Origin of the sequence: Nitrospira sp. (genome assembly GCA_030653545.1) — a bacterium.
Lineage (GTDB): Bacteria > Nitrospirota > Nitrospiria > Nitrospirales > Nitrospiraceae > Nitrospira_D.
Genome location: JAURZE010000024.1, coordinates 1 through 56,104 on the forward strand (window position 1 = coordinate 1; position 56,104 = coordinate 56,104).

The 56,104-nt window shown below is 59.4% G+C and carries 57 protein-coding genes (1 of these 57 cut by a window edge); 21 read left to right on the top strand and 36 right to left on the bottom strand.

Annotated elements, in window-relative coordinates; all coding sequences use genetic code 11:
* Window positions 1-179 precede the first annotated feature (179 nt).
* The 6 genes from Q7U39_10110 to Q7U39_10135 form a co-directional block, all read right to left on the bottom strand.
* Window positions 180-1,565: a hypothetical protein gene (locus Q7U39_10110; GenBank protein MDO9118302.1), complete on the bottom strand. Its 1,386-nt coding sequence runs from the start codon at window positions 1,563-1,565 to the stop codon at window positions 180-182.
* Window positions 1,566-1,793: 228 nt separating this feature from the next.
* A complete protein-coding gene (locus Q7U39_10115; GenBank protein MDO9118303.1) occupies window positions 1,794-2,177 on the bottom strand; it encodes a hypothetical protein in 384 nt (127 codons plus the stop codon).
* Window positions 2,177-2,632 (bottom strand): hypothetical protein, encoded by a 456-nt coding sequence (locus tag Q7U39_10120; GenBank protein ID MDO9118304.1) that lies wholly within the window; start codon window positions 2,630-2,632, stop codon window positions 2,177-2,179. Before Q7U39_10120 ends, Q7U39_10115 begins: the two co-directional genes overlap by 1 nt.
* A 129-nt stretch (window positions 2,633-2,761) precedes the next feature.
* Entirely contained in the window at window positions 2,762-3,220 is a 459-nt protein-coding gene (locus Q7U39_10125; protein MDO9118305.1) for a hypothetical protein, read from the bottom strand.
* A 242-nt stretch (window positions 3,221-3,462) separates the two neighbouring features.
* Window positions 3,463-4,350, bottom strand: coding sequence for a hypothetical protein (locus Q7U39_10130; GenBank protein MDO9118306.1), 888 nt, complete (start codon window positions 4,348-4,350; stop codon window positions 3,463-3,465).
* A 115-nt stretch (window positions 4,351-4,465) separates the two neighbouring features.
* Window positions 4,466-4,912, bottom strand: a complete 447-nt coding sequence (locus tag Q7U39_10135) for a hypothetical protein (protein ID MDO9118307.1) — start codon at window positions 4,910-4,912, stop codon at window positions 4,466-4,468.
* 191 nt (window positions 4,913-5,103) lie between these two features.
* On the opposite strand from Q7U39_10135, the gene Q7U39_10140 reads away from it, so the two are divergent.
* From Q7U39_10140 to Q7U39_10155, 4 genes are all read left to right on the top strand, one after another.
* Window positions 5,104-5,523, top strand: coding sequence for a nucleotidyltransferase domain-containing protein (locus tag Q7U39_10140; GenBank protein MDO9118308.1), 420 nt, complete (start codon window positions 5,104-5,106; stop codon window positions 5,521-5,523).
* Window positions 5,508-5,927 (top strand): DUF86 domain-containing protein, encoded by a 420-nt coding sequence (locus tag Q7U39_10145; GenBank protein ID MDO9118309.1) that lies wholly within the window; start codon window positions 5,508-5,510, stop codon window positions 5,925-5,927. Before Q7U39_10140 ends, Q7U39_10145 begins: the two co-directional genes overlap by 16 nt.
* A 94-nt stretch (window positions 5,928-6,021) precedes the next feature.
* On the top strand, window positions 6,022-6,909 hold the full coding sequence (locus tag Q7U39_10150) for an RnfABCDGE type electron transport complex subunit D (GenBank protein ID MDO9118310.1): 888 nt from the start codon (window positions 6,022-6,024) through the stop codon (window positions 6,907-6,909).
* The gene (locus tag Q7U39_10155; protein MDO9118311.1) at window positions 6,906-8,258 is read left to right on the top strand and encodes a DUF2330 domain-containing protein; all 1,353 of its coding nucleotides are present in this window, start codon (window positions 6,906-6,908) and stop codon (window positions 8,256-8,258) included. The genes Q7U39_10150 and Q7U39_10155 overlap by 4 nt, the downstream gene beginning before the upstream one ends.
* A 316-nt stretch (window positions 8,259-8,574) precedes the next feature.
* Here the strand turns inward: Q7U39_10155 and Q7U39_10160 are convergent, their stop codons facing one another.
* Window positions 8,575-9,645 carry a hypothetical protein gene (locus tag Q7U39_10160; GenBank protein ID MDO9118312.1) on the bottom strand — a complete coding sequence of 357 codons (1,071 nt, stop codon included), beginning with the start codon at window positions 9,643-9,645 and terminating at the stop codon, window positions 8,575-8,577.
* 117 nt (window positions 9,646-9,762) lie between these two features.
* On the opposite strand from Q7U39_10160, the gene Q7U39_10165 reads away from it, so the two are divergent.
* Window positions 9,763-10,182 (top strand): DUF3015 family protein, encoded by a 420-nt coding sequence (locus Q7U39_10165; protein ID MDO9118313.1) that lies wholly within the window; start codon window positions 9,763-9,765, stop codon window positions 10,180-10,182.
* 17 nt (window positions 10,183-10,199) lie between these two features.
* Entirely contained in the window at window positions 10,200-11,054 is an 855-nt protein-coding gene (locus Q7U39_10170) for a universal stress protein (GenBank protein MDO9118314.1), read from the top strand.
* Here the strand turns inward: Q7U39_10170 and Q7U39_10175 are convergent.
* Window positions 11,043-15,353, bottom strand: coding sequence for a DEAD/DEAH box helicase (locus Q7U39_10175; GenBank protein MDO9118315.1), 4,311 nt, complete (start codon window positions 15,351-15,353; stop codon window positions 11,043-11,045). The two genes, Q7U39_10170 and Q7U39_10175, sit on opposite strands and share 12 nt — an antisense overlap.
* A 172-nt stretch (window positions 15,354-15,525) precedes the next feature.
* On the opposite strand from Q7U39_10175, the gene Q7U39_10180 reads away from it, so the two are divergent.
* From Q7U39_10180 to Q7U39_10205, 6 genes are read left to right on the top strand one after another with little or no spacing between them, the layout of a single operon-like run.
* Window positions 15,526-15,966 (top strand): hypothetical protein, encoded by a 441-nt coding sequence (locus Q7U39_10180; GenBank protein MDO9118316.1) that lies wholly within the window; start codon window positions 15,526-15,528, stop codon window positions 15,964-15,966.
* A complete protein-coding gene (locus Q7U39_10185) occupies window positions 15,963-16,631 on the top strand; it encodes a hypothetical protein (protein MDO9118317.1) in 669 nt (222 codons plus the stop codon). The genes Q7U39_10180 and Q7U39_10185 overlap by 4 nt, the downstream gene beginning before the upstream one ends.
* A 2-nt stretch (window positions 16,632-16,633) precedes the next feature.
* The gene (locus Q7U39_10190) at window positions 16,634-17,341 is read left to right on the top strand and encodes a methyl-accepting chemotaxis protein (GenBank protein MDO9118318.1); all 708 of its coding nucleotides are present in this window, start codon (window positions 16,634-16,636) and stop codon (window positions 17,339-17,341) included.
* A gap of 4 nt (window positions 17,342-17,345) precedes the next feature.
* A complete protein-coding gene (locus tag Q7U39_10195; protein MDO9118319.1) occupies window positions 17,346-18,110 on the top strand; it encodes a prepilin-type N-terminal cleavage/methylation domain-containing protein in 765 nt (254 codons plus the stop codon).
* A 12-nt stretch (window positions 18,111-18,122) separates the two neighbouring features.
* On the top strand, window positions 18,123-20,435 hold the full coding sequence (locus tag Q7U39_10200) for a GAF domain-containing protein (GenBank protein ID MDO9118320.1): 2,313 nt from the start codon (window positions 18,123-18,125) through the stop codon (window positions 20,433-20,435).
* Entirely contained in the window at window positions 20,436-22,316 is a 1,881-nt protein-coding gene (locus tag Q7U39_10205; protein ID MDO9118321.1) for an ATP-binding protein, read from the top strand.
* Between the two features lie 231 nt (window positions 22,317-22,547).
* Here Q7U39_10205 and Q7U39_10210 read toward each other — a convergent pair whose 3' ends face one another.
* Complete coding sequence (locus Q7U39_10210) at window positions 22,548-24,095, bottom strand: beta-propeller fold lactonase family protein (GenBank protein MDO9118322.1); 1,548 nt, start codon at window positions 24,093-24,095, stop codon at window positions 22,548-22,550.
* Window positions 24,096-24,264: 169 nt separating this feature from the next.
* Here Q7U39_10210 and Q7U39_10215 point away from each other — a divergent pair, with 169 nt between their 5' ends.
* Window positions 24,265-25,056, top strand: coding sequence for a hypothetical protein (locus Q7U39_10215; GenBank protein MDO9118323.1), 792 nt, complete (start codon window positions 24,265-24,267; stop codon window positions 25,054-25,056).
* Window positions 25,057-25,131: 75 nt separating this feature from the next.
* Here Q7U39_10215 and Q7U39_10220 read toward each other — a convergent pair whose 3' ends face one another.
* Together Q7U39_10220 and Q7U39_10225 are read right to left on the bottom strand one after the other, a co-directional pair.
* Complete coding sequence (locus Q7U39_10220; protein ID MDO9118324.1) at window positions 25,132-26,853, bottom strand: hypothetical protein; 1,722 nt, start codon at window positions 26,851-26,853, stop codon at window positions 25,132-25,134.
* A gap of 250 nt (window positions 26,854-27,103) precedes the next feature.
* Complete coding sequence (locus tag Q7U39_10225) at window positions 27,104-28,600, bottom strand: CPBP family intramembrane metalloprotease (protein MDO9118325.1); 1,497 nt, start codon at window positions 28,598-28,600, stop codon at window positions 27,104-27,106.
* 278 nt (window positions 28,601-28,878) lie between these two features.
* Between Q7U39_10225 and Q7U39_10230 the strand changes: the two genes are divergently transcribed.
* Genes Q7U39_10230 through Q7U39_10240 form a run of 3 tightly spaced genes read left to right on the top strand, consistent with a single transcriptional unit; the run spans window position 28,879 to window position 31,881 of the window.
* The gene (locus Q7U39_10230; protein MDO9118326.1) at window positions 28,879-30,078 is read left to right on the top strand and encodes an alanine--glyoxylate aminotransferase family protein; all 1,200 of its coding nucleotides are present in this window, start codon (window positions 28,879-28,881) and stop codon (window positions 30,076-30,078) included.
* The gene (locus tag Q7U39_10235) at window positions 30,075-30,668 is read left to right on the top strand and encodes a DUF3365 domain-containing protein (protein ID MDO9118327.1); all 594 of its coding nucleotides are present in this window, start codon (window positions 30,075-30,077) and stop codon (window positions 30,666-30,668) included. The genes Q7U39_10230 and Q7U39_10235 overlap by 4 nt, the downstream gene beginning before the upstream one ends.
* Window positions 30,669-30,672: 4 nt before the next feature.
* Window positions 30,673-31,881 carry an amidohydrolase family protein gene (locus Q7U39_10240; protein MDO9118328.1) on the top strand — a complete coding sequence of 403 codons (1,209 nt, stop codon included), beginning with the start codon at window positions 30,673-30,675 and terminating at the stop codon, window positions 31,879-31,881.
* 11 nt (window positions 31,882-31,892) lie between these two features.
* Here the strand turns inward: Q7U39_10240 and Q7U39_10245 are convergent, their stop codons facing one another.
* Window positions 31,893-32,558 (bottom strand): DnaJ domain-containing protein, encoded by a 666-nt coding sequence (locus Q7U39_10245; protein ID MDO9118329.1) that lies wholly within the window; start codon window positions 32,556-32,558, stop codon window positions 31,893-31,895.
* A gap of 64 nt (window positions 32,559-32,622) precedes the next feature.
* Here Q7U39_10245 and Q7U39_10250 point away from each other — a divergent pair, with 64 nt between their 5' ends.
* Window positions 32,623-33,303 (top strand): hypothetical protein, encoded by a 681-nt coding sequence (locus Q7U39_10250; GenBank protein MDO9118330.1) that lies wholly within the window; start codon window positions 32,623-32,625, stop codon window positions 33,301-33,303.
* A gap of 14 nt (window positions 33,304-33,317) precedes the next feature.
* Here the strand turns inward: Q7U39_10250 and Q7U39_10255 are convergent, their stop codons facing one another.
* On the bottom strand, window positions 33,318-35,966 hold the full coding sequence (locus tag Q7U39_10255) for a CBS domain-containing protein (protein MDO9118331.1): 2,649 nt from the start codon (window positions 35,964-35,966) through the stop codon (window positions 33,318-33,320).
* A 186-nt stretch (window positions 35,967-36,152) separates the two neighbouring features.
* Here Q7U39_10255 and Q7U39_10260 point away from each other — a divergent pair, with 186 nt between their 5' ends.
* Window positions 36,153-36,302 carry a hypothetical protein gene (locus Q7U39_10260; protein ID MDO9118332.1) on the top strand — a complete coding sequence of 50 codons (150 nt, stop codon included), beginning with the start codon at window positions 36,153-36,155 and terminating at the stop codon, window positions 36,300-36,302.
* An 80-nt stretch (window positions 36,303-36,382) separates the two neighbouring features.
* Here Q7U39_10260 and Q7U39_10265 read toward each other — a convergent pair whose 3' ends face one another.
* From Q7U39_10265 to Q7U39_10300, 8 genes are all read right to left on the bottom strand, one after another.
* The gene (locus tag Q7U39_10265; GenBank protein ID MDO9118333.1) at window positions 36,383-36,709 is read right to left on the bottom strand and encodes a hypothetical protein; all 327 of its coding nucleotides are present in this window, start codon (window positions 36,707-36,709) and stop codon (window positions 36,383-36,385) included.
* A 198-nt stretch (window positions 36,710-36,907) separates the two neighbouring features.
* Window positions 36,908-37,753, bottom strand: coding sequence for a hypothetical protein (locus Q7U39_10270; protein ID MDO9118334.1), 846 nt, complete (start codon window positions 37,751-37,753; stop codon window positions 36,908-36,910).
* 16 nt (window positions 37,754-37,769) lie between these two features.
* Window positions 37,770-38,132, bottom strand: coding sequence for a hypothetical protein (locus Q7U39_10275; protein MDO9118335.1), 363 nt, complete (start codon window positions 38,130-38,132; stop codon window positions 37,770-37,772).
* Window positions 38,133-38,185: 53 nt separating this feature from the next.
* On the bottom strand, window positions 38,186-38,335 hold the full coding sequence (locus Q7U39_10280) for a hypothetical protein (protein ID MDO9118336.1): 150 nt from the start codon (window positions 38,333-38,335) through the stop codon (window positions 38,186-38,188).
* A 406-nt stretch (window positions 38,336-38,741) separates the two neighbouring features.
* Window positions 38,742-39,419, bottom strand: coding sequence for a TIGR04283 family arsenosugar biosynthesis glycosyltransferase (locus Q7U39_10285; protein ID MDO9118337.1), 678 nt, complete (start codon window positions 39,417-39,419; stop codon window positions 38,742-38,744).
* A 24-nt stretch (window positions 39,420-39,443) separates the two neighbouring features.
* A complete protein-coding gene (locus tag Q7U39_10290; protein MDO9118338.1) occupies window positions 39,444-40,094 on the bottom strand; it encodes a ferritin-like domain-containing protein in 651 nt (216 codons plus the stop codon).
* A gap of 3 nt (window positions 40,095-40,097) precedes the next feature.
* Window positions 40,098-40,868 (bottom strand): DUF547 domain-containing protein, encoded by a 771-nt coding sequence (locus tag Q7U39_10295; GenBank protein ID MDO9118339.1) that lies wholly within the window; start codon window positions 40,866-40,868, stop codon window positions 40,098-40,100.
* 20 nt (window positions 40,869-40,888) lie between these two features.
* On the bottom strand, window positions 40,889-41,869 hold the full coding sequence (locus Q7U39_10300; protein ID MDO9118340.1) for a radical SAM protein: 981 nt from the start codon (window positions 41,867-41,869) through the stop codon (window positions 40,889-40,891).
* Between the two features lie 243 nt (window positions 41,870-42,112).
* Between Q7U39_10300 and Q7U39_10305 the strand changes: the two genes are divergently transcribed.
* The gene (locus tag Q7U39_10305) at window positions 42,113-42,520 is read left to right on the top strand and encodes a hypothetical protein (protein ID MDO9118341.1); all 408 of its coding nucleotides are present in this window, start codon (window positions 42,113-42,115) and stop codon (window positions 42,518-42,520) included.
* A gap of 103 nt (window positions 42,521-42,623) precedes the next feature.
* On the opposite strand, the gene Q7U39_10310 is transcribed toward Q7U39_10305, so the two are convergent.
* From Q7U39_10310 to Q7U39_10330, 5 genes are all read right to left on the bottom strand, one after another.
* Window positions 42,624-43,376, bottom strand: coding sequence for a DUF3047 domain-containing protein (locus Q7U39_10310; protein MDO9118342.1), 753 nt, complete (start codon window positions 43,374-43,376; stop codon window positions 42,624-42,626).
* A gap of 12 nt (window positions 43,377-43,388) precedes the next feature.
* Window positions 43,389-44,942: a mercuric reductase gene (locus tag Q7U39_10315; GenBank protein ID MDO9118343.1), complete on the bottom strand. Its 1,554-nt coding sequence runs from the start codon at window positions 44,940-44,942 to the stop codon at window positions 43,389-43,391.
* Window positions 44,939-45,676 carry a TVP38/TMEM64 family protein gene (locus Q7U39_10320; protein ID MDO9118344.1) on the bottom strand — a complete coding sequence of 246 codons (738 nt, stop codon included), beginning with the start codon at window positions 45,674-45,676 and terminating at the stop codon, window positions 44,939-44,941. Before Q7U39_10320 ends, Q7U39_10315 begins: the two co-directional genes overlap by 4 nt.
* A gap of 233 nt (window positions 45,677-45,909) precedes the next feature.
* Window positions 45,910-46,146: a hypothetical protein gene (locus Q7U39_10325; GenBank protein MDO9118345.1), complete on the bottom strand. Its 237-nt coding sequence runs from the start codon at window positions 46,144-46,146 to the stop codon at window positions 45,910-45,912.
* Between the two features lie 89 nt (window positions 46,147-46,235).
* Window positions 46,236-46,802: an EF-hand domain-containing protein gene (locus Q7U39_10330; GenBank protein ID MDO9118346.1), complete on the bottom strand. Its 567-nt coding sequence runs from the start codon at window positions 46,800-46,802 to the stop codon at window positions 46,236-46,238.
* A 170-nt stretch (window positions 46,803-46,972) separates the two neighbouring features.
* Here Q7U39_10330 and Q7U39_10335 point away from each other — a divergent pair, with 170 nt between their 5' ends.
* The gene (locus Q7U39_10335) at window positions 46,973-47,617 is read left to right on the top strand and encodes a molybdopterin-dependent oxidoreductase (protein ID MDO9118347.1); all 645 of its coding nucleotides are present in this window, start codon (window positions 46,973-46,975) and stop codon (window positions 47,615-47,617) included.
* Between the two features lie 4 nt (window positions 47,618-47,621).
* Here Q7U39_10335 and Q7U39_10340 read toward each other — a convergent pair whose 3' ends face one another.
* The 3 genes from Q7U39_10340 to Q7U39_10350 are packed head-to-tail and all read right to left on the bottom strand — an operon-like array spanning window position 47,622 to window position 50,983.
* Window positions 47,622-47,957, bottom strand: a complete 336-nt coding sequence (locus Q7U39_10340) for a YdbL family protein (GenBank protein ID MDO9118348.1) — start codon at window positions 47,955-47,957, stop codon at window positions 47,622-47,624.
* Between the two features lie 21 nt (window positions 47,958-47,978).
* Window positions 47,979-48,176, bottom strand: a complete 198-nt coding sequence (locus tag Q7U39_10345) for a YnbE family lipoprotein (GenBank protein ID MDO9118349.1) — start codon at window positions 48,174-48,176, stop codon at window positions 47,979-47,981.
* Window positions 48,177-48,193: 17 nt separating this feature from the next.
* Entirely contained in the window at window positions 48,194-50,983 is a 2,790-nt protein-coding gene (locus Q7U39_10350) for a YdbH domain-containing protein (protein ID MDO9118350.1), read from the bottom strand.
* A gap of 168 nt (window positions 50,984-51,151) precedes the next feature.
* Between Q7U39_10350 and Q7U39_10355 the strand changes: the two genes are divergently transcribed.
* Window positions 51,152-52,276: a dipeptide epimerase gene (locus tag Q7U39_10355; protein ID MDO9118351.1), complete on the top strand. Its 1,125-nt coding sequence runs from the start codon at window positions 51,152-51,154 to the stop codon at window positions 52,274-52,276.
* Between the two features lie 6 nt (window positions 52,277-52,282).
* Here Q7U39_10355 and Q7U39_10360 read toward each other — a convergent pair whose 3' ends face one another.
* The 7 genes from Q7U39_10360 to Q7U39_10390 all read right to left on the bottom strand — a co-directional run.
* Window positions 52,283-52,891 carry a prepilin-type N-terminal cleavage/methylation domain-containing protein gene (locus Q7U39_10360; protein ID MDO9118352.1) on the bottom strand — a complete coding sequence of 203 codons (609 nt, stop codon included), beginning with the start codon at window positions 52,889-52,891 and terminating at the stop codon, window positions 52,283-52,285.
* A 3-nt stretch (window positions 52,892-52,894) separates the two neighbouring features.
* Window positions 52,895-53,497, bottom strand: coding sequence for a methyl-accepting chemotaxis protein (locus tag Q7U39_10365; GenBank protein MDO9118353.1), 603 nt, complete (start codon window positions 53,495-53,497; stop codon window positions 52,895-52,897).
* A gap of 142 nt (window positions 53,498-53,639) precedes the next feature.
* Complete coding sequence (locus tag Q7U39_10370; GenBank protein ID MDO9118354.1) at window positions 53,640-53,849, bottom strand: DUF3565 domain-containing protein; 210 nt, start codon at window positions 53,847-53,849, stop codon at window positions 53,640-53,642.
* A gap of 60 nt (window positions 53,850-53,909) precedes the next feature.
* Window positions 53,910-54,362: a hypothetical protein gene (locus Q7U39_10375; protein ID MDO9118355.1), complete on the bottom strand. Its 453-nt coding sequence runs from the start codon at window positions 54,360-54,362 to the stop codon at window positions 53,910-53,912.
* Window positions 54,362-54,880, bottom strand: a complete 519-nt coding sequence (locus Q7U39_10380) for a heme-binding protein (GenBank protein ID MDO9118356.1) — start codon at window positions 54,878-54,880, stop codon at window positions 54,362-54,364. The genes Q7U39_10375 and Q7U39_10380 overlap by 1 nt, the downstream gene beginning before the upstream one ends.
* Window positions 54,881-55,070: 190 nt before the next feature.
* Window positions 55,071-55,256 (bottom strand): hypothetical protein, encoded by a 186-nt coding sequence (locus tag Q7U39_10385; GenBank protein ID MDO9118357.1) that lies wholly within the window; start codon window positions 55,254-55,256, stop codon window positions 55,071-55,073.
* A 145-nt stretch (window positions 55,257-55,401) separates the two neighbouring features.
* A protein-coding gene (locus Q7U39_10390) for a pectinesterase family protein (protein MDO9118358.1) crosses the window boundary here: on the bottom strand, window positions 55,402-56,104 show its 3' portion. It continues 320 nt past the right edge of the window; the window shows 703 of its 1,023 coding nt (coding positions 321-1,023); its start codon lies beyond the right edge, outside the window; it ends in the stop codon at window positions 55,402-55,404.

Sequence of the window (56,104 nt, forward strand, 5' to 3'; positions counted from 1 at the left end):
GGCCGTATCAAACTCGCTACGATGTGCCTTGATAAACGCGTACTTCACTCGGACGCCCTGCGCTCTGCGTCGATTGCCCATTGAACCTCCCTTTGTGCTAACGACCCTCTTAAAGGTGTCCGTTAAAGCCTGGGAAGTCCAGAATGTCCCCGTTTAGGGTTCCATAGTGCCCCTGTTTGCTACTCATGTTCCATAGGTGGCAAGACGAGAGGGTTGATTTTAGGGGGCAAGTCCAAACCTGCTCGAAAGGCCCGCCTTCCATTATGGGAGGCACGAATGGGAAGGAGGCTGGGAACCGCACCAACCTCAAATTTGCGCACATTAACTGTGCAGAGGCCCCCTTCGATAGTGCACTCGAAAACAGAAACGGGAACGCCGGCCACAAGATATTCGCCCGTTTGAGGGAGCAAACCAATTCGGTTGCTTACGGATACTATTGCAGTCCTTTGTAAACGACTGACCTCTAGCAGAAGTTCGGATGGAGTTAGTGAGCTAAGACAAGTATCGCCATGCTGGATCCGGCCCCGCAACGATCGTTGTTGATCAAAATCCGCATCAACACGGGCAGCAGCATACATAGCCTCGAAACTTTTCTTGATATCCCACCCCACCTCACGCATATCACCACACTTCTGGCAGCTCACCGTTCGCCTTGCTCCAGATTCCCTAGCCTGATCATCTGCCTGCCGCTCAAGAGCATTCCAATACGATGCCAGGGAAGCCGTCGGAAGCTTTGCACTGAGGCCCTCGCGCAAGAGGCGAAGCGGGAGGTGATCAGCTTCTCCTACCCGAGCATTCTCCAAAGCTTCAGGGTCTATCGGCACAGGGGTATTCTCAATTCGAGCTTGAAGAGTTGCAATTTCAAATGGCAAACCCTCTCGGCAGGTTGAAGGAGATGTCCCCACTACCTCGCATACTGATGCCGCCCCAAAGCCTGCAAGTGCCAAGAGATCAACGAGTCGCTCAGCTCTTTCAAGACCATCATAGATTGCCTCACCGATGTTTCTTTCGCGTAAATGATAGAGGTCTACCAGGTGGCGCGTCATTCCATCAGGGAAGTATTGGCGCACCCTGGCATAGGCATGGCACGATTGGTCAACTCGATACGCCACATGGCATGTAAGCTCCGTGTAAGATTCGATCCATATTCGAGTCCTCCATCGATTATGCTCATGCTCTGGATCGGCACGTCGATTAGGATCATTCTGTGCGTTACGGGTAGCAATAAGTTGATTGCTGTATGCCTCGTTAGCTGAAAGAATCACGCGCTTAAGTTCTTCATACTCTTCCGAAGAAATAGCTCGATCAAAGGGAAAAACCTGATCGCTATCTACCACTCCTACACCACCGACATAATTCATCCCTTCATAAGGTGATTCAAGAATATGCTCCAAATAGCAAGCATTCCATTGACTGCGAGGCACCCCCGAATCTTCGCAAGCTCTACACACAGAAACCCATGCTTCATGTCTGCCTTGAAAACAGGGGTGTCTTGGATCTTCATAGTAGACATGTTCTTTGATGGAGCCTGGCCGATTGCTGCCGTAGTACTTGATGACTGGCATGATTGCCTTTCCCCGGTCAGTCTTAAGGGATCCGCCCCTTTGTTTTGATCGAACAATCCACGTTCACCTCAAGCAACCCAAAGCTTGGCTAAAGAAGAATCCACCTGGTGTCACCAAACAGCGCCCTTCTACTTTTCCCCAATCATCACGTCGATCTCTGCCTTCAGCTAGAACAGGCAACGGCTCTGGAACCGTGTTCGATCTCCAGGTACGCACAGGGATTCTCTATCAAAGATTTGATTGCAAAGACACTGAGGGCTTCGCCGCAGGGGCGTTCAAGCCGGGATACTTTGCCTGAACGAAACTGGCGGCTTGCCATAACACCAACGCATTCACCACCGTCGCCACGATCAGCGCGCCGGCAAGCCCCACGCCAACTCGCCGAAGCAGCCACTCGGCTATTCCACCGGTCAGCCCACCTAGTGCGACGCCGGCCAAGAGACCGGCCACTGCGAACATCGCATAAAACCCCATCGCGAACAGCATCGCAAAGCTATCGGCATTGGGGGCAATCCCGAGATACCCCCCAAATCCTATCCACGCGCCCCATAGCCCCCCGAGCACCGGCCAGGAGATGCGGACGGCCCGCCAGAATGCATTTCCGTCCTTCATCACTTGCTTGCTCCCTGCCGCACGCTCTCCAGTGTTTGGCGTGCCCCAAGAAGATGCCGTGCGGTTGCATCTATCTTTTGTAAGTGGCACCCGCCGGACGGTTCATTCCACGTCAATTTCAACGATTGATTAAATCCGCTGCTGAGGACAAATTGTTTCAATGGCATGACGCGCAGTTGGGCGGAAGCCATGAGCGGGATGATTTGTTCGACTTGCAGGGACTGTTGCTGATTGCGCCATTGCATGCGGGCGCCCAGCCAGTCGCCCGTCCCGCCATCGATGAACACCCACCCCCAGCCGTCAGCACTCAGGTTCAGATAGCAATAGGCGCCATGATGACCCGCCCCCGCCCATTCACCCGAAAAGAAGCCGGGCGAGTTATCTGGCAGAGGCGTCAGCGCTTTCGCAGTCCCCAACCACACGAATACCAGTATGAGCCCTATGAAATAGCGCATGTGCCGACCTTGCCCCTGGATAAGAATACTTGTTCACACATCGTGAAACCGCGCTCCATCAATGCATAGCGGCAATCACTGGTTTCTGAAACCACTTCCAGCGCCTACACTGTCCGCTGCAGCGCAGTGTCAGCGCGCGGCTGTTGGAGTCGCCTGAAATCGACCGCTCATTCTTATGCCATCGCGGATATTCATGCCCATGAGCGTAAGATTTACAGCTCCGGCGAGAAGCTCTATACCCTGAACCACGTAAAAAGTCGTGTCGAATGCACCGGCCGAAGCCAAGCGATCAAGAACAATGGCGCAGGGCAGCAATACCAGCAAGCCGTTCGCAGCAATGAAGGGCATCCGCCTCTTCTTCGCGTCAACGAGCCTCCCCTTGCGAGACTTCGCGATGACGAAGCCACTTCCACCAGTAGCCGCAATGGCTGGAATCAGAATAAACAGACCGGGCATGACGATTAGCGCCTTTACGGTTGCTACTGCCTCATGAGCCCCAAAGAGTTCCACGGCTACAGAGGATAGAAAAAACGTGGCGATTGTTAGCGCCGCCAGTAATCCCGCAACGAGATGTATTGTCTTTGGCATTGCAGATACTCCTGCCCCCTACGGGCCGACACAAAGGTTTGGAACCGTCAGGCGCGTGAATAGATGTGGAGACGCGACTGCGAACTAAGAATTCAATGGCCAGACCCCTTTGTGTTCAGGGCCAGAAACCAGCGAACGACCCTGCGCTCGGCGTCACTGGTCGGTTGTGGCGGTTGCATCCAATTCAAAGAAAGAACAGAACCTCCCGGTTTCGTTCTCACAGTTGCGACCGCAGGCGGCGTCTACGGGGCGCGTTCAGCCCGTGCCTTCGACGCCGCAACGTCCGGCAGCGGCTGCCCCACGAGTCCCCGCACATAGTCCTTGTCCACTGCGTCGAGCAACGCCTGCCGGGCCGGACCTTCCGGCCCCTCGACGAGCACCATCACGTTGTGCACGCGCAAGCCTTCGCTGCGCCGCGCACTCGCGACGCCGAACGTCGCCGTGGTCGGGGCGGCCTCCGGAAAGCGCTCCACATTCATCGCGAGACGCACCGTGATTTCCTGGGGAAACGTCTCAAGCCGCTTGGCCTGTGCGCGCAGAAGATCGGCCTGCGGTTTGACGCCGGCCTTGTGATCGGTGACGAACTTATTGGCGGCCTCCTCGAGCTTTCGGCCTTCGGCATTGGCGCGGTCCGCTTGCGCCTGTTGCTCCGACGTGAAGGGAGGATCTTTTCGCGACCGCCGTGGCGCGGCGTCGTACGCCGTGCGCATTTGCGCGAGCAACTGCTTGTGCTGCCCCTCTTTCTCCGGCGGGAGCTTTTCTAATTCCTCAATTTGCTTTTCAAGACTCTTGCGCTCGGCATACATGCGATCGGCCTCGGCCTTGGGGAACTTGTACAGATAGCCGCCGCTCGCATTGGACGAAAACGCCCCTTCCCCTGTACCACGGCAGAAGGACAGGCGCGGCTGGCGTGAAAAGTCGTACGGAGCACCGCGCCGCTCGCTATTGGCAACCGGAGCGGGCAATGCCGCTGCCAGCGCCGCTTCAGCTCGAGCCGCGAATCCGAGCTCGGCCGGTGTCGCATCACGTACTCCGTCCACACAGTCGGCCAACCCGACACCGGGCACTCCCCACAACGCCATCGTGGCTACCACAGCAACAGCAACGCGAGTCCTCGTCCTGATCATCATGGTCCTCCAATTCTGGCCGTACCTGAAACAGATTTACGGGTCATCCCCCTTGTTTTTCCTTACCATCTTGCGACTCAGCGACAGCCGGCATCCTACTCACAGCTCATCTCCAGGCTCAGGAAATGGGTGGTGCAAAATCGCCCTGAGCTGATTGCGCCTGAAGAGCCTGCAATTGAGCGCGCGCCACATTGACGTCGAGGCCTAACCAGGTGCAAGCGATGTCGGGAGAGTTGAAGACGATGACCTTCACGCCATAGCCTTCCGCTTCTTTCAAGAGCACCAGGGCTCGTTCATAGGTTTCCCTGTTCACTAGGAGCGCCATCCGGCCCACCTTGAGTCGACCGATGACTTGACCGTACAGGTCCACGATCTCTTTCACCTCGTCAATGGTCGTGCTGAAGTGAGCCCTCTCGGCGTCGACCAGAACGGCCGCACCGGGCTTCACCAACGGATCGCTCAAATGCCGTCGTCCATGTGCAAGAACTTCGTCGTGAGTGACCTGCCCTGTCCACAGCTCCACCACCACGCTCCCATCATTCAACACGGCATAGTTATTGGGCATGCGTCTTCCCCCTTTTCAGCCGACCAGCACATCAACCCACCATTATTTCATGGAACCCTAACGACACGCTTCCGGCCTGTCAATTGTCTCCTTCTGACGGGCAGGCATTGCCAAGACTGCCCCCATCGGGGATTGCCCCCTCCTCACCCCATATCCTTGCAGCTTTGAGGCAATCGTGATACTCAGGAATCATGGCACAACAGGTACCACAAGCCCTTTCCGGCATTGAGCGACAAATCGCTCATGTCATGGCTCGCCACACCGCTGTGGCCATTGCGATCCTTTTCGGGTCCACAGCCACAGGGCATGCGCGGCCGGACAGCGACCTCGACGTGGCCATTGCCACCGTCACGCCGCTCACGGCCGAGGCTCGTATCGCGCTCATTGAAGACCTTGCGCTGACATTCGGGCGGCCTGTGGACCTCATCGACCTCGACCAGGTACATAGCCCGCTGTTGCACCGGATCTTCACACAGGGGCACATGATTCTCTGCAACGATCGGACGCGCTACGCTGAACTCCTCCTGCGCATGATCTATGAAGAGGCCGATGTGATGCCTTACTACCGCCGGATATTGTCCGATAGAAGGCACGCATGGATCGGGACATAGTCCAAGCCAAGCTCGAATCACTCCGGCGTTGCGTCGAGCGAATTGCCGACAAGACACCGCCCTCTGCCGACCCGCTGGCCCACGACCCCGATCTCCAAGACATCATCGCGCTCAATCTTCAGCGTGCCGTCCAACTCTGCGTCGACCTTGCCGCGCATGTCATCGTCGACACCTCCTCCAAAGCGCCCTCGACCATGGCCGACAATTTCGCCATTCTGCAGGAGGTGAACGTCATTCCCCCCGCCTTGGCAGACCGGATGATGAAAGCCGTGGGATTTAGAAACATCGCCGTGCATAGCTATCAGACCATCGATTGGAACATCGTCTATCAGATCTGCACCCGCCACCTCGACGATTTCCGGCAATTTGCCAAAGCCATTGCCCAGCAACTCGCCAAACGCTGAGCCTCAAACTCCCCCCTCTTTCCCCTGAAAGGATTCCATTCCTCGCGCCATATCGTGGGTAGAAGGCAACGCCACTCTACTCACGAGGTGCCTGATGAACCTGCATCGACTCAAGACGCATCTTTCAGCGCTCGATCCCCGTCTGTACCAGATTGCCAGCCTCAGCACACTGCTCCTGTATGGCCTCGGCTGGCTGCACTTCACGGTGTCGCCCGGGCAAATCGCCCTCACGATCGGCGCGGCGTTACTGACTCAATATGCCGGCACGCGCATTTACGATCTACCTGCCTTTGACCCCAAGAGCCCGCTGATCTCGGCCCTCTCTCTCTGCCTCCTGCTCCGCACAGACGACCTCACCCTGGCCGCGTTGGCCGCCGTCATCGCGATCGGCAGTAAGTTCGTCATCCGCTGGAAAGACAAGCACGTCTTCAATCCGACGAATCTGGCGCTGGTCGTCATGATTGCCGGCGGGCTCGGCTGGATTTCGCCCGGGCAGTGGGGGCAGGTCGCCTGGTTCGGCTTTCTCATCGCCTGCCTCGGCAGCCTCGTGGTCACCCGGGCGGCGCGGGCCGATGTGACCCTCGCCTTTCTTGCCTTCTATGTCGGTCTGTTGTTCGCACGAGCGCTCTGGCTTGGCGATCCGCTCACGATCCCGCTGCATCAGATTGAAAGCGGCGCACTGCTCATCTTTGCCTTCTTCATGATCTCCGATCCCAAAACGACCCCTGATTCCAGAAGCGGCCGGATCTTCTACGCCCTGCTCGTCACGCTGGCTGCTCTCTATGTGCAATTCGGCTTATTCAAACCCAACGGCCCGCTCTGGGGCTTGATCGCCTGTGCGCCGCTGGTCCCGGCCATCGACTATTTATTTCAAGGCGTTCGATACAGCTGGTCAGCCCCATCGAATGGTTCTTCGCCCGGTTCTCCCCTGTGCCCAGCAGCCTGTCGCCTGTCCCTTTCACATCAAAGGAGGTTCTCATGAGACGCATCGTTATTCCCATGCTCACATTATTCCTTGGCCTGTGTACCTGGAGCAGCGAAGCTTCCGCGTTCTGCGGCTTCTATGTCGGCAAGGCCGATACGAAGCTCTTCAACAAAGCGTCGGAAGTCGCCATCGCGCGCCACGACAACAAGACCGTCATCACGATGGCCAACGATTTCAAAGGCGACGTGAAGGAATTTGCGATGGTGGTGCCGGTGCCGACGGTCCTGGAGAAGGAGCAAATCCACGTCGGCGATCCGGCCGTGCTGAAACATCTGGCCGACTATTCGGCCCCCCGGCTGGTGGAATACTTCGACGAGAATCCCTGCCGACGCTACGACATGATGCAGGACCGGATGGGCACCATGAAAAGCATGGCCCCGGCCGCCGCCGAAGCCAAACGCGAACGCGATCAGGTCCTGGGCGTGACGGTGGAGGCGCAGTACCTCGTCGGCGAATACGACATTCTCATCCTCTCGGCGAAGGAAAGCGCCGGCCTGGAAACCTGGCTGACGGAAAACGACTACAAGATTCCCCACGGGGCTTCGGCCGTGCTCCATAGCTATCTAAAACAAAATCTGAAGTTCTTTGTGGCCAAGGTCAATCTGGGCGAACAAGCCAAGCTGGGCCTCACGCATCTACGGCCGCTCCAGATTGCCTTTGAATCGCCGAAGTTCATGCTGCCGATTCGCCTGGGTACGGTGAACGCCGACGGCGCCCAGGAACTGTTCATCTATTTCCTGACCCAGCAAGGCCGCGTCGAGACCACGAACTACCGCACAGTCCGCTTGCCGGAAGCGCAAGAGATCCCGCTTTATGTGAAGGACAAATTCGGGGACTTCTATCGCGATCTCTTTACGCAACAAGTGAAGCGCGAGAGCGAGCGAGGCGTGTTTCTGGAATATGCCTGGGACATGAATTGGTGCGATCCCTGCGCGGCCACCCCCCTCTCAGCCGAGGAGCTGCGCGGGCTGGGGGTGTTCTGGCAGGACAGCCTCGGCGGCCCACAACGAGGCCGGAGCATGCCGATGGCCCAGAACGTATTCCTGACCCGCCTGCACGTTCGCTATGACGCGGCGCACTTCCCCGAAGACCTGATGTTCCAGGAAACTTCGGATCGGTCGAATTTCCAGGCACGCTACATCCTACGCCATCCCTGGACCGGCACGGACGAATGCGCGGCGGCGACCACCTATCGCCAGCAACTGCGGGAACGCTATGAACGGGAAGCGCAAACGCTGGCCACATTGACCGGCTGGAATATCGGCGAGATCCGCAAGACGATGAACATCGCTGCCGTGCCGACCGTCGAGGGGAAGAAGTGGTATCGGCAGTTGTGGGCGAACTAGCACCGCGCACACACGACAACGGCGAGGCCTGGTATCACCAGGCCTCGCCGTCGTCTTCGCTCGACGCCAGCCCCGCGGCCGACGCTTCTTGCTCTTGCAGGCTGCGGAAAAACTCGGTGCATGGGAAAACACGGCCCAAATACTCGGAGTGGCGCCGCGGCCAGAACGACCACAGGATGCTCAAAAAGGCCGTCCAGCAAGGCCGCAGCGAACGAAGAGGCGAGGCATACAAGTTGGTACGTTGAGCCTCTTCGTGAAGCGAGAACGCCGCTGGCGGACTTTTTCAGCATCCTGCTAGCAGGAGAACGATCCTGCGCTATGTCCTGATCGAGAGGGAGACCGACGTCAGGCTGACCGATCGATACGCCAAGACTGCGCCGTTGACCGTCGTCGAAGGAGTGCTCACTGGGGACTCCGGTTGTCCGGCAACAGGAGTCGCAGGAAGGGCGGCTGGAGTTTCCGGTGGTCCGGCGGGGGACGCCTGCGGAGTCCGTTCACGCTCGCCCCTCAATTCCCGGCCAAGATTCTCGCGCAACTTTTTGAGGAAGTCCGGCAGATACTTCCGGATCTTTTCTGATTCCACCTTCGCCTCGTCAAGCGCGGCTAAGACTTGCTCAACCAGCGACTTCGGCTGCGAGGCACCCGGCGCCGGAGCGACGAGGCGAGTCGTCGCGTCCGCTGCCGGAGCCGCTGCATCCGTCGAAGGCTGGGTGGGCGCCGTGGTACCGGTTGACGATTGCGGGATCGCCGCAACCGTCGAAGGCGCCGCACCCGGGGTAACCGGTGTTGAGGGAATGCGGGATGTCTGGGTTGAGGTTGGAGTCGGAGCCGGTTGATTCTCCGGCAACGCTGGCTGTCCGGTCACGGACGACGCCACCTGAGCTGCCACAACCGTCACCGATCGTTCGACATTGATACTGAGGTCCAAGCTGGATAGTGATGACAGCCCCCCGAACTTGTCGGCGAGCGTGGCCGTCTTGGCCAGCGCTTCGTCGTCCTGGCCGCGGAAATACTTGCGGAAAATATTGCTTACCTTACGGAACAGCTTTTCGAGATCGTGCAACTCCTGCTCGTTCAGATCCCCTTCGACCGTCACGCCATACTGCTTCTTCAATGACGCCTCAACGCTCGTGGCCTTGACCTCGACCGAGCCCTGTTCCGTCTCCGCCTTCGCCTGATAGGTCGCTGCCCGATACCGGGCTTCAAAGTCGGCGGTCAGCGTGATCTTGTCGCCTTCGGCCGTCGTCACGCTCAACTGTCCGCTCAGGTCCGTCGACGCGGAAATGGCGGACACTTTCGTATCCAACCGCTGAGCGCCCGCCGCATTCGCCGCCGGAGCCTGGAAGAATTTGGATGGGTCGAACGGGGTCAAAGCTGAGATAGGCATAACTGCTGTTCCTTCCTGTGGACCTTATCGGATCCCCCCTAGCTAAACTTAAGGGGTGCTGTGGTATAGTGCCTCTAGATATTGGCTATTCGACTTCCTCGCGGAGAAGGAGCTCCTATGCGCACACCATCAATTTCGGTACGCCTTGCTCTCACGCTCCTGACGCTAACCCTCTCCAGCGGCTGTTCATTCAAGGCCACGCTCGATCAGACGATGGATACGACCTCCAATGTCAGCGGCACCACATCATCGGTTCATAGCTGGGTTTCAGAAGATGGGCTGGTGAAGCCGGACTACAAGGCGCTTGCCTTAATCGCGGCGAGCCGGGAGAACATGGAGCAGAACATCGCGGCCGGATCCGGCGAGTATCTGACCGCCGTCGGGACCTTGCTCGGCGTGCCGGAGCCCCGGCGCGCAGACTTCGGCGCCGCGATCCAACGCCGCTATGCCCAAGATTGGCCAGGCTCCCATGCGGCCCCGGAGCAGTGGCTCGCGCAGCTTCACGAAACCGCCCAACCCTATCGGCTATCCCACTAACCCCTGTCGGATCTCGTATGACCACACCTCAAGCCTCCGCCGCGACACTCCCTTTTCAACGAATCCTCCATCCCTCTGATTTTTCAGAGGACAGCCACACCGGACTGGTCCACGCGGTGAAACTGGCCGTGGCCGCTCACGGCGAGCTGTCGATCATGCACATTGACCCGGATGTTCCCCGGGCGGATTTCGAAGACTTTCCCAAAGTCCGGCCGTTACTTGAACGCTGGGGGCTCCTTCCTCACGGCAGTCCACGCGAGCAGGTGGCCGACCTGGGGATCGCGATCAAGAAGACTCGGACAGTGGCAAAGAACCGGACCGAAGCCATTCTCCATTACCTCGCCAAGCATCCGGCCGATTTGCTGGTGATGTCCACGAATCAGCACGAAGGACTCGCCCGATGGCAGCATGAGAGTGTTGCCGAACCGGTCGCCCGTGAGAGTCAAATGGCCACGCTGTTCGTCCCCGCGCAGGTCGAAGGATTCGTGGCAAAGGATTCAGGACAACCGAAACTCCGCCGGGTGCTGGTGCCGGTGAGCGCGGAATACAGCCCGCAACTGGCCATCGACATGACCGCGCAGTTGGCGGCCGCCCTGGGCTGCGACAATCTCACGGTGATTGTCGTGCAAGTAGGAGACGATCGCACATTGCACTCGCTCCACTACCCGATCAAGACCGGTTGGCTCTGGCACACGATGGCCTGCCAGGGAAATGTCGTGGAGGTGATTCTCGCGATGGGGAAAGATTTCGATGTCGATCTCATCGTCATGACGACGTCGAAGCAGCATACCTTACTGGATCTCATGCGAGGCAGCACCACCGAACGTGTACTCCGCGGCGCCCGCTGCCCGCTGCTGGCCCTACCGGTCTGACATCCTCCGCACCACACTCACCGGCCCGTCCGACATTCCCGACATTCCTTCAGACTGCTTTCGCAGCACCGTACGCACGACCACCCCGTCTTTGAGAATGAGAAAATTCGTCGGCACGGCCGGAATTTTCGGCCCCGGCAGAATGATTCCGGCGAGATTCAACGGATCGGACGCGGACAGTTTGATCTCTTGTCCCGTCGTAACGCTGCCCACTGACTTGCGCAGCGCGCGCAGGGCCTCCACTGCTTCCGGCAGCGCGAACTGCTCGCCGACAAAGCCCGTCACAAAGCGACCGCCGCGCAGCTCCCCTTGCAGTTCCAATTTCCGATACACCACGAGCAGGTCCCGCCACGACTGCACCAACGACTCCCGTACCAACAGATCCCGAAAGACCACCCCGTACCGGCGCAAGAGCTGGCGGGCCGTCTGCTCTGCAGAACTGAGCGCCGATGGCTGACGGCTGACCGCGTTGCGAAGCAGCGACCAGCGACCCGCTGTATGCCGTGGCCGGCGCGCCCGTTCCCGGCCCTCGGCACGGCGGCGCCGCGGATCCATGAGAGCGCGGAGATTGTCGAACCCGTCGGCCGTCACCAGGCCCGCCGCGACCAACTCCCAGAGCCCCGCCTCGACTTCCGCCGGAAGATGATTAGTCAGCCGCACCAGATCGGCAAAGAAGCTCGCGCCTCGCTCGTGCAATGCACGGCGCAGGTCCTGGGCCACGGCACTCAACTGGCCATAGGGATCAGGTCCGGCTTGCGCCGCACCCTCTGCGAATGCCGCCATCAACCACTCTCCGTCCTCACGCGGAAACAGACTGATCGGGGCAACGCTCGTGGGCACGATGCGCCGCGCCTTATCAGCGTCACCTGAGAAGGCCAAACGCGGATGCGGCGAAATACGCCCCCAACTGACCGCGCCGCTGAGACAGAGACGGTCTAGAAACTCCGGCTCGTATTTCGCCAGGCGCACACGCAAGAGCTGCGGTTCCCAGGCGGAAGCCGCCGCTTCAAACCCAGCCAATTGCGTGATGATCTGCGTGAGTCCGGCCTCCCCATGCTGCCGAGAGCCCGGCGTCACATGCTGCCACTGAAGCAGAAAGCGCATGAACTCGGCGGCAGTGACCGGCTCGATGTCCTTGCGCAACCGGCCGATCGTCAATCGATGGATCCGCGCCAGAAGTCGGCGGTGACACCATTCGGAGGCGGAGATGCCGGAGAGTGCTGAGTCCTGGGTACTGAGTCCTGAGTGTGTTCTGAATTGCCCGCGGAGGACCTGGCCTTGCGTTTCTAATTTCAGCATCGCTGCCATGACACCATCGACAGACACATGCAGCCGGTCGGCCAGATGCTGCACCGTCGTCGGTCCGATACTCTCCATCCACCCCTGCACCACCGCGACAAGCACTTCTTCGTCGCCGGCCGCAAGCAATCGTTCAACCCGCTCTCGATTCTCCGCCGCCACCCAGCCCTGCACCGCTCGCCCCCCATCGCTCGACGACAACTCCACTATCCGCCCTTCTTCGATAAGGCGCGGCAAACACACGATCCAAGCCGCTCCCTCTTTGACCGGCACCCACACCAGTGTCAGCAGCGCATCGTGCAGTTCGTCGGCATCTCGCACCACCGGCCACGCCTCCCGCTCGACCTCCTCAATCGCCGCCGGGTCGAGTGCGCCGACCTGCCCGAGCATCTCCGGCGGTAGCGTCCGCCGCATTTCCACCGCCCGGGCGCGGCGCTCTTCCAGCGGCGCGTCATCGAGAAACGCGTAGGGGTTGGCGTTCAGAATCTCATGGGAAAAGACCGAGGGCACGGGCGTATCCACCGCGACGCAGCGAATCGTGCCGGCTTCGATGGCCTGCAGCACGGCCGTCAGCCCCTCCAGATCCATCGCCTCCGTCAGGCAATCTCGGATCGTTTCGTTCACGAGGGGATGATCCGGAATCTGCCTGGCTGCCCGCTCGCCGGTCAGATTCTCCTGGCAGGCGATCGCATCCGGGAAGACCGCCGCGAGCAAATCTTCCGACTTCATCCGCTGAATCTGCGGCGGCACCTTCTTGCCGTTGGAAAATCTGAGCAGCGCCAGCGACCGCGATGCATTCCACCGCCAACGCGTCGCGAACATCGGCGCGAGCAAGACTGCTTGAATCAATACTTCACGGACCGACTTCGAGTGGAGATAGCCGAAGACCGATTCCAGCGGGAAACTGTGCTTCTCGCCCAGCGAAATCACCAAACCATTGTCGGTCGCCGCGGCCTGCAGCTCGAAATCGAACGTGACGCAGAACCGTTTGCGCAGGGCGAGGCCCCAGGCCCGGTTGATCCGCCCGCCAAAGGGCGCGTGCAAAACCAGCTGCATCCCGCCGCTTTCGTCGAAGAACCGCTCAGCGACGATCGTGTCCTGCGTCGGCACGGTCCCCAGTACGGCCTTGCCGGTGAGCACGTACTCGATGGCCTGCTGTGCACCACGCTGATCCAATGCACACTCGTTTTTGAGCCAGCCGATGGCTGACACCTGACTGACAGCCGGATCATCAGACAGCGCACGCTCAGCAATCACGTGCCGTAATGAAGCTACTTCCGCCGATAATTCGGCTGTCCTCGACGGAGCCTCGCCACGCCAGAACGGAATGTTCGGCGGCGCGCCCTGGGCATCTTCCACACGGACCTTCCCCGCCTCGATCCCTTTGATGCGCCACGACGTATTACCCAACAACATGATGTCGCCGGCCAAACTCTCCACCGCGAAATCCTCGTCGACCGATCCCACCACCGTCCCATCGGGCTCCGCCACCACCGCGTAGTTAGCCGTATCTGGAATGGCGCCCCCGGAGGTGATCGCCGCCAGCCGCGCGCCTCGCCGTCCCTTGATCCGCCCGTTGATCCGGTCATGGAACAGATAGGCCAGGCCCCGCCCCCGCTGAGTGGCGATCCCATCGGCCAGCATATGCAGGACGCCATCGAATTCGGCCCGCGACAGATCCCGATAGGAATAGGCGCGACGGACCAAAGCGAACAGCTCTTCTTCCGTCCAGGTCTGAGTGGCCGCGGCGGCGACCATCTGTTGGGAAAGAATGTCGAGCGGAGCAGGCGGGATCGTGATCTGATCCAGCGTCCCCCGGCGGATCGCGCGCACGAGCGCCGCGCACTCCAGCAGTTCATCCCGCGTCATGGCAAAGATACGGCCTTTGGGAATCGCCTTGACCCAGTGGCCCGCACGGCCGATCCGTTGCAGCCCGGTGGCGATCGCTCTCGGCGAACCGATCTGACAGACGAGATCGACCGTGCCGACATCGATCCCCAGTTCCAACGAGGCCGTGGCAATGACGACGCGCGTCTTGCCGGTCTTCAACCGTTCCTCCGCCGACAGACGAATCTGCCGCGACAGACTGCCGTGATGCGCCGCTACCACGTCAGGGCCCAGATCGTGGAGCCGCTCTTCCAGGTAGTGCGACACCCGTTCAGCCAGCCGTCGGGTGTTCACAAACACCAGTGTCGACCGGTGCTGCCGCACGAGTTCAGCCACACGGTCATAGACATCGGACCAGATGGCGTTCGTGGCCACGGCGCTCAGCTCATCCTTCGGCACCTCAACCGCCAGATCCATCTCGCGGCGATGGCCGACATCGATGATCGTCGGACGCGGGCGAGCTCCGACCAGAAACTCCGCCACCAATTCGATGGGCCGTTGCGTGGCCGACAAGCCGATGCGTTGCGGCTTCACTAGCGTCAACGCTTCCAGCCGCTCCAGCGACAGGGCCACGTGAGCGCCCCGCTTGTTCGGCGCCAGGGCATGAATTTCATCGACGATCACCGTTCGCACCGTCTGCAACATGCGACGACTCTTGTCCGCCGTCAGGAGGATGAACAGCGACTCCGGAGTCGTCACGAGAATATGCGGCGGCCGCTTCAGCATCTGCTGCCGATCCGCCATCGGGGTATCGCCGGTGCGCACCAGCACGCGCAGCTCCGGCATGAGCAGGCCCGCTTGCAACGCCATCTGCCCGATTTCCGCCAATGGTTTTTGAAGATTTTTCTGAATGTCGTTGCTCAGGGCCTTGAGCGGCGAGACGTACAACACCTGCGTATGATCGTCGAGTTCACGAGCAAGCGCTTGCTTGAAGAGAGAATCGATGCAGGAGAGAAACGCCGCGAGGGTTTTGCCCGATCCGGTCGGCGCGGCAATCAGCGCATCCGCGCCGGATTGAATCGCCGGCCAAGCCTGCCGCTGCACATCCGTCGGCTGCCCGACCTGCGTCAGGAACCATTCCGCGATGAGGGGATGAAAGCGGGACAGCGTCATCGCGGCATCTTAGCACGCACTACAGGGCTGCTCCACCAGGCCAGACCACTGGTCTATCCACTCTCTCCGCGAAGTAAAGTCACCGCACCATTGACCGATAGAGGTAGCGAAGAGATCCATTCGCCGGCTGGCGTCATGGACAACCGTGCCTCAATGGCGCTCACAGGTGACTATGCATACGACGCTGCAGAACACACACTCCGGAGACTCCGCTGAGCCACGGACCACCATGCGGTCGTCGATACTCCTCCTCATGGCCTTCGGCCTCATCATAGGGCTCATCCTCATGATGGCAACGAGGAGGCCAGCCGTATCTTGCCCGGAGGAGTTGATCGGCACATGGAGTACGGCCGCACCGGGCTATGAAAGCGGCATGCTGGTGATGACCAAACACGCCGTCGTTTTCAGTGCAGGGGGGGATCATCTCGATGCTCAAGCGGTTCGTCGGCTGGAAACCGTCCCTGAGGGGCGCCGCGTGCTCTACACACTCGTCTACGGCAACTCTCGAAACGAGGAACAGACGCTCGTATTCTTCTACGATTCTCGCGAGCAGACCATCACCTTCAAAAATCAATCCCACCTCATCTGGACCAGAACCATGGTGGAGTCGTGATCGCCTACTTCAAACGGCGACAGCTCTTCGTACATCCCATTCAGTACTGGTTTGTCGCCACGACGCTGGTGTATTTCTCATGCCTCTTGATCGTGCTCTACGGCGCGGTCTTCCTCCCGATGGCACAGCCCCTAGAAACTCCCACGGTCTCCTGGGAAGAACGTGCCCAGGTCGCGACCCAGATTCTGGAGCTGAACACGCGGGTGTGGCCCTGGCTGCTCGTGACGTTCCTCGGGTTGCTCCTGCACTCCATGTATTTCATGCACCGCATCGCCGGTCCCCTCTATCGATTCGCCACACTCTTCCGATCCATCGGAGCCGGGCACCTTCACCAACGCGCCAGATTACGGAAACACGATTATCTCCATCGGGAAGCGCGGGACTTCAACGCCATGCTCGACTATCTGGAACACCACATGGCGCTGCTACATCGGCATGGCACAGCCATAGCCCAGACCTATGAGGATGCGGTCCGTCCGATCCAACAGCAGTCGTCGAACCAGTTGAACGCTGCGCTCCAAGCGCTCGAAACGGATATCTCCCAACTCCAGCTCTGCGTCGCGGCATTCAAGCCACAGGAGGCACCGCTGTCACCCTCTCAACTGTCCCTTGAGTTTGCGGATCGGGTCACCGATGACCCACCGGCCAGGTTGAAGGCGGCATAGCCATGAACGACGTGCTTCCCGTCACGAGCAACCCGACTCCGTCCACTGAAGCGCCACCCGCCTCTTCAGCGGCACATCCGCCCCTGCGCCATCGCCAATCCGGGCTACAGAACCCTCACACACAGAGACGACGGCTGGCCTTCGTGCATCCGATTCAGGCGCGCCTCCTCATCCTGACCCTCACGTACACAATGATGATCGCGCTGCTGTTGGCCATCCCCGTGTTCAGGCCCCTCATGCAAGCCCTCGACAACCCGGCGCTCTCCTGGCAGGAGCGAGCCGTCGTCGCAACCGACTTGCTCAATCTGCACGCCCGATACTGGCCTTGGGCACTGGGAGCCGTGGCGGTACTGACCATCCATTGCCTGCACTCCCTGCGGGTGGTGCATCGCATCGCCGGCCCCCTCTATCGATTCAAGCAGCTCTACCGAGAGATCGGCGAGGGCGACCTGTCCATCAGAGCGACACTCCGCCAACACGACTACCTGACGCCTGAAGCAGACCTCTTGAATCGGATGACGGCCCAACTCCAGGCCAGAATCAGCACAAGCAAACAAGCGCAGACAACGCTGGCGTTGGACGTCGAACGGCTCAAAGAAGCCGTTGCCCGTGAACACAATCCAACCCTCGCCACACTCGTGCAACAGACCGAACAGGATCTGGCGAGCCTAAAAGAGTCCCTCGATTGGTTCAAAACTCATAGGGGATAGACACTTGGACCGCAGCCTACACAAGACTCGTCAGCGCACAGGTCAGGCAATCCAACAGACGGCACCTGGCGCATGGGGTACCGCCACCGGCTTCACGTTGATCGAACTCATGATCGCGGTGGCAATTGCCGGCATTCTGGCTTCCTTGGCCGGGCCGACCTATACCGACTTTCTCTATAAAGCACGGATTGCAAGGACCGTCGCCGAGCTTCACGGCCTGGCCAAAGAGCTTCAAGGCTTTGCCCTTTCAGCGGGGCAATACCCCGACACCCTGGCGCAAATTGGCCGGAGCACGTTGCTTGATCCATGGGGGAATCCCTATCAGTATTACCGGATTAATTGCGGCCCCGTTGACATCGGCTATCTCCACCAACCCGATCGTCCTGATGGGGAATCTGAAGGCCGTATCATTCCCGTCGCCGATCCTTCCCCAGCCCATGCAGGACGGATACTCCTCACAGTCGGAAACACCCATACCCAGAAATTGATCCAGCTCGTTGCGGGGAGTGGCGGTGGAAGCAGCGCGAGCGGAGGCGGAAGCAGTGCGAGTGGAGGCAGCAGCACCCCGAGCGGAGGCGGTGGCCCACCCTGCGGCGGGGTCGGAGGAGCACGGAAGGATCGCTTCCTGGTTCCGATCAACTCCGATTTCGATATTTACAGCATGGGACGGGACGGACAGACCGTCGCTCCTCTCACGGCTCCCAAGAGTCACGATGACATTATTCGCGCCAGCGATGGTGGCTTTTACGGCCTCGCGGCCTACTTCTAATTCGCGGGAATCATGAAGGCATTATTCTCCACGTCCCTGCTCCAGAGTCGCATCGCCCGCCGCATGCTGGGGCTCTTCATACTCTGCGCGCTGGTTCCAACATCGATCCTTGGCTGGGTGTCGTACCGGCAAGTTACCGATCAGTTGATTGCGCAATCCTCGCTTCGCCTCCAACAGGAGAGCAAGGCCCAGGGGATGGTACTGTACAACCATCTCCTGACACTCAAGGCGGATCTCGATCGCCTCGCCGATGGACTGCCGCAGGACGGACCCGTCGTAGAGGACTCGACACTCACCGCGTCAGTAAAGGAACTGGGGCACCGTTTCCGGGAGCTGCGCCTACTAAAGTACGACAGCCCCTCGCATCACCATCTGAACGAGACGCAGGTGAGCCACCTCAAGGCAGGCAAGACGCTGCTCCGGTTTCAGTCCGCCGCCAACAACCTTCGGGACATTGTTTTGACTCGCGCCGTCAATCCGGATCGATGGGAGGCCGGCCTCCTCTCAGCCTCAATCGATGAAACGCTACTCTGGGGCATGCAGTCAAAAGACATGCTGCCGGCAGAAACCGACCTGGCCGTTGAAGGCCATGACCGGCGGATCCTCTACTCGACCTTTCAGGAGCGGATCGCGCTCCCGACGCTCCAACGGCAGGACCTGGCCGCCCCTATGACAGAAGCGTTCGTCTGGCACTCGGGTGAACACGACTACGTCGCGGGCGCCTGGACGGTGCCCCTGCGATACATCTTTCTTGCAGATCCCTGGATCGTCGCGCTGAGCCAAACGAGAGAGTCTGCCCTCGCTCCAGTTGATCAGTTCCGGCACACCTTTCTTCTGGTCATCGCCTCGGCGTTGAGTCTCGTGGGGCTGCTCAGCCTCTCGCATATCCGCCGGAGCCTGCAACCGGTGACCCTCTTGCAGGAAGGCACAATGCGCCTCGCCGGCGGAGACTTTACGACTCGCGTCACCGTCACGAGCCGGGACGAGTTTGAAGACCTGGCCGCCTCGTTCAATCGTATGACCGGCCAGCTCAGCCAACAGTTTCACATGCTGGAAACTCTCTCGGCCATCAGCCACGCCATCCTCTCCAGTCATGAGCCCAAGGCGATGACGCGGCTCGTGCAGTCTCGCATCTCCGAAACCGTCGCCTGTGACGCCGTGGGCATGGCGCTGATGGAATCGGGCCGCCCGGGATCGACGAGCCTGTCGGTGCGGCACCTGAACTCCTGGTCGGAAACTGAATTTACCGAGACCGGCTGTCGGTTTACTGAGGCGGATCTGGCCTTTCTCCAGATTCATCCACACCATGCCATGCTGGGAGCCACCGCCTTGCCCGATTATCTGACGGGCCTCAGAGCGCTCCAGCTCACAAGTTTCGCGGTCTTTCCGATCTTCGCAGACACACTCGTCACCGGCGCGCTGGTGCTCGCGTATCGGCCAGGGAAATCCCCTTCCGCCGACGATGTCGTCTCGGCCCGTCGGTTGGCCGATCAAGTCGCCGTCGCCCTCACCAACAGCCGTGCCATCGAATCGCGCGTGCGCGCACAGATGGAGCTCGTCGGAGCCGTCGAGGCGAAACACGAGGCCGAGGAGCGGGCCACAGTGTTGCAAGCCGAGAACCAGTCGCTGGAGACAAAAGAAGAACGGCTGCGGCATCAGCAGACTGCTACTCTGAACCTTGTCAAAGACCGGACGGTATTTGAAGGCTCACTGGCTGAAGCGGCCCAACTGGTCACGACGACGGCCGCCCAGGCCCTCGGAGTCGAACGGACCAGTGTATGGATCTTTGAAGCGAGCCGCCGCCTCCTCTACTGCCTCGACAGTTACGAACGGTCCACGGGGCGTCATGGACCGGAACCCACGCGGTCGCTCTCACGATATCCTGACTATTTCGAGAAGCTCCAGCGCGGGCAGGTCCTCGCGGCTGCGCAGGCACAGCAAGATCCACCATTTCACGAGTTAACGTCCGACGTCCTTTCGCCGCGTGGCATCAGTTCACGGCTGGACGCCCCGTTTCATACCAAGGCAGGCTTGGCCGGAGTGGTGACGGTCGAACATGTGGGGGCTCCAAGAGAATGGGCCGCTGACGAACAGCAGTTTGCGCAAGCCCTCGGAAACTTCATGACGCTGGTGCTGGAGGCCGCTCGCCGCCGCGAGGCCGAAGAAGCTCTGGCCATCGCCAAACTCGCGGCCGAAGACGCGACCAAAGCGAAAGCGGAATTCCTCGCCAACATGAGCCACGAGATCCGGACCCCGATGAACGGCGTGATCGGGATGACCGAGATCCTTGCGCACACGTCGCTGTCCGACACGCAGCGCCACTAGGTGGAGACCATTCACAACTCCGGCGACACCTTGCTGGCCCTCATCAACGATATTCTCGACTTCTCGAAGATCGAAGCCGGGAAACTGGAAATCCAGCCGGCCGCCCTCGACCTCCGAGACCTGGTCGAACGCACGGCGGAACAGTTAGCCGAGCGTGCGCAACGGAAAGGTCTGCAGCTGCTGGCGGAGTATGATCCATCGGCGCCTACCGCGGTCATCGGCGATCCCATTCGCATCCGCCAGATCCTGACGAATCTCCTCGGGAATGCCATCAAGTTCACCCAACAGGGGGACGTGCGCGTACACGTCACCGTAGACGTGCCGCCGCCACGAGAAGCCGGGCCGGCAATCTTCCGCATTGCGGTCAGCGACACAGGAACCGGCATCAGTTCCGAAGGCCAGGCGAGGCTCTTCCAATCGTTTTCTCAAGTGGATGGGTCCTCGACCAGGGTCCATGGCGGCACCGGCCTGGGACTCAGCATTTGCAAACAACTCAGTGAATTGATGGGCGGCACCATCGGGGTCCACAGCGTCATCGGGCAAGGCAGCACGTTCTGGGTTACGCTTCCCTTGCCCGTACAAGCCGAGCCCGACGCCTTGCACGTGCCCGATCCTGCACTCACAGGGGTCCGGATTTGCGCCGCCGTGAATCACGCCGTGACTCGTCAGCTGCTCACACGGTATCTCGCCCCCTGGGGCATCACCCCCCGAACGGCCGATACAGGCGCGGAATTTCTTGAACAGGTCATGAACGAACTGGCCACGGAGGGCGGCCAGGTGATCGCGCTCATCGATGAAGCATGCACAGATATGAGCGATATCGAACTCCTGCAGGCCCTGACGTCTGACTCCACTCTTGCCGCGGTGCCCACGCTGCGGCTGGTGTCCTTCGTCCGCCGGGCCGAGGTCGAACAAGACCCGGTGTTCGGCAGGACTCCCTTCATCACCAAACCGCTCCGCTACGATGCTTTTCATGAAGCGCTGCTGGGTTTGCTCGGCAAGATCCCGCTCCCATCCGCATCATCGACTCCGGCGTCGACCGCACAACCTCAACTGACCGGTGCGGTCCTGTTGGGCGAGGACAATCCCGTCAATCAAGAGATCGCGACGCTGATGCTCGAAAGCCTGGGTTGCTCCGTCACCGTCGCACAGAATGGGCGAGAGGTGGTCGATTGTGCGAAGAAGAGTCGCTACGATCTCATCTTGATGGATTGTCAGATGCCTGAGATGGATGGGTTCGAAGCGACGCGCCTCATCCGGACATGGGAAGCCGAACTGGGCGGCGGCACGTCGACGCAACCTATTCCCATTGTGGCACTGACAGCCCATGCGACACCCGGTGATCGCGCCCACTGCCTGGCCTCAGGGATGAGCGACTACCTTTCTAAACCCTTCACGATGGAACAACTGCAACGGGTGGTGACCTCGTGGCTGGCGCAGAGCGCTGCTCCTGAAATCCCTGCACAAACCGGATCCACGCAGGCTGGAGATGCCCCACCGGCAGATGCCATACACGCAGCGCCCCCGACCGTCGACCGTCAAGCATGGCATTCGATTACCGCGCTGCAGCGGCCCGGGAAGCCGGACATGCTCGCTAAGGTTCTGACGCTCTACCTGAAGGACTCGCAGCAGCTCGTCGACCAGCTTCGTCGGGGAGTTGCCGCCGGACAAGCCCAACTCGTCAACGAAGCCGCGCACAGCTTAAAATCCCGCAGTGCCGTGCTCGGTGCAGTCTCGCTGTCCGACTTGTGCCAGCAGATCGAAGCCATCAGTCGTCGAGGATCAGTCATGGATGCCGAGCCATTACTCGATCCACTCGAAGCCTCGTTTGCCGATACCTGCATCGTCTTTCAAGCTGAACTCAAGAAGAGAGCCGCATAGCTCTGGCCGTAGATCCAACCACCTCTACGTTACCTGCACGTGAAAATTGGAGTCGATCTAGTTCCGGTCGGGGCTGCGATCAGCACACTCGAATCGGATTGAGTCGTCGGCTGCCCGACCTGCGACCGAAACCAGTCGGCAATGAGGGGATGGAAAGAAGAGAGCGGCATCCCGTGATGCTAGGATGCCGCTCTAAGGGAGTCAAGGCCGCGTCCTACCCCGAAAGGCCTACTAGCGACGAGAGGCTAAACGTCCGGTTGTCGCAACTGATGCCGGACCACTACCCGCTGCTACCGTAGCCTGGCTGGTTAACGCCCCAGTACTTCCGTCGACGTTGAACTTCGAAATCGTATTCGACCCTGAATTCGTCACATACACAAACCGGCCCGTCGGATCCACCGCCACGCTGCTCGGCGCCGTCCCCGCTGCTACCGCCGTCCCCGCCGTCAACGCGCCCGTCGTTTGATTGATCGTATAGACCGACACGTTGTTCGACGTCGTATTCCCCGCATACACAAACCGGCCCGTCGGATCCACCGCCACGCTCCGGGGTCCGGTGCCAGAGGAAACTGCTGTTCCTGCATTTAAGACGCCACTGTCTTTGTCCCCAGAAAACACAGACACCGTACCGCCAGTGCTGTTGGCAGCATACGCAAATCGTTGCTGTGGATTGGCAACAGCCACAGATACAGGAGTCGTGCCTGCCCCAATCGATACCCCAGCGGTCAGTACGCCCGTCGCCGCATCAATAGCGAACACCGACACGTTGTTCGAGTTTCTGTTTGCCACGTAGAGAAACCGGCCACTTGGATCGACAGACACGGACTTGGGGAAATCGCCGGCATCAAATGGTGAACCGGAGACTTCCGACAAAGCCCCCGTAGTCGGAGCGATTGAAAACACACGTACATTGTCGGAAGCCACGTTGGTTACTACATAGAGAAATCTCCCCGCTGGATCAACAGACACCGATTGCGGCCCGGTTACGGTAGAAGCAGACGATCCAAGCGATAACGCCCCACTACTTTGATCAACGCTAAACACTGAAATCGTATTAGCGTTCGCATTTGCCACGTACACAAACCGTCCCGTCGGCTCGACAGTCACAGAGCTCGGCGACGAACCAGCTAGGAACGGCGATCCGGCAACACTGCTCAATGCTCCAGTACTCGAGCTGATGGTGAAGGCAGACACATCACTCGTATTAGCGTTCGTCACATACACAAACCGCCCTGTGGGGTCCACCGCCACACTGCTCGGCGCCGTCCCCGCTGCTACCGCCGTCCCCACCGTCAACGCGCCCGCCGTTTGATCGATCGTAAACACGGACACGTCGTTGGTCGTAGCGTTCCCCACATACGCAAAGCGGCCCCTCGGGTCAACCACCAGAGACGTAGGCCCAGAGAGCGTCGCCGTTACAGTACTACCTGCAGAAAGCAGCCCCGTGGAGGTATCCAACGTATACGGCGTGACAGAGCTCAAGCCCTTGTTCACGACATACACAAACCTTCCAGTAGGATCCACGGTCACAGACTGAGGGTCTGTTCCGAGCACTGTTGAGGCGGAAAGTAAAGTCAGTGCGCCAGTCCCCGTATTCGCACTATAAATTGAAAGCGTTCCTGATCCAGCGTTGTTATTATTCACGACATACGCATATTTAGTGGAAGCCGCTCCTGCCCCCAATGTGAAATTCCCGCCGACCCCGCCGCCGTCGCTTGGACAGCCGGTGAGAAGAAACAGTCCTGACAACGCGTACATAATCGACAACGATTTCTTCATGGTACATCCTCCACACCTAATCTACTTCACACACTATGCAGTCACGACTGCTCTTGCGATAGCGTAGCACTATGGAAAACTAATGCCAATCGAGAGGTTCATGTTTTCCATAGACTTTGCCGGTCGTGCGCTGTCAGATTGTGGGTGAAACCGGACGGAGTGTTCCATCGTGCTACTCAATCCCCTCGTCATACTTGGCTCCGGCTACACCGCCCGTTTTCTCTGGCCGCTCATCGCCGATCGTTCGCCAACGGTCTTCGCCACCAGCCGATCCCCGGAGCAGCATCTCAGCTATGTGCCGCCGGCCCACCGTCTCCGGTTTGACCTGTCCCAGCAGGACACGTGGACGAATATTCCCCGCGATGCCGATCTCCTCTGGTGCTTTCCCGCAACGCCACTTGAGCTCGTCCGGCAATTCGCTGCGTCGCTGAGCGGCTCAGCCCGCCGCCTGGTGGTACTCGGCAGCACCTCCGCCTATGACACGGGAGTCTCCCACGCATACCCACCACCTTGGATCGATGAAACCGCTCCGATCGATCTAAGTAAGCCTCGCGTGCAAGGCGAAGAACACCTCCGCCTGGAACATGGCGCCATCGTGCTGCGCGTCGCCGGCATTTACGGCCCAGGACGCAATCCCCTCGACTGGATCAGAAGCGGCCGTGTCGGCCCAACGCGCAAATACGTCAACCTGATCCACGTCGAAGACCTCGCGGCCATCTGCCTCGCCGCCGTGGAACGAGGGCAGCCCGGCGAAGCCTACAACGTCAGCGACGGCCAGCCCCGCACGTGGGAAGACATCTGCGAGACGATGCTGGGCCCTGATGCTTGCCGCGCTGCTGACAACGCCACACAGGAAGAGACGGGGAAACGAATCGTCTCTACCAAATTTCCTCGAGACGCCGGACTGCAATTGGCCCACGTCGACCTCTACCGCTCGCTCCGTGAACTCGATTCTCCGTAGAGATGAACCCGGCAGTCCTCCATGCCGTAGCAGGCTCGTTATCAATACATCGACCGGCCCTGTGAATATGCCCCGTTACGCAGGCGACTCCCTATTGATTTCTACGATGGTGATTGATTGGCCCTTGGCGTCGACATCCTGCTGGAGCTCCCAGCGACTGAAGACCGTGACTTTCGTTCCGTCGCGTCGTTCATGAATCAGGCGCCCCTCCCAAAACCCTTTGGCTAATAGCTCTGATTCAATATGCTCGAGCGAAACTGGAAAGACCGTATGGAGAAGCTGGTGGGATACCTTCCCCAGTGCGCTCTTCTTGTCCCATCCGTACAACTCGCTTGCCCTATCGCTCCAGTAGCGAACGGTCCCGTCCTTATTCCGCACCATCATGGCACCCTTGGCAATGTCCACACTGCCGCCGGCCTTTGCATGCGTCCTGCTTTCATACCTTACGGGTGATTCCCGTGCCGCGTAGGCGAGTGCGTGGTGCAGCGTCTCGGCCACGACTCGATGGCCATCGCTGGTCCAATGGGTGTCGTCAGGGATAAATACCAGCTGCTTTGCCTTTGCCGCAGCCGACAGTGCAGGCGTGAGGTCGATATAGTGGATGTCCGGTGAAATATCCGCTACCAATCGACGGAGCCGTTCCGGCAAATCGTTCAACTCCCACCACTTCAGATCTCCCTGTGCATTTCCATCAAACCGGGCAATGTCGTGATACACCCTGAACTTAGTCGGAGCAAATGCGACCATAAAGCCTGCGCCCTTGCTCCGAGCCAATTCATAGGCCTCCTTGAGAGTGTTCGCGGTTGTCTGTAACGCCTTCAATTCCTGTCCAGTCGGCACAACGGATGAAGTGTGGTCCAGGAAATAGATCCGTTGCTCGTGACCGTCCCCGCCATCCATCAAGCCATAATTCCCTGCGATCCGCTGGTTCGGCACACAACCATGGATCCATCGTGCCAGCGCCATGAGGCTATTGAGAAAAAACGAACGGTCCCAGGCCAGACTCATCCTATTCCACATGCCGTTCAGAGCAGACACCCGGTTCTCGTAACTTAGGGCGTCAACAAGATCATTGCCTTCGTAGAAGACCCATACAATCCACTTTGGGCGAAGAGGAAGGGCGTAGCGCTTCAACACCGCCAATTCCTGCTGAGGGCCGTAGCCGGATTGTCCGAGGTTAGCGACTGCTCCTCCCGACAGCTCCGCCAATCGAGTCGTCGCAAGAAACGATCCTGGCAACATAGGGGACTCCACATACGAATCCCCGATGACGGCGATCGCTGCCTCTGCGAGATCCTGATCGTTCCTGAATCCATTCTTGTCATACTTAACGTCGAAAGGTTCGGCAGGCTGGATCGGAAGGCAGATGCCTTCGCCGATGTTGCCCCGACCGAACACCGTCTTCACGGTAGACCCGGGACGTGGGAGCGCCAGCAACTCACGATCCGGAACATAATTGGGCTGTTCCCACGGAAGAAAGCTAGTGGCCCCGAAGGTCTTCCTATAATCGATGAGATTGAGCCAGACAGGAACTTCAGCCAAAAGGAGCACCGCCGCAAGAGACAGTGTCATCAATACGAATTGGCTTCTGATTTCATCCCGCGGGATATGAGAGAGCAGCGCGTATGCGCCCCATGCGAGAAAGTAGGATGTACCCAGAATACTAAGCAGATGCCGGGCGTCCGGCACGGCGGTCGACAACCCGAGCTTAAATGCAATGACTGCCCCTCCAACAAACAGCACGCCGGTGATGAAGAGGATCGTTCGTTTGATGCGAGCTCTTGAAGTGACAGTCATGGGCGCATTGTTCTCTTTCAACCATCGAGCTTGAAACTGTCACCTGTCCTGAGGCCACACTCCCGAAGAAGTACGATAGCAGGCGCATTTCTATTCTGTCGACCCCTCCCCGTACTTGAAAAAGGCTTGGAATTGATACGTAGCAAAAGTATAGCAACATTCCAAAATCAATTCGTTCACGAGAATAGCTCGCTCTTTCCGGGAATGCCTGTAAGGATAACGATTCGGCACCAGAGAATGCTGAACCTTTTCAGCGGAGCAGGGCCATGACGGCCAGACACACCAGCAGATTGTTCGTTGCATGCGCGATCATGCCGGGGATTAAGCTGCCGGTCCGCTCATAGAGCCAGGCCCAGAGCACGCCGCTCCACAGCACGCTGAGAAAGCCGATGAGCCCGTACCCGTGCGCCAGAGCGAAAATAGAGGCGCTGAGGAGTGCCGCCGGCAATGGATTCAAGCGGCGGCGGAGGATCGCATACAAGATGCCGCGAAACGCCAGCTCTTCGAAAAGCGGCGCAAAGACCACATACTCCAGCAAGCTGATCGTCAACACCGAGCCCGAGGCCCAGACCAGATCAGGGTCGAACCATTCCGTCCAGTGGTTGGCCAGGTGCAACGACTCGGCGAGCCGCCCCATCACCCACTCGCCCCACAACCCGGCCGCCACCACCGCGAGCACCACACCCGCCAGCCGCCCGACCTGCCTCCACTGGATCTGCAAGCCAAACCCGGTAAGGAAACTCAGCCCCGATGGTCTGAGCAGATAGTAGTACGCCATCCCCAACAGCGGCAGGTTCGCCATCGGAATCGCGACGGCGCGCAGCGAGACATTCTCTGCGGGCGCCATTGAAATGAATGCCAACGAGAGCACCGCGCCCAGTGCCCCGCCCCGCAAGAGTACTGCCGTGCCGATGCCTCCTGGCCAGGGCGGCGGCACCCCGGGCTGATGCAAACGCAGGCCATCGACCCCTCGAATCCCGAGCCAGGCAAATCGCAGCAGCATGAGGGATCCGCAGATCAACCCCAGCAGCTCCAGGCCCGTGAGCACTTGCGAGAACCCTTGAACCCGCGCCCCGCGGGCATGCATCTGTTCGCGCACGGTCGCGCCCAAGGCCACGTCACCCGCTCGCTCAGCCAAGGCTGCCGCGAGATGATTGTAGAACCATCCGGCCGGGAGAACCTCAGCCAAGGCAGACTGCAACTCCACTTCGCGTTCGCTCGTGAGCGAGCCCTCGCCATAGGCGGCGTCGATGAACGCTGCGTAGAGAGACAGCGGCGCATCCTCCTCGGCCCAGATGTTGGCCGCAGCCAGCGCTTCCGACGGATGACCGGATTCGACCTGCAGAATCGCCAATCGCAATTTCGCTTCCGGCGAGGCGGTCGCGGCCACAAGTTCTTGGTACCACTGGATCGCCTGCGCCCGCTCGACATCATTGCTGCCGGCCGTCCACTCCGTCACTCGCTGCTGCCAGTCCGGCGCCAGCAGCAAGCCGTCTTGCGCCTCCATCGTCCGGCTGACCATCAGGTCCAGCGCCCGCTCAGGATCCTCGAATCGATCAAGCTTGGGTGAATTGGAGGACAGCCAGAGCAGCGCCCCCAACGCCGAGAGGAGCAGCGTCGCAGCAAACAGACTGACCCCGAACGAAAAGCGCGGGCGATCGGGCCCGTTAAATGGCGATGGCGTCTCGGCCCTTCCTGTTTCGGCGAAACCTGTCTGGTCGCCCTCTGGTCTGCTTGCAGCAATCATAGGGGTGACTATACCATCGGCCCCTCGCGGTCACCTATCCCTCGAAATGGCTAGATCCTCCCCCCAGGCTATTGAGAAAGTCCGCCAGCGGCGCTCTCGCTTCATTCAGAGACTCAACGTACCGAAACGTACGCCTCGCCTCTTCACTCGCTGCGGCCTGGCTAAACGGCCCTTCTGAACAGCCTGTCAGCACACGGCCGAAATCCCGCCACTATCACATGGCCTCTCACGCTGGACTTGGCTATACTTACCCCGCAAAACCGTTCGGAGACTTCGGCATGATGCGTGACTTTGTTCCTCCCCGGCGCCTGTTGCTCGGCCCCGGTCCCAGCATGGTGCATCCCCGTGTCCTGCAGGTCCTTGCCACGCCATTGCTCGGCCATCTCGATCCCGCGTTCCTCGGGGTCATGAACGATGTGCAGCAGTTGCTCCGGTTTGTGTTCGCCACCGCCAATCCGTATACCATCGCCGTGTCCGGAACCGGATCGGCCGGGATGGAAGCGGCCATGGTCAACGTGGTGGAGCCTGGCGATGCCGTCATCGTCGGCGTCAACGGGGTCTTCGGCACGCGGCTCGCGACCATCGTCGAACGATGCGGCGGCAAAGCGATCAGGATGGAGATACCCTGGGGCCAGGTCATTCCTCCGGATATGATTGAGTCGGCCTTGCGCCGTTCAGGACCGGTGAAAGCCGTGGCGATAGTCCATGCGGAAACGTCAACCGGCGCGTGCCAACCGCTTGAGACGATCGGCTCGCTGTGCCGGGACCATAATGCACTGCTTATCGTCGATGCCGTCACCTCGCTCGGCGGCATTCCGGTCGATGTGGACCGCCTGGGGATCGATGTCTGTTACAGCGCGACGCAGAAATGTCTGAGCTGCCCGCCTGGACTGGCGCCGCTCACAGTGAGTCCACGAGCCCTGTCCGTCATCAAAGGCCGTCGCACCCCCTGCCAAAGCTGGTACCTGGATCTGGCGCTGGTCGCCGAGTACTGGGCCGAAGTGTCCCGCGCCTATCATCACACCGCACCAATATCGATGATTTACGCACTGCGCGAAGCGCTGCGACTGGTGGAGGAGGAAGGACTGCCCGCCCGCATTGCGCGTCACCGGCTCAACAGCGAAGCCTTAGTCGCCGGGCTCATGGAGCTGGAGCTCATGCCGCTTCCCCTCGCGGAGCATCGGCTCCCGATGTTAACCTGTGTCACGGTCCCTCCGCATATCGATGACGCCGTAGTCCGCCAACAGCTGCTCCAGATCTACGGTATTGAGATCGGCGGAGGACTGGGTCCGCTCAAAGGCAAGGTCTGGCGTATCGGATTGATGGGGGAGTCCAGCACGGAAGCGAACGTCTTGACGTTCTTGAATGCCCTTGAAGAAGTATTGATCCGATTCGGCTGGCTCTCGACGCCGGGGGTCGCGCTGCAAGCCGCCGCGCGGGTCTATAGCCGCACTGTGCGAAAGGAGTACCGAGCATGAGCCGTCCGCTCTTAGTGGTGCTAGGGGCCGTGGTCTTCGCGTTGATGAGTGTCATCCTTTTCTGGGTCTTCAAGCTGACGATGGCCAATTCCATGAAGACGGATATGGTCTCCCCTGAAAAAGTGGCGGCATTTATCCAAGCCCTGCTCGAAGCCAATCGCAACAACTATACGGACAATGTCGTGGTGAAACTGCAGAAAGAAGGGATTCAGGCGCACGAACATTGGAAAGACGAACGCGGCGTCGCCTTGCCCGCCCAGTATCTGATGGAATCCGGCCGACTGGTGGCGATGAAAGACCTGAAGTTTTCGTTCCGCCTGGCCAGCCTCACGCCGATCTATGTCTGGAACGGCCCCAACAGCGACTTTGAACGCCTCGGCCTCGCCGCGGTGGACAAGAACCCTGACAAACCGCACTACGGCTACATCACCAAGGGCGGCACGCGCTACTTCCAAGCCATTTATGCCGACCGGGCCGGCTCCCAAGCCTGCGTCGATTGCCACAACCAGCACTCCAACAGCCCACGCCGCGATTTCAAGTTGAACGATGTGATGGGCGGCATCGTCATTACCTTCCCAGTCGGAGAATAATTCCATGGCCATCGCCATTCAGCATGTTCGCCTTATTGACGGAACCGGCTACACGATCGAACGCGCCACGGTTCTGATCCGCGGCAGTAAGATCGTCGCCACGGGGTCGAGCCGCACCATGACGATCCCGAAAGGCGTGACCAAAATCAACGGCCGCGGCCTGACGGTCATTCCCGGCTTGATCGACTGTCACGTGCACCTCTGTCTGGGAGGAGAGCCGGACGTCGTCGCCACGGTCGAGTCGGATACTCCTTCCATGACGCTGTTGAAATCGGCGCGCCATGCAAGACAAACCGTCGAATCGGGCTTCACGACCGTCCGCGATGTCGGCTCGCGCGACCACTCCATCTTTGCGTTGAAACACGCCATCGATGCGGGAATCCTGCCGGGCCCCCGCATTGTCGGCGCCGGTCTCGCGATCTGTATGATCGGCGGCCATGCCCGATTCATCGGACAGGAAGTCGAGGGAATCGAGCAGGTGCAGCGGGCCGTCGACGCACAGCTCGCGGCCGGAGCCGGAGTGATTAAAGTCATCGCCTCGGGCGGGGTGCTTACTCCCGGGACATCACCCGATCAGGCGCAGATGACCATGGATGAACTCACGGCCGCCGTCGCGACCGCCCGCCGGGCGCAGAAGAAAGTCGCAGCCCACGCCCACGGGGCGTCCGGCATGAAAAACGCGATTCGCGCGGGCGTCCACTCCATCGAACACGCCACCTTGCTCGACGACGAAGCCGGCGAGCTGATGAAAACGCACGGCGTCTATATGGTCCCGACGCTCTCCGCCCTCTCGACCACCGCAGCAGGACGGCCGGGTTGCGGCATTCCCGTCAGCGCGCTCGATAAAGCCAAAGCGATGACCAAGCGCCATCAAGCGAGCTTCAAGAAGGCCCATCAGAGCGGACTCTGCATTGCCATGGGCACCGATGCCGGAACCCCCTTCAACTACCACGGAGACAATGCGCAGGAACTGGAACGGATGGTGGCGTTCGGCATGAGCCCGATGGAAGCGATTCTCGCCTCAACCGCGGCCGCCGCGCGCTTGATCGGCATCCATGACACGGTTGGCACTCTGATGCGAGGCCGGCAGGCGGATCTGGTTATCGTGGATGGCAACCCGCTCAAGCGGATTGAGTACTTGCGGGACCGCAGCAGAATCATGGGAGTGATGCAGGCGGGCAAGTTCGTCGCAGGACCGCTCTCGGAGACGTAAAACGTGAACGATCAGCGTCTCTCGTAAAAGAGCTCCAGGGCTGACGCGTATCCGTGAATGCGGCCTTTTCTGAAGCTGTCCTCCAGCTGTCCACGCATTGAGCGAAACCCGCCTTCGTCGCTCTTCTTCACCACTCCTTGCGATACCATCATCTCCGCGGCCACCTCGACAAGTCGCCCCTTGCGTGCTTCCATCTCCTCGGTGAGAAACTCATCCATCACTTCCGCCCCCCGTTCTGCGACCAGATCCTCTTTAAACGTGTCATAGCCCTGCGCCGCCACGGTCCGCTCGCGCAGGACAGCCAACTCGGCTTTCACTCTGGCCACATTCTTCACGAGCAGCGCAAACAGCTCTTTTCGCCCCTCATCGAAGAGCTTCTGCTCCATCTCATGGAAAATGGCGGACAGATCCACGAAGTCCGCGCGAGGCTCGTCTCCCCAATAAAGCCGGTCATAGCTGCGCCGTTTCTCCGCATCGCCGACAATCTCATAGGCCGCGTTGATCTCGCGGATCTTTGCCTCCGCATCTTTGGCATCGGGGTTTCGATCGGGATGATGCTGGAAGACGAGCTTTCGATAGGCCTTCTTGATCTCGTCGTCGGAAGCCTCCCGCGAGACGCCCAACACACGGTAGTAGTCCATTTGCGCCATGCGCGAAACTATAGCACGAGCTTTCATCAGGCTTCACCATGACTGACCCCACCCCCTTGACCTTCTCCTCATCCGGCTTATCTTATGAATCATGACACACAACACCACGCCCAAAGTACTGACGAACGACGAAAAGAAGGCTGCGGATGCCGCGTTTGCCGGGCGTCCGTTCAATGATTCCTGGTCCGCCTCTGCGCGGATTGTCTATGATGGTATTGTGAACGCCTTGCCCAAGGAAATCGTTGCAGCAATCCCTGAAGTTGACGCGGTGCTCGCGGAGCTGGACGCCGGGCTGCCGGCTATTTCAGACGTTGAACGCAAGACTCTTGTCGAGAAGGGCTCGGCGCAGGGAGAATCGGAAGACGAGGCTAAAACAGGCCCGGCTGTCCCGACCATCAGGGACCGGCAGGAGGCGATTCAGTCTGGAATATTGATCGACGTCACGCCGACCGCCAAGGAACTTGGTCTCACCTTTCCGGTCACGATCACCAAGCCCCTGTGGGACATCGGGATTGTCACGAATCACTCGCTCTCCCAGGAGGAGCAGACAGGACGGCTTCGGGATATCTTGATGGCGTTCAGGCTGAGACTCGCGAGCCTTGCGACTATCTCGCCCTTGATCGATTTTCCGGCGCTCCTGGCGATGCCGCCGAGCACGGTCCCGCAACCGGTCCCGCTGTTCGCCATTATTCAGCCGGATGCTGGGAACCAGGCCAATGTGACGCTCTTGCTGCCGAACGAAGTGTCGCTGACGATTACACCGTCGAACTAAACGCAGCTCGACGGTCAACGGCGGATCAGCTTCTCGATGAACGACCGCTCTTCTGTCTCTGTCTTGACCAGCCCATCCAAGTGCGCGTCACGAAGCTGTGCGAGCACCTTGCCGTAGATCGGTCCCGGCTTGATGCCCATTGCTTGAAGTTCTTTCCCGGTGAGCCGAGGCTTAGCCTGTCTCCAGGCCGTGAGATACGCCGACACTAGCCGCTTCACCCGTTCGGACGGGCTCTGGGCCATGATGGCCACCAGCGCTTCATCCTGCACACCCTCCAATATCCGGCAGACCCCGGATGGTTTCAGCGGTGGTTGCTTGCTCAGCTGTCGTAGCAACCGATGGGCTCCTCCCCGCATGGCTTTCAATGTCGTCGATTCGCGCTCACTGAAGGGAAACCGTTTCAACAACTCCGTCACGCCACGGTCGGGCAGGACCGCTGCGATCACCATCATATAGACCAGCCAGGCCTCCAGCTTGCGATCCAGATAGAGCAGCCGGTACCAATCGAGTGTTTCCTCGACGGCGAGCAGCAACTTCTCGAGCCGTGAGGTCCAGACGAGCTTCGGATGGATGAATCGCAGCAGATCAAGCTCCGCCAACCGCTTCAATCCCGACTTCGGCTCCCGCTCTGAACAGAGCGCCTTCAATTCTTCCAAGAGCCGGTGGCCGGAGAGTTTTTGGAAGAGCGCCATCTTGACGGCCGCCTTCACCAGCGCCAAAGTGTCTTTCCCAAGATGGAACCCGAACCTGGTCTCAAAGCGGACCGCACGGAACACGCGCGTGGGATCTTCGACAAAACTGAGACTATGGAGCACGCGGATGGCCTGATTCTTCAGATCCCGCTGACCGCCATAGAAATCGAGCACCTCTCCGAATCCACGGCCATTCAAACGAACCGCCAGCGCGTTGATCGTAAAATCTCGGCGATACAAGTCTTTCTTAATCGAGCTTTGCTCGACGGTGGGAAGCGCAGTCGGATATTCGTAGTACTCGGTTCGGGCGGTGGCCACATCAAGCTTGAACCCGTTCGGCAGGACGATGACTGCGGTCCCGAATCGCTCATGCACCGTGACGCGCGCCGACTGCTCCGCTGCCAACTTTCGCGCAAACGCGATTCCATCCCCCTCGACAACCAGATCGAGATCGAGGTTTTCGATCCCGAGCAACAGATCCCGCACGCAGCCGCCCACCACATACAGCGGCAAATCCAGCCGGTCCGCCAACTGCCCGGCTTCCTTGAGCAGCGTGAAGAGGGGCGCCGGCAACTTTTCTTGAAGGGGTCGCTTGAGATTGCGGTGATGCAGCGGCCCTGGCACGCCGGCCGGGTCCGTAACTTTCGGGCGCATCTTCAAGGAGCGCAGGACATCGTCATGCCACGCCCTGAGCAGATCCGTACGTGTAATGACCCCGACCACTTTCGTGCCCTCAAGAATCGGCACGAATCGCTGATTGCGCTCCAACATCGCCTGCTCGATGGCATGGAAGTCGGTGTCGGGATTCGCGGTGAACTGATCCGCTTGAAGAATGTCGGCCGCCGTCAGCTTGCCCAATCGATGGAACAGCGCCTTCTGTATTTGCTCTCGGCTGACCAACCCGGCATACCGGTCTTTGCCATCCAGCACCGGCAGAACGTTCACGCCGTAGTTGGTCATGCGCTGTTCCGTTTCAGTTACGGTGGCGTCTCCGCTGACCGTCTTGACCGGCTTGGTCATGACATCCTTGGCCAACAGCGTCGGCCGGTACCGCTGCGTCAACAACTGGACGAGCCGCTCCTTCACTTCTGTGAGCGTCTGCCCTTTGACAATCGCGGCCGCCGCCACTGCATGCCCCCCCCCGCCGAACTCCTGCGCGATCCATCCGACATCGATCTCCGGCGCGCGGCTGCGGCCGATCACTTCCACATGCTCCTCGTTCATCACGACGACCAAGATGGCGTCCACCCCTTCAAGCTCGGCCAACTGATGCACCGCTTCGGCCGCTTCCACACGATCGCGATCGAAGGTGCTCGTTGCCACCAGCACCTTCCGGCCTTCCAGATAGTGCACCTCACTGTGCTGCAGGAGATCGTTCAGCAACGCGACAATATTCGGATCAAGCGGCTGGTGCAGCGTCTGAGCGATGAGCTTCAGATCGGCCCCGGCGCCGATGAGAAACGCCGCGGCCTGCAGATCGCGCGGAGTGGTCGAGGAGTATGTGAATGCCCCGGTTTCATCGTAGAGGCCGAGCGCCAGGACCGTCGCTTCCACCGGCGTGAGCGGGACACCTGCCTCTCGCACCCGTTCAATCAGCATCGTCGCCGTCGCCCCGACGGTCTCGATCACCTGATCGATGGATTTCCCGATCGATGGAGCCCCGATCCCTCTGGGGTCTGCTCCATGATGATCGAAGACCTGCACCTCGACCTTCGGATCCAGCCAACATTGTTTGAATGGACCAATACGATCGGGGTCATGGGTATCGACCAGAATCAACTTCGTCACTTGTGCAAGATCGAGATCTTTGAGCTTGGTGAGATTCAGGTCGTGCGCCAGGAGAAAGGCATGCACCGCTTCCTGTGCCCCGCCGGACAGTACCAGCCGTACATCGGGGGACAACTTGCGCACGGCGACCATCGAGGCCAATCCGTCGAAGTCCGCGTTGTGGTGAGTCGTCACGACTTCCATAGCGCCATTCTAGCAGGGTCGAGAACCTTCCGAAATGCGAGGGTTTACCTTTTCGCCTTCCGCTCGTCTTATTGAGTGACAGGTCGATTGGAGGGGGCTCTCCCGATCAGAGAGCCGGACGGGCCTCCCTCAGCGACAATTGCAACCAGCCTTTACCACGAGCTCTCTCCCACTCAAGGAGGACGAATGATGATGAACACTCTACTGAAAGTCGGAATGTTTGCCAGCCTGGTGATGGCCATCGCGGCCCCGGCCATCATGCCGAATGTCGTGTTCGCGCAAGCCGATGTCCGCCAGGAAGACCGGCGCGCGGATCGTCGTGGCCGAGGACGGTAACACATCGGAGCAGAACTACCAGAGGGGCGGACGACAGCTCTCGTGCGCCCCTTCTTGATTACCGATGAACCAAACAGGACCTAGCGATGCCGTTTGCCCTGGGCATCATGCTTCTCGCGCGCGATATGCCGCGAGGCACGATCCTGCGCGCGATCGATCCTGGCCCGTTCGCCCTTCGTCACGACTCCATCGGCCTTTGCTTTATCTTCGATCTTATTGATGTGTTCCTGTTGCTTGTTTAACCGGTTCGCTTCCCGCTCATTCAACTGACCGCTGGCAATCCCCTGATCGATCCGCTTTTCCTGATTCGCCTGTCGTTGATCGATGACAGGCGTCTCCGCCTGGGCAAACGCCATCCCACTCATGCCAAGCGCCAACACGCCAACCGACAGTATCATCGTCTTCATCGATACCCCCTAGGATAAAGGTTGAGCCCCCGTGCTCTCATCAACGCGCAGCCATCTGCGCCGTTGACAGAACCTCTATCCGGGGAACACCTGACTGGATTTATGTATCAGGAGGCAACTGGGCTGTCCAGATATTCTGAGCAGAGCAAGAAAGAGGAAGGCTATCGAACCAGGTATGGAGCCTGGGGAACCGCGCTGCTAGCGATCACGCCCGCCGTGACCGCTCCCGCTCCGATCAGGCCGGCTGCCGCGGTCCTCGCGCCCGCCACGATCATCGCGGCCTCCGCGGTCTGAACTGCCGCTACGATCCATATGATCGCCACCGCCAGATCCGCCTTGATCGCTTTCGCGGAAGATCCGATCCGCACGTTGCCCCTTGGAAACTTGATCCTTAATGGTCTGTAGATTCATGCGACCTTGCTGAAGGTCGGCTCCCCGCCGCTTGATTTCACGGGCCAGGTCGCTCAGCTCTGCCGACCGATAGCCCTGCCGCATTCCCTCTGCAATCAGCGCGGTACCGTCTTTCGAGGGAATCTTGGCTTCCTTCAGGATCGCCAGACTCTTGGCCCCGGAGGCTAACGATTCTTGCGAGACCTCGGCGCCTCCGCCTTGGGCCGTCTTTGCAAGCTCGCGCACGTCTTCGGCGGTCGCCCCGCGGTTCAGCGCCTCCGCCAACCCTTCCAGCGCCCGTTGCCGATTGCCTTGGGAAACGTCAACCATCCCCTTGCTGATCGATTCCTGCAACACGTCATGAGCCGATTCAAAATGGGAAACCAATTGGCGCAATACCGGATCGATGCGCTTCGGTTCGACCCCCTTGGCCAAGCCTTCTTTGACTTTGTTCGCCAGCGGTTCGGTCGGGAGACCTTTTTCACCGGCTTTCGTCACCTGCTCAAGGAGCGCATTCACCTCTTCCGCAGAACGGCCTTGAGCCGAGCGCAGCCGATTGATCTCTTCCCGGTCCTGGGTCGAGAGAGAGTCCGCCAGTGCGGGCGAAGCACCCAGACACATCGCCAGACCGATCAGCCACACCGGTATGTTCATCGTGCTGCGCATAGTCTTATCGAACGATCACGACTCCGTTGGTTTGCCCGAATCCGTCTGTCACAAAATCCTCCGCCAGCGGCGGCACGACCCACTTTTTTCCGTCGACCAGGTACATGAAGGTGTGTTCTCCCGGCCGTAGCATCACCTCGGCGACCCAGACCCCCGTCTGCCCTTCTCGCTTCATCGACGTCGCACCCTTGACCCACCCGTTGAACGAACCCACGACATACACGGTAGTGGCCGCAGGCGCGAGGTAGGCAAACCGCACCCCGCCCGTCACCGGCCTGGGCATATCGGGCTTGAGCGTCGGCGCGCAGGCGCTCATGGCCAGGACCAGCGCCACGCTCCACATCGCGATTTTGAGTCCGCTCGTCATGGGCCGCAGAGTACCCGACAGCCGAATGCGATGCAAGGAAGCATGGCCTAGGTTCAGATCCTGACATCAAGCACCGCATTTTCCGCTCCAAAGCCGTCGCCGGAGGCTTCGCCCGCCAGGGGATCGGCGATCCATTGTTTCCCGTCGATCACGAACATGTATTGATACCGGCCGGGCTTCAGGGAAATCGTCGCCGTCCACATGCGCCTTCCGACCGCTCCAGCTTCGTCTGCCCGGGATTCCACCCATTGAAATCACCCGCGACTGCGACCGACTGCGCGCCCGGTTGCAGCAACACCAGCCGGACGAAGACCTTGGCCTCTATTGCCTCCCAAGCTCCCAGTCATTCACCCCGGCACCTGAACCACCGACACCGGATATACCGCGAGCGACGAATCGTCCACTCACTCGCTTCCGGCACAATGACCGTCCAACCCTGCCGTTCGCTTCACATCGTCACGAACCAAGGTTGATGTGCACCCGGATAGCAGCAGAACACCTGAGAGAATACATACTCTTGTTTGTGCATAGACCTGTCGCATAGCCCCCTCCTTCCAACCCTGTTTGATGGGTTAGACGAGGGAGCATGGGAAAGGTAAACAATCGGCTTTAGCGAATATCCTGAAAGAAGGCTCTGGGGAGGACGGGCAGACGGAATTCGACATGGAGGATGATGAGGAGAACGCGGAGAAAGCTTCTCCAGACACCCATCTTCAAAAACTTACGCGCATCGGTGACGACGGGAGGCGACAGCAGCAGCGGAGTGGTGACCGTGATCAGGCGTTCACAAAACGCCACGTCTTCAAGAATCGGCCGGCTGGGGAATCCTCCGAGTTGCTCAAACAAGGCGCGGCGGACAAAGAGTGCTTGGTCCCCATAGATAATCCGGCTGCGGATACAGCGAATGTTGTCTAAGAGTGAGATCAGCTTCAACCGCCAGTCGTCACCAGAAAACTGATGCATGAATCCACCGGCCTGGATCGCCGTCTCGAACTCCATCTCGTTTAACCGCTGAATCGCCCCGGACGGCAACAGGGTATCCGCATGGAGGAACAGCAGCCACTCCCCTTGCGCGATGACAGCTCCGGCATTCATCTGGGAGGCCCGGCCTTTCGGCGCCGTGAGCACGCGCACCGCGGGGACCGCGCCAGCCAACTCCGCTGTTCGGTCTGTGCTCCCGCCGTCAACGAGAATGACTTCGTAGTCACCAGGTTGCACCACGAGCGCCTGAAGCGTCGCAGGCAGCGCCTTTTCTTCGTTATAGGCGGGAATGATGACGGAAACCATAGTGCACACTTCAGTGATCGGCCGCTAAGACTCTGCCCTCGGTTCCACCAGCCACTCTGGCAGAAACTTCCGGACATCCTGTGCCCAGGCCGTGGGATCTTCGGCGATGGTTTCAAATAAATCGCTCAGCGCCAGCACCATCTGATCGGTCAGCGCGAGGTAGTCTTGGGCACGGCGGCTCAGGGTCACTGCATCGATACGACCATCGGCCATGGCCCGTTCCAGCATGCGCCGGCCGAAGCCATGATGGGCTTCTTCTTGCTGCAGCAGGATGCGCCGTAGCCGGCCGAAAGGAGCGGCGCGTTTCACCAACCCGTCCTCGATGCGCGTGAGAATCGCCTCTCCCAATCCTTCGAGAATGACCTGCTCGGCCAGGACGGTTTCGAGCAAGTCCTGACGGGCCAATGCATCATCGAGTATCTTCCGATACGCTTCCAAGGCCGGAAGAAACGGCGCGTCGCCCAGATGTTTTGGCGCGAGCCAGGCAATGGCCCCCCGAAACACGAACGCATGCGCCGACTCCTGCCGGGCCTGGCTGAGGAGGAACCGACGCGACGGCGCGTCCGGCGCCAAAGCAGCCTGCGCCTGCGCACACTCGTTCGCCATCCGTTCACCATGCTCAAGAAACGTCAGCAGCCGCGCGATTGGCACTTTCTCATCGGGGCCTACCAGCACACATCACCTCTGCGGTACGGGACCGTTCAGACTCCAGTCATAGTCGAGATACTCGATGCGATACGAATTTTCCGTGAGATCATGAGCTAATTGTTCATCAGCGATATACCGCGCCACAAACCGCAGCACGGAGCCGGCTTGCGCGGAAAAGTCGTCCGTAAACCAATCAAAGATCTTGGAGAGATAGGCAACCCTGTTGTCTCGATCAAACCGGTTCCTGGACGGATCATTGATAAACCCGCGCGTCACCTGCTCAAGTTGCTGCTCCAACGGTGTCCGGTCATAGGCCCAGGGCTGTAACTTGGGGCAGGAAGCGGACGCACAGACGATCGCGAAGTGCATCCGCGGCTCATGAAATTGCGCAATGAGAATGTCCCGCTCTAGATCGTACAGATTGATCGAGGCCCCTCCCGCGCGATAGGCTCGCCCGATGAAGTACCGATACCGCCCGGCCCACGTCCCGGGAGAATAGCCGTCCAAGATCCCCTTGATGGCGTAAGCGTTATAGGCATTGATCCAGAGCGCCAATCGATCGTCTTTCGGCAGACTATTCGGATCGACACGGTCCAAGTGATCCAGATACTGCGCGAACCGCCGGTCATCCATAATAGCCGGATAATCCACCACCCCGTCCCGCACATGCGCCTGCAATACCTGATCGAACGGCTGATGAGAGAATTCTCCCGGGGCCAAGGGCATGGCTGGGCGGTAATTCGTGGGCACCGTCGAACAACCGCCCAGCACCGCAATCAGCACAATCATCGCAACTCTCATCGCAACCCCTCCTGTGCCCCTCACAACGTGACCGGCGTGCGCAGCGCTGTGAGTGGATGCCGCACAATCGATCCGACAATCCGGCTGTCGAGCCGATTGCAGGATGATCTTCCCGAGCAGCTCGCAATCTTGTCCCGATCGAACCCTGCCAGAATATCACTCAAGGAGGCCGTCAGCAGATTCCCGGAACAGGGCAAGGAGAGACAGGGCGCCACGTTGCCGGATGCATCGATGGCGATACTATAACGCCCCGCATCACAGGGCTCCAAATCATGCCCCTGCAACCAGCGAACATTGTCTTCAGTAAAGCGCTTCAGTGATCCCGACGGGATCAGCGCCTCATCGAGCAACTGCTGGAAGAGCATGCCGGCTTGTTGCCGCTGGTACATCAACGCCGGATCCTTCTTCCCGTACAGTCCCACCTCCCAATGATAGGCGCCGACCACCGGCAACATTCCTTGCTCCGTTGCAAATCGGACGACCGCGGGAACCTCGGCTCGATTCAGTTCGCTCACAATGCACACCAGACACTTCTGATGCGGATACTCTTGGAGCAATGCGATCCCCTCACGCACCTGATCGAGTTGATCGGCACCGCGAATCTGCCGATACCGTTCGCGATCCAGCGTATCCAGGCTCACGGATATCGTCACCCGATGCGGCGCCATTCTGTCCAGCAACGGTGGCGTCAACTTTGTGCCGTTGGTGATGAGGGTAATGAAGAAGCCTAAGGCGGCAAGGTCCTCGATAATCTCCGGCAGGTCGCGGCGGAGCAACGGCTCCCCGCCCTGGAGGAAAACCATGCGCACTCCGTCCCGGTAGAGCCCGGTGAAGACCCGCCGGATCTCATCTCTGGTCATTTCATAACGGCCTTGATTGAGCGGCAGATTGCAGTACCCGCAATTCGAGTTGCAGCGCAAACACACCTGAAAGACGGCCAGCAACGGTTTGCCTCTAAGGAGGTTACGGACCGGAGCATAGAGTGTCCGAATGACGCCCATTCTGATTATGTCCCCATCCGATTACACACATGCCGACCGGTGCCATATGCTGTCATCCTGATCAGATTTGCACGGGGTACGGCCGTTTTTTTTCCCCTCACCATGTGGTCTACGTGTCCCTCCTTAGAACCACATCCTAACCTATTGTTTCTCCAGGAAGTCCTCGACAGCCCGCTTTCGGCATGTGCCTTGCTGTATGGCAAACCAAGAACTATGCACCGTTCATTTCTAAGGAGGTTGTCGATGAAGAGCCAGATGAAGAGCCCCATGATGACGATCGCTGTTGCCGCCCTCGCCATGGTGGCGCTGGCCGCTGCGCCGGCGTTGGCCAAAGATAAAGAGGCGAAGAAGAAGTCGTCCGGCATGCACCATTCCTCTGCCGCAGCTGCCGCCTCGTCTACCGGCCATATTCCTGAAGTCGGCCATGCGCCAAAGGCAGGCGAGCACGACTCAAAGCCGGGTCCGGCCTGGAAGACCGTAGGCGGGACGCTCAAGCACGTGGATGGTAATGCGTACATTGTTGAAGACTACGAAGGCAATCAGGTGAAACTGTATGTCGGCCAGGGGACGAAACACATCAAGCAGAAGAAGGTCGGGGACACGGTCCGCGCCGAGATCACGCGGGGTGGCTTCGCGAATTCCGTGCAGTAACGATGTTTGAATCCGCGCACCCACCCGGGTGCGGAACGGTCCTCGAGGGGGGCCGGCCCTGTACAGGCCGGCCCCCTTTGCTTTGCCCGGAACCGGCTATCGATTACTTTGCCGTCTTCCTGAATTCAATATCCCCGTAGAACGCGACCGCCCTCTCCTTGGTATTGTCCGTATCACTCATGATCGCGACCCCATTGATCAACGGAGGCTCTTCGCCGAACGCCTTTTTGTAGTCTTCATAGATATTCCGCTCCTCTTCTACCCACATCCCCACTTTCGACGGTCCGCTTTCGACCACAATCATCTGAGCAAAATCCGTATAGGCATTCTCCACGATCGTGCCGACCGAGGTTTTTGTCTCCCAGATATAGTTCAACGCGCCGATGGGAATGTCGCCGAAGAGCGCTCGGCCCGCCTTGTACTTCAACTTCCTCCCGAAGCTCACATGGTCGGGATCATAGGCAAACGTAATATAGAGCCGGGCCGGGTAATCGTCTCCATCCTTCCGGCTCACGTCACTATGCTGAAGCAGATTCTCGACCTTCCAGCGCCAGCGGACAATGGGATAGTCTTTGGGATTGATGGCCACTTCCTTCGTCAGCCCGGAGGCTGAAGCGTCACTCGTGGCCCTCACCACGACCTGCTCACCCTCTTTCACCAGCGCATATTCCGTCTGCTTCGGAATCTTCTTGAACGTCAGGGGTTTCCAGCCGCCAGGAAGGCCTGTCCCGGGCTGTTCCGAGGAGAACTTTCCAACCTCGATGACCGGTGCAGATTGCCCCCAGGACATTACCTGACCACCAAGGCTGCCTGAGATCAGAACCGTAAGCGCAACCACCCTCTGCAAGGCCGTCATGCCGTTCCTCTCCTACCTCCTCATCCAGGCGAAGAGTTTCACGAGCCGATTCCTCGTCGCCTGCGTGAAATGCGCCTTGCGCCAGAGATTGACCACCTTCTTATTGACCTCCGCCTGGGTGGGATAGGGATGGATGGTCCCGGCAATCGTCTTGGCCCCGAGTCCGGCTTTCATCAAGACGGAGAATTCACTGATCATCTCGCCGGCATGCGCTGCCACAATCGTCGCTCCCAGGATCTTGTCCGAACCCTTTTGAATGTGAACCCGCGCAAATCCTTCGTCTTCGCCGTCAAGGATGGCACGGTCGACTTCATCCAACTTGAACGTATAGGTTTCGACCTCGAGACCTTTCTCCTGCGCGTCTTTCTCATACATCCCGACGTGTGCAATCTCTGGGTCCGTGAACGTGCACCAGGGCATGATCAGCGAATCCACGCTGGCATAGCCTAAACCGAACGGATGGGGAAACAGGGCATTTTGGATCACGATCTGCGCCATCGCATCGGCAGCGTGGGTAAACTTGTGGCGGGAACAGACATCGCCCGCCGCGAAGATGCGTGGATTGCTGGTCTGCAACCGGCCATTCACCTTGACGCCATTCTTATCGAACTCGACCCCGACCGCATCCAGCCCCAGCCCCTCCACATTCGGAATGCGGCCGACACCCACCAAAATTTCATCGACCGCCACATCGTACTGTTGGCCATGGGAATCAACCGTGAGACGCTTCACGCCGTCCACCCTGCTGACCTTCAGATCTTTGCCGCAACAAAGGAGTTGCACCCCATCCTTCACCATCTGCTGTTCCACGATCTGCGCCGCATCTCGATCCTCATTCGGCAGAATGCCGTGCTGGGTTTCGATCAAAGAGACCTGGCTGCCAAACCGGGCAAACGATTGCGCTAACTCGCACCCGATCGGCCCCGCGCCGATCACCGCGAGACGTGGCGGCAACTCCGTGAGAGAAAACACCGTTTCATTGGTGAGGTAACCCGCCTCTTGCAGCCCGGGAATCTGTGGCGCGGAGGCGCGCGCGCCGGTGCAAATCGCCGCTTTCACAAACTGCAGCGAGCGATTGCCGGCCGGCCCTTCGACCGTCACCGTCTCCGTCCCTGCGAACCGCGCGTTGCCGACAAACACATCGACGCCTAGATTTTTATAGCGTTGCGCCGAATCATTGTGGCTGATCTTCGCCCGTAGCTTTCGCATACGCGCCATCGCCGCACCAAAGTCATACTTCACGCCGGCGGGAATGTGCAGCCCGAACTCAGCGGCATTGCGGAGGTCGGCCCAGGCCCGCGCAGCGCGAATCACTCCCTTTGACGGCACACAGCCTACATTCAGGCAATCTCCGCCCATCAGATGCTTTTCGATCAGCGCGACCTTCGCGCCCAAGCTCGCGGCAATGACAGCCGTGATTAAGCCGGCTGTCCCAGCCCCAATGACTACCATGTTGTAGCGACCGGGCGGCTCCGGATTGACCCAGTCAGCAGGATGCACATTGGCGACAAGCCGCTGATTATGCTCATCATCCGGCAGCATCAGGCTCTCATCTTGCTGACTCATCCGCGCGCTCCTCTAAATTTCTTATAGACCGTCGGAATGAGGGCCAACAGCCCCAACAGCACAAAGGCCCCAATGACATTCGGCGAGGCGATTTCCTTCAACGAGTTGATCGTTCCCAACTGCCGGCCGGCGTAGGCATAGACGAACGAACCCGGAATAATACCCAGCGCCGTTGCCGCAACATAGGTTCCCACGTTCATACGGGTGAGGCCGGAGACCAAATTCACTACGAAGAACGGGAACAAGGGAATCAGGCGCAAGGTCATCAGATAACTGAACGCATTGTTGGTAAAGCCCTGCTGAACGGGTCCCAGCCACTTCCCGAACTTCTGCTCCACCCAGTCGCGCAACAGATAGCGCGCCGTTAGGAAGGCCAGCGTCGCCCCGGTCGTCGCGCCAAGATTCACAAAGAGGGTGCCCAGGATACTACCAAACAGAAATCCTCCGGCCAGCGTCAGAATGACCGCACCCGGCAGGGACAAGCCCGTCACCACGATGTAGGTAAGGATGAAAAGACCGACCGCCGTCGCATAATTCGCCTCGGTGAAGGCCAGCAAGTGGTCTCGATTACTTTTCAAGGCGTCCAGAGACAGGACCCTTCCCAGGTCGAAGTAGAAAAATAGTCCGATAGCCACGACGATACCTGCCATCATGGCGAACTTACTTCCGTTTGATTGCTGGGATGGGTTGGTCGTCGGCGCTTGGCTAGTCATAGCGGCTTCATGGAGTATCATGGGGACTCCTCTCAGGTCTGTCAATGGAACAACCTGCCCGTATAGTCGACGCCGCCGCCGGTTTCTTACAGGAGGGGCGCAGACCAAGCCGCACATGATCGCTATGAAGAGGTACGGACGGGGTTGGTATCTGGATGTGGGTGGCTGAAACAGAATGAGGACAACGGACCAAAGTCAGAGGAGCCTGCTCAGGGGAAGGGGTCTGGCCTGACCGGCCGGTTCTGCGTGCAAATCTACGGGCGTGGGAGTCGAACCGCCGTGGCGGCACCACTCAGCGCGTTACCGACGTCGTTCCACCAGGCATGTTGATCGTGGCAGGAACGCCCACGGATATCGCCACGGTCAGACTGTTGCAGGCGAGAGGCGCACGGATCCTGGCGAGAGGTCTCCGCCAGGTTGTTGGTCGAAGGAGGGGGAGTTCCGGCACACCCGAAACTGATAAGCAACGCCACACAGAGTCCAATCCGCATCCACCCCTCCCTATCATGCCTACTACGCATACCTAGTGCCTCTATCGGCGGAAGGAATATTTTCCTGAAGCATCGACAGCCTGACTGATCTACGGCCACTGATGATCAGCGAGGTCGCGCTCAAGATCGAGCCGGCCCAAGGCCCGCTCAAACGGATCGATCGAGCCGTCTCGATTCTTGTCGAGTTCCTGGAAATGCTCGTGGAGCAGCGCGCCGGCATTCGGGTTTGGAACCCCTCCCTTGCCATGCTCGTAATGCGGGGTATACCGCTGCGGCTGCTGAAGCATCCCATGATAGGACACGTCAGGCTTCGGCGTAAGCGTGGCCTGCGGCCTGAGCGGTTTGGTTGCTCGCGCACGGCGAGGCGCGCGGCGGACAGACTGTTCCTTTGTCGGCCCCTTGCCCTTCTCCAGGGCAGGACCCTTCCTGATGCGCTGTTTCTGGGAAATCCCCACATCCTTTTCTATCGGGGCAGACGAGCGCGATGTTTGCTGGCTGACAGCCGCACGATTGCTGGCAACTCCTCCACGTCCCACTGAAGCCTTACGCTCAGCCCAGGCAACGCTCTCCTCCGCCGCCAAGGCCGACACCAGGACGACCACGAGCACGGCCAAGTCAGCGGCAGGGCGATATCGTCTCACAAGAACTTTGCGCATAGGACGGGATCTCATAGAGGTATACAAGTGTAGCAGGCCCTATTGTGCCCCCAGGCCGTCGATTCGAGAAGGAAATTCCACGTCTGTGAGATGGTCGAGCACAGCGGATCAATCGAGGCGACTTGTCAAAAGAGGCCTGATTCCCGTACCCTTCGACTGGAGGCCAGACTATGGACGATGAATCTCGGTTAACACAATCCAAAGAGCAGTGGGCGAAAGCCCGGCGCGGAGGCGAAGAACGTGAGGTCTTCTATGAAGGCGACGACCGGCTTCCTCCGGGACAACATCTCGTCGAAACCTTTCCGGTGCTGGACCTCGGATTCAAACCGGACATTCCCCTCCAAGAATGGACATTGACCATCGGCGGGTTTGTCACGACTCCGGTCACCTGGACGTGGGAACAGTTTCTCCAACAGCCCCATATCCAAGACCGTTCGGATTTTCACTGTGTCACCTCCTGGAGCCGGTACGACAACGACTGGGAAGGCGTGAGCTTCCGGCAGATCATCTCCGTCGTGAAACCGCTGTCGCTCGCCAAATTCGTCCTCTTCAAATCGTACGATGACTACACCACGAATCTGCCGATCGACGTCTGCGACGATGCCGACGTGCTACTGACGTATAAGTGGAACGAGAAACCGCTCACCAAGGAGCATGGGGGCCCGGTCCGTGTCATTGTCCCGAAGCGCTACGCTTGGAAAGGCGCAAAGTGGATCAAGGAGATCACATTTTCAGATAAGGATGAAAAGGGATTCTGGGAAGTGCGGGGCTACTCCAATACCGCGCTGCCGTGGAAGAACGATCGCTACGGATAGCTGATTATTTCTTTATCCAGCCGCCGGGCCCCTCAACCATATTCCCGGGCTTCGTATTCTGAATGGCCTTCTCTCCAGCCAGGGTCTCGACGGAATTCACACTGGTACCATTGCGTCTCGCAATCTCTTCGTAGGCCTGCTTCCGCTTCTGATTGATGTCGCTGACCAGCGCCTGCACTTCGGCGTTCCCTCCGGTCACCGCACCCAAGTACCCGTTGGCCTTTTCTCCTACCTGCCCCTTGGCTTTCGCCTCCTCCAGCGACAAGGCCCAGGCGGGAAGGCTGATCCCCACGCAGAGCGCCACGAGAACCACACCAACCATCATGCGTATGCGGGCCATCCTCATCTCCTTTGCCGATCGTTAAAACAGTCCGCTGTTGTTAGACAGGACCTGATCAAGATCCTTATCGACCTTCACTCGGATCTCATGATCGATCTTCACATTCAAATTGATGGTAATCGGCTTCTCTGGTGCGGCCACCTCTACACGGGGCGTGCAGCCGGCCATCCCCCACAGAAGCCAAAGCCCCATCGCAAGTCTTACCCCACATCGTCTCATGATATCCCCCTGCCTCGTCATCGTCGTTGCATCTTGCCTTGAAGCGATTCTTCAATATCCTGCACCAGGCGGAGACTTTGCAAGAGCGCGGGAATATTTTCCTGGACGGTCACATTGAAATGGATAGGGGGACTCTTTTTCATGTCTGGATTTCTCCCCACCAATTGCGCCGCCAACTGCAACACCCCGTCTTCAGCGTACTGCACCCCGGCTCTCAGGACCGTGTACTGAAAATTACTGAGCGCCTGCGACACCAGCTTCATACTCGAATCCGCGTCGGTCAGGAGGGCGGCGGACTCCGGTGAGGGCTGGTAGCGAATCACCCCGCCTGGCGCTTCTGCTTCCACCGTCCCATCCTTGACACTCACCCCTTTCGCCGTCACCGTGAGCGGGATTGTCCCGTTCAACAGGCCTGTCCCTTGCAACCCCTTTTGCTGTTCAAGACTCAAGAGCTTCGCCAGATCAAATCGCCGCAACGACAACACGAGTCGGTGGGGCGGCTTAGCGGGGTCAAGGTGAAGACCGGGACTCGTGACAGATCCTCCGAAGAGACTACCCTGAAAATCCTTGAGATCGAGCACCGGCCAGAGATCTGACAACAACCACTGCAGGTCGGCTGTCACGGACACATTGGTCAGCGCCACCCCCGTCTGGATGGCCGCCACATTCACCACCGCCGGCTGACTCGATCTCACCCGTTCAAAACCCTGGAGATCAAAATCCAAGGTCGTGTTGATTCCCTGGACCGCCATCCCCTGGACCGCGGCGGACAGTTGTTCCGCCTGAATCGTGATCTTGCCAGGCTGGAGCACAACCGATGTCGAGTCCTTCGATCCACTGGGTGTCCACGCAACATCCGTGCTGGCCGTTATCCGACCTGCCGTAAGATCGAACGAAGCGGGCAGACCGGACACCCACTTCTGCAAACTATTCGCTCCTGAATCGAACTGGAGTGGCCCGAGCACTAGTCGTGCCGATCCATCCCCCCCTCCAAACGATTGCGCAACCGTCCCTGTGACAAGGCCCTCTCGCCCAGGAAAATCTCCCCGCACATCAGCCTTGAACCCGACCTGGTTCGCTGCAAACTTTACCTGCCACGCAGACGGCGGAAGCCTCACTGGTAGCGGCTCGACTCGCACCCCGTCCAGATTGATACCGCCTTGGGCCGTCCAGGAACTTCCTTCTGACTCGACACTCTCAAGCGTCACGGTCCCCTCTGCCAACTTTACATCATATCCGGCCGAGCGAATGCCCTGCGTCCCGATCCGAAGCGACCCCGGACCGGCCGTGCATCGCCCGGATTTCAGCGCGCAATGGACCGGAATCGGCGCAGCCACTTCGACGGTCGCGGACGACATCGCCACAACTCCCTGTTGAAACTGCTTCACCGTCATCACGGAAGGCACGTGCAAGGTGCCATTCACGTCGCGCTGCTTAAGCACCACGCGTCCCCACAGATCGCCCCGGGCTTCTCGCACTGAGACCCCCACGATCAAGCTGGGCGGTACCAGCCCCCGCAAATGAAACTCCCCCTCGGCCGATACGAGGTCTTGGCCGATCAGGTCCGCATGAACGGCATCCACTTCAACGACCAGCGGCCCCGTCACCGCCCCATAACTTACATGGACCGGACCATCCACCGTCAGGCGAACCGGCGACTCTGACCAGTAGAGGGCCCCCTGAAGCGGCTGGCGCTGTTCGACACGAATCGGCTGATCGCCGCGCGGCAGCAACGACTTGACCACATCCGGCACAAAGCGAGGCTGCATATTCACCGTCGCCGTTCCCAACACGCCAGGATCAATCGTCCAGCCCAGCCGCGCCGGAGACCCCGAAAAATTCCCGGACGAAGACACGGCAATCCGCTTGGCCACGCCTTTCAACGCCGGCAACGTCACCGTGGTCTGAAACGATCCTTGGAACATGGATTCAGGACTGTCACGAAGCGCACTCAGTGCCGCGCTGGACGGAGCCATGCCCGTCCATGCGACGGACACGTGCCCTGACACTTGGCTCAGCTCCGGTCCGATCGGAACGGCCAAGGCAATGAACGGAGCCATCTCTCGAACATTGACCTCTAGTTTTCCCTCGACCTGCACCTGCCCGTCACGCGCCTGCGCCGTCGACTGCCAGGTAAGAATCGGGGCGGCCTGCGGCCGTTGCGACACCAACGTCGCCGCCCACGTCGTCGCTGAATGACCTGTCAGAGAAAGGATGTACGACGCCGTCTCCCGCCCCTGAAACGACAAGCGGCCTCCGAGTTCACCGTCCCGCTGTTCGATCACACCCTGAATCGCCACTCTGCGAAGCGGACCTGTCGCCTGCTCACGAAAGACCGTCACCTGGCTCAGCTCCACTTCCTCGAAGGGCAACACCGGAATTCGTCGCAGCAGATCACCGGCCGTGAGCACATTCCATGGGGATCCGCGTCCCTCTTCCAACACAGTTGCGTCGACGGGTACGCCAGTGGAAGACGGGTCCTGATTGTTGAGCATCTGAATAGCCAGATACGGCAGCACCACCCGCGAGACTCGACCGTGCAAGAGATCAGGGAGTTGATACTCGACCTGAACGTTGGTCACAGACACCATCAAGACTTCATCGCCCAAATCCAGTTGAAACGACACGACAGGAATCGAGAGCTCCTGCCATCCGGGATATCCCAACTGCACAATGACATTCCGATACCCCTGGCGACTCAGCCACTGCGTCACTCCGTAAGACACCAGTAAAGGAGCCAGGAGATAGACGCTCAGGAGACCAGTGAGCGCCAATACCAGAATACGTTGATAGCGATAGCGAAGCATGCCGACAGGGCCCATCCTCTCTTTGGACGCGTTCAGGGTTGTCGACCAATGGCCCCTGCCCTGTCAAGGGCCAGGCCAGCCAAGGGGTCCTCGTGCTCCGCATGCCGCGTATTTCCTGATGACAGCAGGATCTCCCTCTCGGTACTATCCCGTCCCATGACAGTAATCATGACCACGCCGCAGTTGACGACGATCGTCCGCGATCAGATCGTCAAGATCGAGTTCTGGCCCATCGATATCCCGATCACCGACCCATTCGTCGTCGCGACCGGGGCCCGTGTGGTCGCGGAAAACATCTTCGTCCGTATCACGCTGCACGACGGAACACAGGGCTATGGAGAATCTGCGCCCTTCCCGGAGGTCGGTGGAGAGACTCGCGAATCCTGCCTGACCACTCTCCGCCAGCTCTCCGCAACGTTGATCGGCGTATCGGCTGGACACTATGCCCTGCACGCCGCCGACATGGCACAGGCCGCTCCCGCTTATCCTGCGGCCCGGTGTGGGCTTGAGACGGCTATGATCGATGCGCACTGCCGATCGACACAGGTTCCCATGTGGCAGCTCTGGGGCGGGCAAGACATCCGCCCGCGGGAAACCGACATCACCATTCCCATCGCCACCCTTGAAAAATCTGTAGCCTTAGCCAGCGGCTGGTATGCACAAGGCTTTCGCCTCTTCAAAATGAAAGTGGGCAATGATGTGGAGCAGGATATCCGTCGACTGGAAGCGGTACATCATGCACTGCCGGGCATTTCATTTATCGGCGATGGGAATCAGGGGTTCTCTCGTGAGGAGTGCCTGGCATTTGCCAGAGGTGTCCGACGATTCGGGGGAACCATGGTCCTCCTCGAACAGCCGGTCGTGCGGGACGATCTCGACAGTATGACGGCAATTCGTCGGGACACCGGTATCCCCGTGGCCGCCGATGAGTCGGTTCGCTCACTGGCGGACGCCCGCACCGTGATCGCGCAAGCTGCGGCAGACTACATCAATATCAAAATCATGAAGACGGGCGTGGTCGAAGCGGTCGCCATTGCAGAAACGACACTCGCAGCCGGATTGAAATTGATGGTGGGGGGAATGGTCGAAACTCGCATCGCGATGGGCTGCTCGTTCAGCCTCGTCCTGGGAATGAAGGGTTTTGCCATCCTGGATCTCGATACGCCATTACTCTTGGCGACTGACCCCGTGCAAGGGGGCTATGGTTATCGAGGGGCTCACCTTGAGCCCTGGGTCGGACCCGGCCTCGCTCTCGCTGCCCAGCCAAACCACAAGGTTGAAACCGTCCAGTAATCATCTCTATTTTGAGCTCATCCCGATGGATTGGTTCGAATGTGTGACGGTTCGCTGACCGCTACTGGCTGAAGAGCTCGATCCCAAACTCCCACCGGCCAGCGGGTCATCCCCCAATCCTCCTCCGTCTCCAGACTGTGACCCCGCAGAGCCTCCCGACCCCGGCAGAGACCCCGCGCTGCCGCCTCCCGCCCCGGAGGACGCCGCTGTTGCAGGCACCACCGACTTATCCACGGTCATATGTCCATCCTGATACTGCGTCAACACAAGTCTCGTCGATCCATCCGCATCCCCCTTCGCATAGGCATAGGCCTGATAGGCGATCCCATCGGTCCCTCCAAGAAATCGCATTCCGACTGAATAGAATTTTAGCGGAGGAATGGGATTGAAGCCGATCGCACCCAAATCGCCGGCGAAGGATCCGCTCTGAACATGGTGAAGCTGCTGCAACCGATGGATCTCCGTCAGCGCGACTTCTGCTTCGACTGATTGCGCTTTCTTGGTGAAATGGCGGTAGGACAACATGGCCACCGACGCAAGAATCCCGACGATCGTGACCACGACCATCAACTCGATGAGCGTGAAACCCTTCCGGGATACAAGCGTAGCCTTCATAGATCAGCGGACCTGCTTAAACGAAAACTCGCCGAGGACCTTTTCAAGGGACGCTGCTGCCTGCTGTACCTTCTGAACGGACTCCGGACTCTCCAGTTGGTTCGATGCCAGAGCCGCCTGAATCACTGCCGTCTGGCGATGGATGTCTCCAAACGCCTGTTCGACCTTGGCCAGCGCCTGGTTGGCCGTTGATGCCAGCTCATCCAGGCGATCGGACTGCCTAAACTGCAAGCGCCGGCTCAGATTCCCCTTCGCCCATTCCTGGATACTCTGGTCTAGCTGGACCAGCGGCCCCGCCACCCGGCGGGTCAGAACCAGGCTGAAAATGACGGCCCCAAGAAACAGGACCGGCACGGCCACCGACACAGTTTCGCTGAGCAACAACATCTCGCTGGCGGCGGCCTGACGCTCTGCAAGCGAGCCGCCGCCGTACAACGTGATCATCGGCCCAAGATGCGGTCCGTAAAAGGCCAGCGTGAAGAACAAGGTGGAATACAAAAAGAGCATGAAGCCAACCCAGGCCGCATACCCCCGTTGCACGCGATGCAGAAAAAACCCTTTCCGATGTTCCTGCGAGGACGGCACCGTCAACGTCGCGGTAGGCATAGCCCTCTCCCTTCGAACCGCCTGGCAGAGATCAACTCCTGGATGCCAGGCATTATCGGGAAGGCTACCACCGGAAGGTGGCGGCACCAAGCAATTCAGTTATTTGAGTGGGGAAAGGCAGCCATGGCGCTGGCAGGAAGAATCATGCGACCGGGGGAGACAGGTCCGGCTCCTGGCAGCGCTTACAAAATAGTAGCTGGCCAAGCTGGCGCTCCCGGCCTTCCGGTGTGAGCACCCAGGGGCGAGAGAAGAATGGCGGTTGATGGCGCACATGCTGCCCATGGCCGCAAGCCAGGTCGGCGACCCAGTCGCGATACTCATCCAGGTGGTACCCGACGATCGGTTGATTCATACGCGCTCAGCAGACATCCAATCAGCCGCCCGCGATTCCTTGTTCGCTGGCGAACGAGGGTTACCGCTTTTCAAACGGCCGTTCCGGGCGTTCTGAGGCCGACACAAATCCCCAATGCTCTTCCGCATCCTCATCAAACGCTCCAACGAAGATGACGTCTCTCTCGAGGTGCCGGAATTCCGAGAGCGTAATACTGCACTGGCGAACGTCGATCACACGGGCATCGAATTGTCCGACGACATAGACCTGGGCCTTGGCCGTAACATACACATTGCGGCGACTGGTGTGGCCGGTGTCGGGGAAAAGGTCTACCGTCTCCGTGCAGTTACCCACGCGCTCGATCGTCATGGCCAGATTATGCCGGGACAGAAACGGATCGGTAGCGACTCGCACGACCGTCAGCCGGAGACCGGTCCCTGGGATTTCAGTGGACGCCGGTTCCGGCACACCGCTATTACACGCGCTCAACAAGCCAATCGCAGCGACGAGGATATACCGCCGCAGGAGTCGCATTACTTCGCCGCCGGAATCTTCGGGGCAGCGCCAATGGCATCCAGACCCGCTTCGGCACAGGCATCGTCAAGATGAGTCCCGGGCGCACCGCCGACACCGATCGCACCAACCACCTCTCCACCGATCTCGATCGGCAATCCGCCGCCCAACATCAGAATCTGCTCATTCATATCCCGCAACGCCTGTAGCGTCGGCGTCCGGCTCATGAGATCAGCCAATTCGCTCGTCGCACGACGCAAACTCGCTGCGGTGTACGCCTTCTTTCGACTGCTATCAATGGTATGAGGACCAGCTCCATCCGCCCGTCCCATCGCGCGCAGCAAGCCCGCGCGATCGACGACCGACGCGCTCACGCGATACCCGTCTTTCTTGCAGGCATCGACAGCAGCCTGAGTGGCCCGTTGAGCCAGGCTCAAGGGCAAGACTGATTCTTTCGGCATCTCCTGGGCGACCGCAATGCCAGACCCGAACATCAGACTTCCAACAAGGGCAGCACGCCGCAGCAACATGTGATCCATACGACACCCCTTTGTGTATAAACAATGAGCGCAAGCGAGAATGAATCAAGAGAGTAGTAAGGCGGCCGGGGACTGTCAAGCACGTATCATCCCGCGGAACGGCCTTGATCTCCTCGGAAGACTGCTCACGAAAATGATTGGGAGAAAATACTGCCACGGACGGGAAAAGAAGAGCGGAGGAAGCGCAGGACTACATCCAAACGACACGTTCCTGATTGAGGAGATAATCGATGACTTCGATACTCTCACGCATCTGGGTCTGAGCCTTATCGGACATCGGGAGGACCGCTCCGACGAGCTTCCCAGACTCCATGTCTTCCAGAGAAGGGATTCCGTCACCGGATCTGGTATCGAAATCCTGTCGGAAGCTGGCCAATGGGAACCTCCTGGTAAATGCTTATCGGCCCTACTCTCGGTTTTCTTGAGAGGCGTGAGGTCGGGAGAGCAGAACCGTAGAGAAAGCATACCACACGGTTTCAATCTGTCAGGGACACAGACCATCGCGTGATGTTTCAACGACTTTAGCGCTTGGAGGAAAGCTTTTGAACGGGAGGAAGCGCACCGAGAAATGGGAACTGGCCTCTATTAAGAGCCCCGCTATCTGACCGAAGCCGGAAATCGTCGTGCTCCGCATCGACGAAGCGAGGATCCCCTAAAACGTCCGAATCCTGTTTCAAATCAGGCGCGGGAGTATTCGGAGATCCGGCGCGCATGTAGTCACCTTCGCTGTTAAACAGCGCATTGAACGAGGTCGTGACCCGGCTGGACGGAGCGACCAGAAAACCGACCTTATTCAGGCCGATAACATTTCCGGACGCATCGCTCTGGGACGCACCGAGAAAGGCTGCTCCGCCTCCGTTTTTCACAAGAGTGTTGCCGACCAGCGAGGCCTTCGCCTTGTCGTTCACCACGACGGCTTCGAACAGACTCCGGAAAATGACATTCCGTTCCAATCGCACGTCCGACTTGCCGGCGACATTCACCCCATGGTCGTTGTCATGAATCACATTGCCGACCAGGACAGCTTGTGAGTCGGAAAATTGCACGCCCGTCGTCTCGCTGCCGCCGATTACACAGTCTTCAATGCGCACATCCTGCACCTGCTGCCCGAAGAGCATCCCCTTCACGTGAAGGTTGCGCAGCGTGATCCCCTTGCCGTTAAAAATCCCGAGCGCGTGACCGCCATGCTCATTGATCGTCAACCCACTGATTTCGATATTGGTG

What these genes read in the sequence shown, in the direction of transcription:
- Q7U39_10280 (MDO9118336.1), bottom strand. Translation starts at nt 38,335, where the DNA reads ATGTGGACGGCGACGATTTCCCTGAAGCCCGGCCGGTATCAATACATG.
- Q7U39_10145 (MDO9118309.1), top strand. Translation starts at nt 5,508, where the DNA reads ATGGATCGGGACATAGTCCAAGCCAAGCTCGAATCACTCCGGCGTTGC.
- Q7U39_10320 (MDO9118344.1), bottom strand. Translation starts at nt 45,676, where the DNA reads ATGATACTCCATGAAGCCGCTATGACTAGCCAAGCGCCGACGACCAAC.
- Q7U39_10160 (MDO9118312.1), bottom strand. Translation starts at nt 9,645, where the DNA reads ATGCCTATCTCAGCTTTGACCCCGTTCGACCCATCCAAATTCTTCCAG.
- Q7U39_10135 (MDO9118307.1), bottom strand. Translation starts at nt 4,912, where the DNA reads ATGCCCAATAACTATGCCGTGTTGAATGATGGGAGCGTGGTGGTGGAG.
- Q7U39_10175 (MDO9118315.1), bottom strand. Translation starts at nt 15,353, where the DNA reads ATGACGCTGTCCCGCTTTCATCCCCTCATCGCGGAATGGTTCCTGACG.
- Q7U39_10285 (MDO9118337.1), bottom strand. Translation starts at nt 39,419, where the DNA reads ATGGTTTCCGTCATCATTCCCGCCTATAACGAAGAAAAGGCGCTGCCT.
- Q7U39_10340 (MDO9118348.1), bottom strand. Translation starts at nt 47,957, where the DNA reads ATGGCCCGCATACGCATGATGGTTGGTGTGGTTCTCGTGGCGCTCTGC.
- Q7U39_10110 (MDO9118302.1), bottom strand. Translation starts at nt 1,565, where the DNA reads ATGCCAGTCATCAAGTACTACGGCAGCAATCGGCCAGGCTCCATCAAA.
- Q7U39_10210 (MDO9118322.1), bottom strand. Translation starts at nt 24,095, where the DNA reads ATGAAGAAATCGTTGTCGATTATGTACGCGTTGTCAGGACTGTTTCTT.
- Q7U39_10240 (MDO9118328.1), top strand. Translation starts at nt 30,673, where the DNA reads ATGGCCATCGCCATTCAGCATGTTCGCCTTATTGACGGAACCGGCTAC.
- Q7U39_10235 (MDO9118327.1), top strand. Translation starts at nt 30,075, where the DNA reads ATGAGCCGTCCGCTCTTAGTGGTGCTAGGGGCCGTGGTCTTCGCGTTG.
- Q7U39_10155 (MDO9118311.1), top strand. Translation starts at nt 6,906, where the DNA reads ATGAGACGCATCGTTATTCCCATGCTCACATTATTCCTTGGCCTGTGT.
- Q7U39_10180 (MDO9118316.1), top strand. Translation starts at nt 15,526, where the DNA reads ATGCATACGACGCTGCAGAACACACACTCCGGAGACTCCGCTGAGCCA.
- Q7U39_10220 (MDO9118324.1), bottom strand. Translation starts at nt 26,853, where the DNA reads ATGACTGTCACTTCAAGAGCTCGCATCAAACGAACGATCCTCTTCATC.
- Q7U39_10270 (MDO9118334.1), bottom strand. Translation starts at nt 37,753, where the DNA reads ATGAACATACCGGTGTGGCTGATCGGTCTGGCGATGTGTCTGGGTGCT.
- Q7U39_10380 (MDO9118356.1), bottom strand. Translation starts at nt 54,880, where the DNA reads ATGGATCACATGTTGCTGCGGCGTGCTGCCCTTGTTGGAAGTCTGATG.
- Q7U39_10250 (MDO9118330.1), top strand. Translation starts at nt 32,623, where the DNA reads ATGACACACAACACCACGCCCAAAGTACTGACGAACGACGAAAAGAAG.
- Q7U39_10130 (MDO9118306.1), bottom strand. Translation starts at nt 4,350, where the DNA reads ATGATGATCAGGACGAGGACTCGCGTTGCTGTTGCTGTGGTAGCCACG.
- Q7U39_10275 (MDO9118335.1), bottom strand. Translation starts at nt 38,132, where the DNA reads ATGACGAGCGGACTCAAAATCGCGATGTGGAGCGTGGCGCTGGTCCTG.
- Q7U39_10170 (MDO9118314.1), top strand. Translation starts at nt 10,200, where the DNA reads ATGACCACACCTCAAGCCTCCGCCGCGACACTCCCTTTTCAACGAATC.
- Q7U39_10165 (MDO9118313.1), top strand. Translation starts at nt 9,763, where the DNA reads ATGCGCACACCATCAATTTCGGTACGCCTTGCTCTCACGCTCCTGACG.
- Q7U39_10375 (MDO9118355.1), bottom strand. Translation starts at nt 54,362, where the DNA reads ATGCGACTCCTGCGGCGGTATATCCTCGTCGCTGCGATTGGCTTGTTG.
- Q7U39_10300 (MDO9118340.1), bottom strand. Translation starts at nt 41,869, where the DNA reads ATGGGCGTCATTCGGACACTCTATGCTCCGGTCCGTAACCTCCTTAGA.
- Q7U39_10260 (MDO9118332.1), top strand. Translation starts at nt 36,153, where the DNA reads ATGATGATGAACACTCTACTGAAAGTCGGAATGTTTGCCAGCCTGGTG.
- Q7U39_10200 (MDO9118320.1), top strand. Translation starts at nt 18,123, where the DNA reads ATGAAGGCATTATTCTCCACGTCCCTGCTCCAGAGTCGCATCGCCCGC.
- Q7U39_10190 (MDO9118318.1), top strand. Translation starts at nt 16,634, where the DNA reads ATGAACGACGTGCTTCCCGTCACGAGCAACCCGACTCCGTCCACTGAA.
- Q7U39_10305 (MDO9118341.1), top strand. Translation starts at nt 42,113, where the DNA reads ATGAAGAGCCAGATGAAGAGCCCCATGATGACGATCGCTGTTGCCGCC.
- Q7U39_10295 (MDO9118339.1), bottom strand. Translation starts at nt 40,868, where the DNA reads ATGAGAGTTGCGATGATTGTGCTGATTGCGGTGCTGGGCGGTTGTTCG.
- Q7U39_10350 (MDO9118350.1), bottom strand. Translation starts at nt 50,983, where the DNA reads ATGCTTCGCTATCGCTATCAACGTATTCTGGTATTGGCGCTCACTGGT.
- Q7U39_10370 (MDO9118354.1), bottom strand. Translation starts at nt 53,849, where the DNA reads ATGAATCAACCGATCGTCGGGTACCACCTGGATGAGTATCGCGACTGG.
- Q7U39_10255 (MDO9118331.1), bottom strand. Translation starts at nt 35,966, where the DNA reads ATGGAAGTCGTGACGACTCACCACAACGCGGACTTCGACGGATTGGCC.
- Q7U39_10335 (MDO9118347.1), top strand. Translation starts at nt 46,973, where the DNA reads ATGGACGATGAATCTCGGTTAACACAATCCAAAGAGCAGTGGGCGAAA.
- Q7U39_10365 (MDO9118353.1), bottom strand. Translation starts at nt 53,497, where the DNA reads ATGCCTACCGCGACGTTGACGGTGCCGTCCTCGCAGGAACATCGGAAA.
- Q7U39_10345 (MDO9118349.1), bottom strand. Translation starts at nt 48,176, where the DNA reads ATGAGACGATGTGGGGTAAGACTTGCGATGGGGCTTTGGCTTCTGTGG.
- Q7U39_10355 (MDO9118351.1), top strand. Translation starts at nt 51,152, where the DNA reads ATGACCACGCCGCAGTTGACGACGATCGTCCGCGATCAGATCGTCAAG.
- Q7U39_10315 (MDO9118343.1), bottom strand. Translation starts at nt 44,942, where the DNA reads ATGAGTCAGCAAGATGAGAGCCTGATGCTGCCGGATGATGAGCATAAT.
- Q7U39_10360 (MDO9118352.1), bottom strand. Translation starts at nt 52,891, where the DNA reads ATGAAGGCTACGCTTGTATCCCGGAAGGGTTTCACGCTCATCGAGTTG.
- Q7U39_10125 (MDO9118305.1), bottom strand. Translation starts at nt 3,220, where the DNA reads ATGCCAAAGACAATACATCTCGTTGCGGGATTACTGGCGGCGCTAACA.
- Q7U39_10140 (MDO9118308.1), top strand. Translation starts at nt 5,104, where the DNA reads ATGGCACAACAGGTACCACAAGCCCTTTCCGGCATTGAGCGACAAATC.
- Q7U39_10225 (MDO9118325.1), bottom strand. Translation starts at nt 28,600, where the DNA reads ATGATTGCTGCAAGCAGACCAGAGGGCGACCAGACAGGTTTCGCCGAA.
- Q7U39_10245 (MDO9118329.1), bottom strand. Translation starts at nt 32,558, where the DNA reads ATGAAAGCTCGTGCTATAGTTTCGCGCATGGCGCAAATGGACTACTAC.
- Q7U39_10120 (MDO9118304.1), bottom strand. Translation starts at nt 2,632, where the DNA reads ATGCGCTATTTCATAGGGCTCATACTGGTATTCGTGTGGTTGGGGACT.
- Q7U39_10230 (MDO9118326.1), top strand. Translation starts at nt 28,879, where the DNA reads ATGATGCGTGACTTTGTTCCTCCCCGGCGCCTGTTGCTCGGCCCCGGT.
- Q7U39_10265 (MDO9118333.1), bottom strand. Translation starts at nt 36,709, where the DNA reads ATGAAGACGATGATACTGTCGGTTGGCGTGTTGGCGCTTGGCATGAGT.
- Q7U39_10310 (MDO9118342.1), bottom strand. Translation starts at nt 43,376, where the DNA reads ATGACGGCCTTGCAGAGGGTGGTTGCGCTTACGGTTCTGATCTCAGGC.
- Q7U39_10150 (MDO9118310.1), top strand. Translation starts at nt 6,022, where the DNA reads ATGAACCTGCATCGACTCAAGACGCATCTTTCAGCGCTCGATCCCCGT.
- Q7U39_10325 (MDO9118345.1), bottom strand. Translation starts at nt 46,146, where the DNA reads ATGCGGATTGGACTCTGTGTGGCGTTGCTTATCAGTTTCGGGTGTGCC.
- Q7U39_10330 (MDO9118346.1), bottom strand. Translation starts at nt 46,802, where the DNA reads ATGCGCAAAGTTCTTGTGAGACGATATCGCCCTGCCGCTGACTTGGCC.
- Q7U39_10115 (MDO9118303.1), bottom strand. Translation starts at nt 2,177, where the DNA reads ATGAAGGACGGAAATGCATTCTGGCGGGCCGTCCGCATCTCCTGGCCG.